Raw genomic sequence first — 55,632 nt, forward strand, 5'->3', positions numbered from 1 at the left:
GCCGTTCAGGACCACGAGGCGGTCGGCCAGCGTCAGCGCCTCGAGCTGGTCGTGGGTGACATAGAGCGAGGTCGTGCGCAGGCGGCGCTGGAGCTGGCGGATCTCGACCCGCATCTGGACGCGCAGCTTGGCGTCGAGATTGGAGAGCGGCTCGTCGAACAGGAAGGCGGCGGGCTCCCGGACAAGGGCGCGGCCCATGGCGACGCGCTGGCGCTGGCCGCCCGAGAGCTGGCGCGGCTTGCGGTCGAGGAAGCGGTCGATTTCGAGCATCCGGGCCGCCTCGCGCACGCGGCGGTCGATCTCAATGCGGGGCACGCGGCGGTTGCGCAGCCCGTAGGCGAGGTTGTTGTAGACGCTCATGTGGGGATAGAGCGCGTAGTTCTGGAACACCATGGCGATGTCGCGCTGGGCGGGCTCGAGCGCGTTGACGACGCGGTCCCCGATGCGCAGCGTGCCGGAGGTGATGGTCTCGAGCCCCGCGACCATGCGCAGCAGCGTGGACTTGCCGCAGCCCGAGGGGCCGACGAGGACGATCATCTCGCCGTCGGCCACCTTGAGGCTGACGCCTTCGACGGCGCGGACACCGCCGGGATAGGTCTTGTGGAGATCGTCCATCGCGATGGAGGCCACGGGCTACTTCTCCGTCTCGGTCAGGCCCTTCACGAACAGGCGCTGCATGAACAGGATCACGAGGACCGGGGGCAGGGCGGCCATCACCACGGTGGCCATGACGAGGTGCCACAGCGGCTCCTGCTCGCCGCCGCGGGCCATGCGCTGGATGCCCATGACGATGGTGAAGTAGTCCGGGTCGGTCGTGATGAGGAGCGGCCAGAGATACTGGTTCCAGCCGTAGATGAACATGATGACGAAGAGCGCCGCGATGTTGGTGACCGACAGGGGCACGAGGATGTCGCGGAAGAACTTCATCGGGCCCGCGCCGTCCACCCGTGCGGCCTCCATCAGCTCCTCGGGGACGGTCATGAAGAACTGGCGGAACAGGAAGGTCGCGGTGGCCGAGGCGATCAGCGGGATCGACAGGCCCGCGAAGCTGTTGAGCATGCCGAGATCGGCCACGACCTGGAAGGTGGGGACGATGCGCACCTCGACCGGCAGCATCAGGGTCAGGAAGATGATCCAGAAGAAGAACAGCCGGAAGGGGAAGCGGAAATAGACGATGGCGAAGGCCGAGAGCAGCGAGATCGCGATCTTGCCCAGCGCGATCGTCATGGCCATGACGAAGCTGTTCCAGAGCATCCCGCCGATGGGCGGCGTGCCCGCGCGCGAGCGCCCCTCGACGATGACGGTGCGGTAGTTCTCCCAGCCCTCGGCGCCGGGCAGCAGCGGCATCACGCCGCGCACGAAGGTGCCCGCCGGATGGGTGGAGGCGACAATGGCGACATAGACCGGAAAGGCGACCAGCGCAACGCCCAGGATCAGGATGGCATGGGCGAGGATGTCGGCCCAGCGGCTGTTCTCGACCATCAGTAGTTCACCCGCCGCTCGATGTAGCGGAACTGGATCACCGTGAGCACGATCACGATGGCCATGAGGATGACCGACTGCGCGGCCGAGGAGCCGAGGTTCAGGTTCACGAAGCCGTCGCGATAGACCTTGTAGACGAGGATCGTGGTCGCCTGGGACGGGCCGCCCTCGGTGGTGGCGTGGATGACGCCGAAGGTATCGAACATCGCATAGACCACGTTCACCACGAGCAGAAAGAACGTCACGGGCGACAGCAGGGGAAAGACGATCGTCCAGAACCGCTTGAACCGACCCGCGCCGTCGATGGCCGCCGCCTCGATCAGCGACTGGGGCACGGATTGCAGACCGGCGAGAAAGAACAGGAAGTTGTAGCTGATCTGCTTCCAGGCCGCCGCCACGATCACGAGGATCATCGCATCGGTGCCCGAGGCGCGGTGGTTCCAGTCGTAGCCCAGCCCCCGCAGGACGTAGGGAAGGATGCCGATGGAGGGGTTGAAGATGAACCACCACAGCACCCCCGCGATGGCCGGGGCCACCGCATAGGGCCAGACGAGCAGCGTCGTGTAGGTGTCGCGCGACCGGATCATGCGGTTGACCATCACCGCGAACAGCAGCGCGAGCGACATGGACAGCGCCGTGGTCCCGAGGCTGAACCAGAACGTGACCACGAGCGCGTTGTGGTAGAGCGGATCGGCCAGCAGGCGGGCGAAGTTGTCGAGGCCCACGAACTGGGTGCTGAGGCCGAACACGTCCTGGCGGAGCACCGACTGCCAGAGCGCCTGACTGGCCGGCCAGATGAAGAAGACCAGCGTGATCGCCACCTGCGGCGCGAGCAGGGCGAGGGGAAGCCAGAGGCCGGGAAAGGTGGTCCGCTTGGTCTGCATGGGAGGTGGGGAGGCAGGATGCCCCCGGCCGGGCGGCCGGGGGCAGAGCCGGTCAGTTCATCGCCGATTCGAAGTCGCGCAGCAGGACGTTGCCGCGGCTCACCGCATCGTCGGCGGCCTGCTGGCCGGACTTGGTGCCCGCCATCACGGCCTCCATCTCCTCGGAGATGATGTCGCGGATCTGCACGAAGTTGCCGAAGCGCAGGCCGCGCGAGTTTTCCGTCGGCGGGTTCAGGGTCATCTGGCGGATGGAAATGTCGGAGCCCGGATTCTCCTCGTAGAAGCCCGCCTCGCGCGTCAGGTCATAGGCGGCCTGCGTGATGGGCAGGTAGCCCGTCTCCTGGTGCCAGCGGGCCTGGACCTCGGGCTCGGAGAGGTATTCGAAGAAGCGCGCCACGGCGGCGTATTCCTCGTCCTCGTGGCCCTGGAACACCCAGAGGGTCGCGCCGCCGATGATCGAGTTCTGGGGCGCACCCTCGACGTCGTCGTAGTAGGGCAGGAAGGCGAAGCCCACCTCGAAGTCCGAGTTCGCGAGCACGCCCGCCCGGCTGGCCGAGGAGGCGAACACCATCGCGCATTCGCCGGCATAGAAGGCGGGCAGGGCATCGGGGCCCGAGCCGGGCCCGCCCCAGCGGAAGGCGCCTGCATCGGCCCAGCGCTTGAGGTTGTCCCAGTGGCGCGCGACGAGGTCGTTGTTGAACACGAGTTCGGTGTCGAAGCCCTCGAAACCGTTGGCGCGGGTGCCGAGCGGAATGTTGTGCCAGGCCGAGAAGTTCTCGAGATGGACCCAGCTCGGCCAGGAGGTGGTGAAGCCGCAGGGCGCGGCGCCCGATTCGAGGATCTGGAGCGAGGCCGCTTCCATCTCGTCCCAGGTCTCGGGCGGGGAATCGGGGTCGAGGCCCGCGGCCTCGAAGATGTCGCGGTTGATGTAGAGGATGGGGGTCGAGGAGTTGAAGGGGAAGGAGAGCATGTTGCCCTCCGGGTCGGTGTAGTAGCTGACCACCGCCGGCAGGTAGGCTTCCGGGTCGAAGGTCGCGCCGTGATCGGCCATCAGCTGGTAGATCGGGTAGATCGCGCCCCGGGCCGCCATCATGGTGCCCGTGCCGACCTCGAACACCTGGACGATGTGCGGCTGCTGGCCGGCGCGGAAGGCAGCCATCGCGCCGGTCATGGTCTCGGTGTAGTCGCCGCGATAGCTGGGCCGGACCGTGACCTCGTCCTGGCTGTCGTTGAACGCCTGCGCGACGGCCTCGAGCTTCTCGCCCAGTTCGCCGCCCATGGCATGCCACCAGTCGATCGTGACCTCCGCCCGGACCGCGGCGGGCGCGGCAAGGCAAAGGATCACGGTCGGGATCAGGCCCCTGCGGTGCATCGTGCATCTCCCTGTGCTGGCGCGGCCCTGCCTGCGGAGGAGACAGGCGCCGCCATCGGGGAGTGCCTTGCGCGAGGACCGTAACAGGAGCGTAACAGGACAGGCTGTCGTGGCGTCAACGTCAGAAGGCAAGAAGGGGCGCCGGAACCGGCACCCCTCCTGCGGACGCTCCCGTAGGGCTCACACCCAGTAGGCGGGTGCGCCGTAATGGCCGTGAAGCCGCTCCTCGTAGGCGCGGTCGCGGTACCAGTCGTCGCGACGCGCCGGCGCGCCGCGAAGCTGCTCCTCGGTGATGTCCGTGCGATAGCCGCCGAGTCGCGTGTCGTAGCGCAGCTTGTTCCAGGGGATGGGGTAGTACTCCTCGCCCAGACCCAGGAAGCCGCCGAAGGACATGACGGCATAGCCGATCTTGCCGGACTGCTTGTCGATCACGAGGTGGTCGATGGTGCCGACATGGCGGTCGTCCAGACCATAGACGGCGGTGCCGTTCACACGGTCGGACGTGATGACGTTGCTGTCGGACTGGCCGTAATCGAACATGGTCCGCCCTCCTGATTTGCGTTGCAGACGGGGAGACAACGCCCCCCGATCTGGGGCGTTCCGCCGGACCGGTTCACGCAGGCGGGAGGAAAGGACCCGTGCGGCACGCGGCAGGGCAGTCCGGGGGGCTTCCGCGACGCGGCAAGGGCCGCCCGGAGCGGGTTGACGTGCCCCCTCGGCGCATCGTAGCTGCGGGGAGGGGGCCGTTAGCTCAGTTGGTAGAGCAACTGACTTTTAATCAGTTGGTCGCTGGTTCGAGTCCAGCACGGCTCACCATCAACCGTCCATCAGTGCGGCCCGCAGGCCGGGTCGCCACTCGTGCGTGCCGGGGGAGAGCACCCCGAAACCGGCGCGCAGGGCCCAGTGGCACCAGCCCATGCCATGCGCTTCCGCGGCCCGCCGGACCGCCTCGATCCAGCGCCGCCGGGCCGCGGGCGGGGCGGCTTCCGTGACGCCGAACTCGCCCAGAAGCACCGGCCCGTCGGTCCGGGCGGCCCGGGCGATGGCCGCCTCCAGCGCCGCGCGCTCCTGCGGAGTGCCCCAGCCGCGACGAGGATGGCGCACCGGCAGCCAGTCGGCCTGCTGATGGGTGAAGGCAAACGGCTCGTAGAAGTGGAAGGTCAGAGCGATGCGGGGTCCGGGCCGGGGAAGCGCGGCCACCTGCTCGGCGGCGCTGTGATCCGGGCCGCCCAGGACGATCCACCGGTCGGGGTGGGACGGTCGGAGCACGGCCAGGAGCGAGGCCCAGAGCCGCTGAAGTTCGACGGCGCCGAGCCGCCCGCGCGGCTCGTTGAGAAGCTCGAAGATCAGCCCGTCCGGAGCCCCCCGGAAGCGGTCGGCGATCTCGGCCCAGATGGCCGCCGCCACAGGGCCGTATCGTTCGGGGTCCTCCATGAGGGCGTCGAAATGGTGCAGGTCCAGGATCACGTTCAGTCCCAGCGACAGGACCGCCTCCACGATCTGCTCCACGCGGTTCATCAGCGACGGCCGGACGCGGCCGTCCCAATGGGCCGCAAAGCGCACAGGAAGGCGCACCGTGTCGAAACCGGCCTGCGCGATCCAGCGCAGGTCGCCGTCGCTCACGGGGGGACCCCAATCCCCCTCGCAAGGCGCATCGAGCGTGTTCCCGAGGCTGATGCCGCGGCGCACGGGAAACGGAACGGGGTCCTGCATCAGGGACAGGCCCCATCGCGCCGACAATGGCTGTTGCCGGAACAGGGTCTACACCCATAGGGAGAGTGACGCGGCATGGCCGATCCGGTTATGCGGGCTTTGGAGCAAGAGGAGGCGCGACGATCGTGGACCAGCCCAATCATCCGGGCGAGATCGAGCGGCTGATGCGCCTGGCGGAGTCGGGGCTGGACGTTTCGTCGCGCATTCCGGAACTCGACGATCTCTGCCGGGATGCCCGGGACCATTTCGGCACGCGGATCGCGGCTGTCACGATGCTGACACGCGACCTCCAGATCCTCAAGGCCCGCGCAGGAACGGAGATCGAGGCGGTGCCGCGGCACCTCGCGTTCTGCAATGTCACGATCCTGTCCGAAAAGGTCATGGTCGTCGCGGACACGCTCGAGGACCCGCGGTTCCGCGATCATCCCATGGTCACGGGAGAGCCGTTCGTCCGGTTCTATGCCGGCGCCCCGCTCGTCTATTCGCCGGATCTGGTCCTCGGAGCGTTCTGCCTGACAGACGGCAAGCCCCGGACCTTCTCGCTGGGCGACAGGGCGGAACTGACCGCCTATGCCGAAGCCGCGGTGTCGATCCTGGTGGAATCGTTGGACCGTCCGGCAGCAGTCGGCGGCCGAGCGCCTTGAGCGGCGACGCCGCCGCATCGGCCGTCGCGCCCAATGCCCGCGACGCCCGCTTCCGCGGAGCCCGCGGCCGGCTGACGCTGCGGATCGTCCTGCTTGCGATCCTGTCGGCCTTCGGGCTGGGCCTGGCCGGGCTGATGGTGTGGCTGGGGCTGGACCGCTGGAGCGACTATCGCCTCTACAGCCATCAGCTGCGGGTCGAGGAAACGCGTTTTGCCCTGCGCGACAGCCTGCTGGCGGCGGAACAGGCGGCGCTGGACCTCGCCGTGCTCGCCTATGGCGGCGAACCGGAGCGCGATCCCGCCGACGACCTCGCCCGTGCCGCGGCAAGCCTCGAGGCGACGCTCGGCTCGCTCGCTGCAGCCGATCTGCCGGGCGGGGCCGACATCGCGGTGGCCGTCGCGGAGAAGATGGCGCGGCTCGGGACGATCAGGGTAGAACTCGCCTCCACCCCGGCCCGCGACGATCGCGAGCTGGCCGAGCGGGCGGCGGATCTGCGGGCGCTGGCGCTCGATCTGAGGTCGCTGCGGATGCGGATCCTGCGCGCCGTCGGGGTGCCCGACGTGGCGATGGGGGTGGTGCACCTGTTTCGCAACTACGCGCTGCAGGTCCACGACACGATCCACGCCAACGCGGCCGCCTATCTGTCGATCCTGACCGGCCTGCGGACGCCCTCGGCGGCCGAGCTCACGCTTCTGTCGCGGGAGACCACGCGCTCGCGCTTCGCGGCTCCGACCTTCATCGATCTGGTGGATGCCGATCCGATCATGGCCGGCACGACGGCCTCGGACCTCGTGGACTTCATCGAATCCGAGTACATCCCCGCCGAGGAGGCCATCCTGCAGGGCATCCGCGCGGGCGCGGTGAGCCCGGACACCGTCGCAGGCTGGATCGCCGCCGTCCGTCAGGTGGACGAGCTGACGCGCCGGATGCTGGCCGCCACCGACGAGGCGGCACGCCGGCATCTGGGAGAGCGCCTCGCCGCGGAATGGAGGGCGCTGGTGGCGTCGCTTCTGGTCTCGGGCGGGGTGCTGGTCGCTTACCTGCTGTGCGCGGCGCTGATCGTGCGGCGCGTCGTGGGACCCCTGGGGGAGATGCGGCGGACGATGCTGCGTCTGGCCGAGGGCGACCTGCGTCCCGTGGGTGTGCTGCGCACGCCGTTGGCGGACCTGCTGGCGATGAACGACGCGCTGCGCGTGTTCCGCATCAACGCAGTCCGGCGCGAGCGGCTCCAGCAGGAGCGGCTGGAACTGCATGCCCGGATTGCCGCCGCGGCGCGGGAGATGCGGGCCGATCTCGAAGCAGCGGCTCTGGTCCAGCTGTCGCAGCTTCCGCCGCCGGGGCATCTCGGCGGCTTCCGGTTCGACACCTACTTCCGCGCCTCCCGTCTGCTGGGCGGCGACACGTTCGACTTCTTCCGGCTGTCCGACGGCCGGGTGGCCCTGTTTCAGGTGGATGTGGCAGGGCATGGCGCCGCGGCAAGCCTGGTCTCGGTGGCCGCCCATATCGCGCTGCGCCGTGCCCTCGACGCGCTCGGCCCGGAGGAGGGGCCGGCGCAGGCCATGGAGGACGTGAACCGGGGCTGGCGCGAGGATCTGCCCTATTTCACCGCGCTGGCCGCCGTGCTGGACGGCCGCACCGGCGAAGGCTCGCTGGTGCAGGCGGGACATCCCTATCCCGTCCTGCTCGGGTCCGGGGCACCGCCCGCCCGCCTGGGCGAGGGCGGCGTGCCGGTGGGGGTGGTCCCGGAGCCCGGCTGGCGCGACATCCCCTTCACCCTGCGCGCCGGCGAGCGGCTCCTGGTCTTTTCGGACGGGATCTACGACGTGCAGGACGACACCGGATCGATCTTCGGCGAGGATCGGTTCATGGATCTGGTCGGACGGCTGAGCGCCCTGCCGTCGGAGGATCTGATCGCCGGCATCGAGGCGGCCTTGCGCAACTGGTCCGCGGCTGATGAGATGTTCGACGACATCAGCCTGGTGGTGGTCGAGAGGGTCTGACCGGGATGCAGACAGAGGAGACGGTGCAGGACGGCGTACTGGTGGTCGGGGTGCGCGTGCCCCGGCTCGAGGCGAGCAATGCGCCGGAGTTCCGCCGCACCCTGATCGAGCGGATCGAGGCCGGACACCAGCAGATCGTCATCGATCTGGCACAGGTGCAGTTCATCGACAGCTCGGCGCTGGGCGCCCTGATCGGGGCCGTCAAGCGCATGGGAGCGCTGGGCACCATCGCCCTGGCCGCCCCCAACGGAACCCTGTCGAGGCTGCTGACGCTGACGCGGATGGACAAGGTCTTTCCCATCACGGAGACGGTGGAGGACGCCGTGGCCAAGCTTGCCTCCTGATCCGTCGGCAGACGCCATGGCCGGCCAGCGCCTGAGGGTCCGCCGCCACCTCGCCTGCGTGGCTCCGGCCGCGATGGCCTCGCGCGACTTCGCGCGGCTTCACCTCGACGAGGAGGGAGCCTCGTCGGTCGAGCTGGCCGTGGCCGAGACGCTGACGAACGCCATCAAGCACGGACAGGTGCGGGGGCGTGACGACACGGACCTGGTCCTGTCGCTCGATGTCGATCCCGAATGGCTGACCGTCGAGATCTTCGATCATGTCCCCCTGGTCCCGGACGGGCTGCTGCAGGCCGCGGGCGAGCAGGCGCTGGAGATCGATCCGGAAGACTTGGTGAACCTGTCCGAAAGCGGGCGCGGTCTCGCTCTCATCGTCCTGTCGATGGACGAGGTGTCGCTGCACACGACGCCGGACCGTTTCAGCCTGCGGATGCGCAAGCGCCTCGGCTGAGGCCGTTCAGAACGTGTTGATCGAGAAACCGACGAACGTGTCGCCGCTCACGAAGCGGTGGCCGAGCCGCAGCCGCACGGGCGATTCGCCGAGCCGGTAGCCGAGGACCGCCGCCGTCTCCCGATAATCGGCATTGTCGCCCTGCACGGTCAGGGCGGCCGAGAGACCCGTGCCCGCATGGGAGGTCTCGGCCAGGAGAAGATACTCGGCCCTGATGCTGTTGACGTCGGCCAGCGTGAAGATCCCGCCCCATTCCGTGGGGGTCCAGCGCTCGAGCGCCAGGCGCAGGCCGGCCTCCCCCTCACCCGGTCGGTCTTCCCAGCGCAGCGAGGGGCCGGCCTTGAGGACGAACCCGCCGCCGAGCGGGACGCTTCGGCTCAGGAAGGCGGTTGCGGCGGACCCTTCGTCCCATTCCGACCAGCCGAGCGCGATGCCATGCTCCCCCCTCTGGATGCTGGCCACGGCGCTCGAGGCAGAGGGCGCGAAGTCGAACTGCAGGTATTCCCCGTCGGCGCTCGCGCCCTGCGCGACTCCGAACGCCAGGAGGGCAAGACCGAGCGGACGAAGCCCCATGCATCCCTCTCCGCACCGACGCCGCCGAGGATCGCACCAATGGGGAGGCGGCTGAACACGCGCATGACGAAGGGAGGCTCCGGCGCCTGCGGATGTGGCGCAGCAGTCACAGCCCTGTCGGGCGTTCCGTCCGAACATGGCCGTGCCACATTCCCGTTCTTTACCAACAACCGGGGGTTGTTCGTCGGAGAGGTTCTGTCGGGTGACATCGCAACAGGGATCGGAGCGTCCCCTGGTGACGCGCTTCGAACGCCAGGAGCCGTGGACCCATGCGGATCACGGGCCGCTCCACGTGGCGTTGTGGCAGTTCCTGGCCACGGCCAGTCTCGTCTTCGGGACGTGGTACATCGTCTGGCGCTGGACCTCCTCGCTCAATCCCGATGCGCTGTGGTTCTCCGTGCCGCTTGCCGTCGCCGAGACGCTCGCCTTCATCGGGCTGGTTCTCTACACCGTGAACCTCTGGACGCCGCGCTCGCCCCGGCCGGGTCCGCTTCCGGTCACGGCGGGCGACATCCTCGGGGAGACCGACGGACCGGGCGGGGACCGGCCGCTCGCCGTGGACATCTTCTTTGCAACCTACAACGAGGACCCCGAACTCGTGCGGCTGGGCCTGCAGGATGCACGCCGCCTCGACTATCCGGCCGCGCTCGACCTGCGGGTGCACGTCCTCGACGACGGCCGACGGCCCGCCATGGCACAGGTCGCGGCCGAGGAGGGGGCGAACTACATCACGCGCTCCGACAATGTCGGCTACAAGGCCGGCAACCTCCGCAACGCGATGGACAACACCGGCGGCGACCTCATCGTGATCTGCGATGCGGACACCCGGCTGTTCCCGGACTTCCTGACCGAGACGCTGGGCTATTTCCGCGATCCCAAGGTCGCCTGGGTGCAGACGCCGCAATGGTTCTGGGACATCCCGCCCGGTGTCCCGCTTGCGGTGTGGCTGTCGCGCCGGCTCGGGCGGGCCGGGGCGTGGCTGGGTCGCGCCGTGGAGCGGATCGTCGGACCGGTCCGGCTGGGCGAGGACCCGTTCGGCAACGATCCGCAGATGTTCTACGACTTCATCCAGCACCGGCGGAACTGGGCCAATGCCTCGTTCTGCTGCGGGGCGGCATCGGTCCACCGGCGCGAGGCGCTCATGGAGGTGGCGATCCGCAGCTGGACCCGGCGGATCGAGGACGTCTCGCGCCGGGAGGAGCGCCAGACCGCGCGCCTGACGGGCGAGTCGGCCCTCTACGACGCCGTGCGCGACACCGCCCGCATGAGCCGCGCGCGCGAGACCGATTTCACTCCCTTCAAGCTGCACGTGTCGGAGGATCTCTACACCTCCATCCAGATGCACAGCGACCGCGAGCGCGGCTGGAAATCCGTCATGCACCCCAAGGTCGTGTCGCGGATGATGTCGCCCAACGACCTGCTGAGCTGGTCGATCCAGCGCTTCAAGTATGCGGGCGGCACGCTCGACATCCTGCGCAACGACAATCCGCTGCTGCGCCGCGGCCTGACGGGGCCCCAGAAGCTGATGTATGCGGCCACCTTCTATTCCTACCTGTCGCCGCTGTGGAACATCGTGTTCCTTGTTGCGCCCATCGTCTTCCTGTTCACGGGCATCGCGCCTCTCCGCACCTACTCGCTCGAGTTCTTCCTGCACATCATCCCGTTCCTCCTGCTCAACGAGATGGCGCAGCTCGTGGGGCTCTGGGGCACGTCGGTCATGCGGGGCCGGCGCTGGTACATGGCGATGTTCCCGCTCAATCTCGGCGCGCTCTGGGCCGTCCTGCGCGGCCAGCGGATCGCCTTTCCGGTGACACCCAAGGATCGCGCGTCGGGCCGGTTCCTCCGGCTGGTGCGCTGGCAGATCGCGTTCGTCATCATGATCGTCGCAAGCCTTGCGGTGGGCTGGATCTCGTTCCTTCAGGGCGAACCCGGCTTCTCGCTGGGCGCGATCATCGCCAACACGCTGTGGAGCGTGAACAACCTGCTGTCGCTTCTGGTGGTCATCCGGGCGGCGCTGTGGACGCCCGACCCCGTCCACGATCTTCCGGTCATGGAAAGGTTTCGCGATGCGGAAGCGTAGTGCCCTGCATGCGGCGCGTGGACAGATCGCCTGGATTCTCGCGCTCATCGTCTCGACCGCGATCGTCGTGCGGCTCGAGCATGTGAGCTTCGAGGCGGAGCGCTCGGCCCTCGTCTCCAACCCGTTCTCGGGACAGGAGTCGGACCCTGTCGCGCTGCTGGCGCGAACGCGCGAGGCGGCGTCCCGCGGCGATACCGGTCTGGCACAGCACGCCACCGCACTGGCCCTGGCGCTGGCCCGGGCACCCGGCGACCCTGTCCTTGCCGCCGAGGCGCGTGCCATCCGCAGCGAAGCGGAAGCGCGCCTGGCCGGACGGGAGGACCCGGTTCTCGCGGCGGCGGCAGCCCTGCTGGGAGAGGTCCTCGGCCCCGACTGAGGGGGGCAGGAAAAGGGTTGCACGAGGGCCTGCAATCCGTATCGTCCCAAAATGTCAGACAACTGACAAATCGGGCTGAACGGGAACCGGCCCGAGGCAGCGGACCCGGAGCGCGCAGGGAGCCGCGGGCCGACAGAACGGGCGCGTCAGGAGGGTTGCACATCATGTTGCTCAATGGATCGGGCCTGCCCGCACGGGCCGGCGCGCTGGCCCTGTCGATCGCCCTTGCGGCGCCTGCCTTCGCGGAGACCTTTGTCTCGGCGCCGGGTGAGAGCACCAGCGGCGCCTATCTCGACTATATGCGCACGGTCTATGCCCGCGCCGGCTTTCCGGAGATGATCCAGCTTCCGCTCACCTCGTTCGACAACGAATACGAGCTGCACGGGATGGCGGCCGAATCGTTGGAGCAGTCGGAGGACGGGCTGACCTGGACCTTCCGCCTGCGCGAGGGCCTGGTCTTCAGCGACGGCGAGCCGCTGACGGCCGAGGACTACGTGTTTGCGCTCCAGCGGGCGGCGTCCACGGGCTACGATTTCGGCTGGTACTGGGACTTTGCCGGCGGCATCGCGAACTGGAAGGCGGTGGCGGAGGAGGGCGCGGACCCCTCCACGCTGGGCGTGCGCGCAGTGGACGACCTGACCATCGAGGTCACGACCGAGACGCCCAAGCCCTACCTGCCGTCGGTGGTCAGCCTCTGGTATCCGGTCCCCAAGCACGTCTGGGACGAGCACGGCGACAACTACGCCACCAACGTGGACACGATCGTGGCATCCGGTGCCTTCACGGTCGAGAGCTGGGAGAAGTCCAACAACTCGATGGTCCTCGTCCGCAACCCCACCTACAACGGCCCCTGGCCATCGCAGGTGGATCGCGTGGAGATCGACCCCACGCTCGGGGCGCCCGAGGTCGGCCTGCCGGCCTTCATGGCGGGCGAGGTGGACTTCACGCCCCTCAACGCCGGCCAGATCCCCTTCGTTGAGGGCCGGATGCCCGAGGCGGTGCGTCAGAACGCGATCTTTGCCACATCCTATATCGCCTTCGACATGGACTCGCCGCCCTTCGACAACGTCGATGTGCGTAAGGCCCTCTACTACGCCGTGGACCGCGAGGAGATGACCGAGACGGTGCTGCGCAACCTCGCCATCCCCGCCGGCTCCATCCTGCCTCCCTCCTATCCGGGCTTCTCGGAGGAGATCGCGGCGCAGGCGGTGTTCGATCCCGAGCGGGCGCGGGAGCATCTCGCCGCGGCAGGCTATCCGAACGGCGAGGGCTTCCCCGAGGTCGAGATCTGGTATCGAGATCAGGGCGGCTACAACGGCGCCATCACCGCGCCCATGCTCCAGTACCTGCAGGCCGAGTTCGCCGAGCATCTGGGCATCACGATGAACATCCGGGTCATGCCGATCCAGGACTGGATGAACGCCATGCTGAACAGGGAGAACAACCTGTTCCTGGCCCCCTACGAATACGACTACATCGACCCGTCGAACTTCTACGGCATCTTCTACAACGGCGGGCGGCATCATCACCACGTTCCGGAATACGATGCGCTCGTGGCCGCAGCCGACGCCAATCCCGTCTGGGAGGAGCGGGTGGATCTCTACCGGCAGGCCGAGCAGGTGATGATCGACAACGCCTCCATCGTGCCGCTCGTCCATCCGATCCAGATGTTCGCGGTCAGCGACCGGCTCTCCGGCCCCTCGGTCGAGCCGAACTCGCAAGGGATGACGCCGATGAGCCGGCTCGTCCCCTATTTCTACGCCCATCTCGAGGTGGAGGAATGATCGCGTGGGGCCCGGCCAGCCGTGGACCGGGCCCCGCCGCCGGACCGGCCCCAGCGCCTGCGGCCCTTCTGGAGATCGAGGATCTGGAGGTTTCGTTTCCGCAGGCGGAGGGGATCGTGCGGGCCGTGCGGGGGGCCTCGCTGCGCGTGCCGGCCGGCGGCTCGCTGGGACTCGTGGGCGAGTCCGGGTCGGGCAAGTCCGTGACCTGCATGGCCGCGCTGCGCCTCCTCCGCGAGCCGCCGGCGCGGCTGCGGGCGCGGCGGCTGGACCTCGACGGCATGGCGGTGCTGGAGGCGGACCGGCGGACGCTGGCGCGGATGCGCGGCGGGGTCGCGGCCATGGTCTTTCAGGACCCCATGACCGCGTTCGATCCCGTCTTCACCATCGGCTACCAGATCGTCGAGACGATCCGCGCGCACCGGCGGGCGAGCCGCAGGGAGGCCCGCGAAGAAGCCGAGGCGCTGCTGCGGCGGGTCGAGATCCGCCGGCCGGACGCGGTGGCGGACCTCTATCCCCATCAGCTCTCTGGCGGGATGCTCCAGCGGGCGATGATCGCAATGGCCCTGTCCTGCCGTCCCCGCCTGCTGATCGCGGACGAGCCGACCACCGCCCTCGATGTCACCGTGCAGGCGCAGATCCTCCACCTCATCAAGGCCCTGCAGGACGAGTTCGGCATGGCGCTCGTGATGGTCACGCACGACCTGGGCGTGGTCGCGGAGACCTGCGAGCATGTCACCGTCATGTATGGCGGGCGGGTCATGGAAACGGCTCCGGTCGCGCAGATCTTCGACGACCCGCGTCATCCCTATACGCGTGCGCTGCTGGCCTCCGTGCCGGGCCGTGTGCCCGGCCGCCGGCGCCTGACCGAGATCCCCGGCGCCTCGCCCGACCCGCTGGATCCGCCGTCGGGCTGCCCCTTCCATCCCCGCTGCGCCCTCGCCGATGCGCGCTGCGCGCGCGAGATGCCCACCATGACCGCCACGGGGCGGGAGGCCCGGGCCGCCTGCTGGAGGCTGCCCTGATGCAGCCGGCGCTCGAGCTTCGGACCCTGTGCAAGACCTTCACGCTGCGCTCGGGCTTCGGACCCTTCGCGCGGACGGAACGCCTTCATGCCCTCGTGGACGTGGACCTGATGCTGCCGCCGCGCAGCATCGTCGCGCTGGTGGGGGAGAGCGGATCGGGCAAGACCACGGCCGGTCTCGTGGCCCTGCGGCTTCTGGAGCCGAGCGCGGGTCGCATCCTGATCGAGGGCGAGGACATCACCGACCTGCCGCCTGCGCGGTTGCGGCCGTTCCGGCGCCGGATGCAGGTCGTGTTCCAGGACAGCTATTCGGCGCTCGATCCGATGTTCACGCTCGCCCGCAGCGTGGCCGAGCCGCTGCGCATCCACGGGATCGGCACCCCGCGCGAGCAGCGGGAGCGCGCGCTCGACTGGCTGGCCCGCGTCGGACTGGCGGGCTACGGCAACCGCTATCCGCACGAACTGTCGGGAGGCCAGCGCCAGCGCGTGGCCATCGCGCGCGCACTCATCCTCGAGCCCCGCATCCTGATCGCGGACGAGCCCACCTCGGCGCTCGACGTCTCGGTCAAGGCGCAGATCATCAACCTTCTCATGGACCTTCAGGCCGAAATGGGCCTGGCGGTCCTGTTCATCAGCCACGACCTCTCGGTGGTCCGCTCGCTCTGCGACCGCGTGGCCGTCATGTGGGGCGGACGGATCGTCGAGCAGGCGCCGACCGAGGCGATCTTCACCCGCGCGCTCCATCCCTATACCCGCACCCTGCTCGAGGCGATCCCCGCCGCGCATCCGTCCGAGCGGCGCGCGCGGCGCTTCCGCGACCGCGCGGAGATCGAGGCCGAAATCCCGCGCCTGCCGTCCGCCGATCTGCCGGGCCGCCCGCCGCCTTCGGCCGAGCCGGTGCTGGTCGAGGTCGAGCCCGGCCATCTGGCCCGCGTTCTGGTCACGTGAGGGGAAAGCGATGCTGTCCTTCATCCTCCGCCGCCTCGTCTCGGTCGCCGTCACCTTCTTCGTGGTCTCGGTGGTCATCTTCGTGATGATGCACTCGATCCCCGGCGGCCCCTTCGACGCCGGCGACATGCCCCTGCCGCCCGCGGTGCGCGAGCGGATGATGGCCCAGTACGGGCTCGATCAGCCGCTCTATGTCCAGTACCTGCGCTACATGGCCGGCGTGCTGCGCTTCGACTTCGGGGTGCCGTTCCAGAGCCCCGGCGAAACGGTCGTCAGCCTCCTGGCCTCGGCCTGGGTCCCCAGCCTCGTGCTCGGCGGGCTCGGCGTGCTGATCGGGGCGCCGCTCGGCATCCTGCTGGGCATGGCAGCCGCCCTGCGCCGCAACAGCTGGGTGGATTACCTGGCCTCGGCGGTGGCCACGCTGGGCCTGACGGTGCCGGTCTTCGTGACCTCGATGCTCCTGATCCTCGTCTTTGCCGTCTGGCTGGGCTGGCTGCCCTCCAGCGGCTGGGGCGAGCCGCGGCGCTGGATCCTGCCCATCGCGGCCTATGCGACCATCCCGATGGCGACCTACGCCCGCTACACCCGCTCGGCGATGCTGGACACGCTCAACCGGCCCTTTGTCACCGTGCTGCGCGCCAAGGGCCTGTCCGAACGGCGCATCGTGTTCGGCCATGTGCTGCGCAACTCGGCCCTGCCGATGGTGACGGTGTTCCTGCCCATGTTCATCGGCACGGCGACGGGTTCGATCTTCGTGGAGGCGATGTTCCGCATCCCCGGACTCGGCTCCTATTTCGTCTCCTCCATCCGCACCCGGGATTACCCGACCGAGATGGCGCTGATGCTGATGCTGACGGTGATGTTCTGCCTCGCCTACCTCATCTCCGACATCCTCTATGCGTGGCTCAACCCGCGCATCCGCACCGGAGGGCGCCGCGAATGACTGCCGAGATCGGCCTCGCGCCGCCCGCGGAGCGCAAGCGGCGACGCGAGCGCAGCCCCCTCTGGTTCGCCTGGCGCCGGTTCTCGGCCAACCGCGCGGCGGTGGTCGGCGGCGCCGTGCTCGGCCTGATCGTCCTGATGGCGCTGCTGGCGCCGCTCATCACGCCGGCGGGACCCAACGAACAGGCTTTCCTGCGCAACGCCTACGAGGGGCCGTCGGCCGCGCACTGGTTCGGCGTGGACGATCTCGGCCGGGACTTCTTCACGCGCATCGTGTACGGCGCGCGGGTCTCGCTCTCGATCGGGTTCGCGGCGGCGTTCTGCGCGGTGCTGATCGGTCTGCCGCTCGGGGCGCTGGCGGGCTATTACGGCGGCTGGATCGACTGGGTGGTGATGCGGGTCATCGAGATCTTCTCCGTCGTCCCGCCGCTGCTCGCCGCGCTCCTGTTCGGCGCCCTGTCTGGCGGGGGGTTCTGGACGATCATCCTCATCGCCGGACTGTTCGGCTGGGTTCAGGTCTGCCTGCTGATCCGCGCGCAGGTCCTTGCCTTCAAGGAAAAGGAATTCGTCCGCGCGGCGCGCGCGCTCGGCGCCTCGCCGGGCTACATCATCCGCCACCACCTCGTGCCCAACGCCATCTCCCCGATCATCGTGGGCTTCGTCCTCGCCATCCCGCTGGCCATGATGCTCGAGGCCTCGCTCAGCTTCCTCGGCGTGGGCGTTCCGCCCCCGACGCCGAGCTGGGGGCAGATGATCAACATCGGGACCAACTTCATGTACTTCTACTGGCATCTCGCCGTGTTTCCGACCGCGGCTCTGGCCGTGACGGTGCTGGCGACCACCCTCTTCGGCGACGGCCTGCGGGACGCGCTGGACCCCACGCTGAAGGGCAGCTGACCATGCCGCATCCCCTGCACGGCCACTTCCTCCTCGACCCGGCCGTCACCTTCCTCAATCACGGCTCCTTCGGTGCCTGCCCTCGTCCCGTCTTCGAGGAGTATCAGGCGTGGCAGCTGCGGCTCGAGCGCCAGCCGGTCGCCTTTCTCGACCCCGTGCGGGGCTATGGCCGCTGGCTCGCCGAGGCGCGCGAGGCGCTCGCGGCGGAGATCGGCGCCGAGGCCGACGACCTCGTGGGCGTGACGAACGCCACCGTCGCGCTCAACATCGTGGCGCGTTCGCTGCCCCTCGGGCCGGGCGACGAGATCCTGACGACCGACCACGAATACGCCGCGCTCGACAAGACCTGGGCCTTCGTCGCCGCCCGTCGCGGGGCCCGCGTCGTGGTCGCGCCCCTCCCCCTGCCGCTCCGGTCGGAGGAGGCCTTCACCGAGGCCATCGAGGCGCGGATGACCTCCCGCACCCGCGTGCTGTTCCTGTCCCACATCACCTCGGCGACCGCGCTGCGCCTGCCTATCGAGCGCATCGTCGCGCGGGCGCGCGAGCGGGGCATCCTCACCGTGGTGGACGGGGCCCATGCGCCCGGCCACATCCCGCTCGACCTGCGGGCGCTCGGCGCAGACTTCTACGCCGGCAACTGCCACAAGTGGCTGATGGCCCCCAAGGGGTCCGCCTTCCTCCACGCGCGCCGCGACCGTCAGGCCCTGCTGTCGCCGCTCGTCGTCAGCCACGGCTGGACGGCCGACCGCGCCGAGCCGGGACCGTTCGGCGGCACCGCCTTCGTGGACAGTTTCGAGATGCAGGGCACCCGGGACCCGGCGGCCTTTCTGGCCGTCCCTGCCGCGATCCGCTTCCGCAGGGAGCACGACTGGGACCGGGTCGCGGAGCGGTGCCGCACCCTCGTGGACGGCGTCGAGGCGCGCATGGCGGAGCTGACGGGACTGTCTCCTCTCTCCGGCCCCGAGTTCCGGGCCCCACAGATGGCCGCGCTGAGGGTCCCGGCCCGGGGCGAGGCGCGCGACCTCCAGGCCAGGCTGCTCGAGCAGCACGGGATCGAGATCCCCTGCTACGACTGGGCGGGGCACCGGATCGTCCGCGTCTCGGCGCAGGGCTACAACGACCGGGACGACATGGACCGGCTCGTTGCGGCGCTCGCGGACATCTTCGCCCTGCCGGCAGCGGCCTGAGCCATGTCGCCCGCCGATCCCGCGCTGGGGCTTCTGGAGCCGCTCGATCCGCGCACCCGCGAGGCCGCGGTGCTCGACGCGCTCGCGGCCATGATCGAGCGCGCGGGTCTGGCGATCGGCGACCGCCTGCCGCCCGAGGTGCAGCTGGCCCAGAGCCTCGGCGTCGGGCGGTCCACGATCCGCGAATCGCTCAAGCGGCTGGAGGGGCTGGGCGTGATCCGCCGGCGGCGCGGCGACGGCACCTATCTGGCCGCTCGCCTTCCGCCCCCGTCTCCGGCCGTCCCGGTCATGGTCCGGCTGGAGGGAGAGGCGCTGCTGCGCCTGCTCGAGGTGCGCCGCGCGATCGAGATCGAGGCGTGCCGCAAGGCTGCCTTGCGCGCCACCCCCCCGCAGCGGGCGCAGATCGCGAGGCTCTGCGACGACCTTCTCGCCATCGTGGAGCGGCGCGGCGAGTATCGCCCCGCCGACATGGCCTTTCACGCCGCCATCGCGGAGGCGTCGGGCAATCCGATGTTCGGTCAGATCCTGTCGCGGCTCGACGCCCTGTTCGAGCGGTCCGCCGAAAGCCCGTTCAGCCGCAGCGCCTTCGGCCTGCGATCCTTTCCGCCGCACCGCGACCTCAGCGACGCCATCCAGCGCGGCGATGCCGACTCGGCCGTCGCCGCCATCGGGGCGATCATCGACACGGTCGAGGAGGAGATCAGGCAGATCATCGCCGAAGGTCCCGCATCGCCCCATCCGCCGAGGGAGGCGCAAGACCATGCGTGATGCCGCCGCGCTCGAGATCCTCCACCGCCGGCTGCTTTGGCTGTCCTGCTGGATGATCCACCATGCCAACCACCTCCGGCCCAAGGCCGAGGGCGACGTCAAGGTGGGCGGCCATCAGGCGTCCTCGGCCTCCTCCGCGGCGATTCTCGCTGCCCTCTACTTCCACGCGCTCCGGCCGGGCGATCGCGTCGCGGTCAAGCCCCATGCCGGTCCGGTCCTCCACGCCATCCTCTACCTGATGGGGCGGCAGACGCGCGAGCGGCTCGAGACCTTCCGGGGCTGGGGCGGCGCGCAATCCTACCCGTCCCGGACCAAGGACGGACCCGAGATCGACTTCTCCACGGGCTCGGTGGGACTGGGGGCGGCGCTGCCCCTCTTCGCATCGCTGGTGCAGGACTACCTGATCGGACACGGCTGGGGACCGGCGGAGGCAGGACGAATGGTCGCGGTGCTCGGCGATGCCGAACTCGACGAGGGCAACATCTACGAAGCTCTCCAGGAGGGCTGGAAGCACGACCTGCGCCGCGTCTGGTGGATCATCGACTACAACCGCCAGTCGCTGGACGGGGTGGTGCGCGAAGGGCTCTGGTCGCGCATCGAGGCCGTGTTCGACGCCTTCGGCTGGCGGGTGGTACGCCTCAAGTACGGGGCTCTCCAGCGGGCCGCCTTTGCCGAACCGGGGGGCGAGGCGCTGCGCCGCTGGATCGACGACTGCCCCAACGCGATCTATTCCGCTCTCGCCTTCCAGGGCGGCGCCGCCTGGCGCGAGCGGCTGCTGCGCGATCTCGGGCACGAGGAGGGCGTGGCCGACCTGCTGGCGCGCCGTTCGGACGAGGCGCTGGCCGCGCTGATGGCGGATCTGGGCGGGCATTGCCTGTCCAGCCTCTGCGACGCCTTCGATGCGGCAGACGACGACCGGCCCACGGTCTTTCTCTGCTACACGGTCAAGGGGTGGGGGACGCCCCTCGCGGGGCACAAGGACAATCACGCGGGCCTGATGACGCCGGCCCAGATGGAGCAGTTCCGCACCGCAATGGGGGTCCCCGAGGGGCGGGAATGGGACCCCTGGGCCGGTGTGGAGGACCCGGAGGGCTTGCGCGACGTCCTCGCCCGCGCGCCCTTCTTCCGAAGCGGGACGCGCCGGTTGGTCGCCCCGGCCGTTCCGGTCGAGCCGGCACCCCGGCTGTCCGAACGCATCATCTCCACCCAGGCCGCCTTTGGTCGCCTTCTGGACGAGATCGCCCGGCGCGGGGGAGCGCTGGCCGATCGCATCGTCACGCTATCGCCCGATGTCACCGTCTCGACCAGTCTCGGGCCGTGGGTGAACCGCCGGGGGCTCTTCTCGCGGCGCGAGGAGGCGGACACCTTTCGCGAACAGCGCGTCCCCTCGGCGCAGAAATGGGCCTTCTCGCCGCGGGGACAGCATGTGGAGCTCGGGATCGCCGAAACCAACCTCATGCTCGCGCTGGCGGCCGCCGGCCTGTCGCACAGCCTGTTCGGCGAGCGGCTGCTTCCGATCGGCACCGTCTATGATCCCTTCGTGGCCCGCGGGCTCGATGCACTGAACTACGCCTGCTATCAGGATGCGCGATTCGTGCTGGTCGGCACGCCGTCCGGCGTGTCGCTCGCACCCGAAGGAGGCGCGCACCAGTCGATCGGGACGCCCCTCATCGGTGTGGCGCAGGACGGTCTGGCCAGTTTCGAGCCGGCCTTTGCCGACGAACTGGCGCTGATCCTCGACTGGAGCTGGGACTACCTGCAGCGCGACGGCGAGGGCGACCCCGACGAGCGGACCTGGCTGCGGGACGAGACGGGCGGCTCGGTCTATCTGCGCCTGTCCACCCGCCCGCTCGAACAGGTCGTCCGGCGGGCCGATCCGGCCTTTGCGCAGGGCGTGCTGGACGGCGCCTACTGGCTGCGCCCACCGGGCCCCAATTGCGAGGTGGTGATCGCCTATCAGGGCGCCGTCGCGCCGGAGGCGATCGCCGCGACCGGCGCACTGGCGGAAAGCCGGCGCGATGTGGGCCTTCTCGCCGTGACCTCGGCCGATCGGCTCAATGCCGGCTGGACGGCTGCCCGCCGTGCGCGGGCGCGCGGGCACCGCACGGCGCGCAGCCTCGCGGAACGCCTTCTCGATCCGCTGCCGCGATCCTGCACGCTCGTCACCGTGATCGACGGACACCCGGCCGCGCTGGCCTGGCTGGGCGCGGTCGCCGGCCACCGGACCGTGCCGCTGGGCGTGGAGCATTTCGGCCAGACCGGCACCATCGCCGACCTCTACCGCCATTACGGGATCGACACGGACGGCATTCTGGACGCCGTGGAGCGGCTGACGCCGGGGGCCAGGCCGGTCCGGCTGCGGGCGGGCGGTTTCGCCTGAGGGGCGGGCTTCGGGTTCAGGACCGCCGCAACTGCCGGCCCACGGCGCGCAGGGGGGCCGTGACGCGCCAGGAGGTGGAGCTGCGCAGGCGGGCAATCTCGTCCTGCGCGGCTGCCAGGTCGTCGAGCAGGCGCCGGCGCTCGTCCGCGAGCAGCGCGCTCAGCCGCAGGATTTCGGCACCCAGGAATCCTTCCCGCTGCTGGCGGTCCGCCTCCGCCCGGGCGAGGCGTTCCTCCAGCCGCGCCCGCGCCTCCCGCTGCGCCGCGCCGGTGGCGTCGATGGCGGCCGAGCGGGCCAGCGCCTCGTCCGCCGCCTCCTGGAGGAGCAGCACCGTTCGGCGCAGCAGAGCGATTTCGGTCCGGGTCGCGTGCCAGTCCTCCAGAACCCGATCCGCAAAGGCGGCGTCGAACCGCCAGGCCGGCGGTCCGGAACGCAGGCTGGCCAGTTCGGCGGCCAGCCTCGCGGCCCGCGCGTCGCTCCGGATCAGGCGGTCGGCCACGAGCAGGTGCACCAAGGGCGGCGGCGGCACCGCCGGCTCTGTCCGGCGGGACCGGCTCGGCCGCTCGGGATTCAGCGTCTGCGGCAGCCCCTCGGCCATCGCGCGCGCATCCACGATCCAGAGGCGCTCGCGCAGGGCGCGCGCCTCATCCAGAAGTCCCGCCGCCCGCTCGCACCATGCGGCCAGGGCCGCCTCACCGACGCGCTCGCCGTCCGGCATGCCGGGGGCCATCGCCAGAGCCGTCGCCAAGGCCTCCTGCGGGGCCGTCAGCGCCAGGACGATCCGCGCCTCCGGGTCGGCGGCCGCCGCGCCGAGGGTCTCGGCCACATGCACCGAACGGTCGGGGAAGATCCCGTGGAGCCGCGCCAGAACGGCCTCCGCCAGGTCCTGCGCATCCTCCGCGACGAGAACGATCGGGGGAGTGTCTGCACCCATCTCCACCATTGCTCCCCACGGACCGACGGCGCCGCTATAACAGGGGCAGCTGCCGCAAGCCAACACGGACGTCCGCCGGGATCGCGGGGCGGAACCCGCGCACTCCGGTGCGTCGGCATTGTGCGGTTGCAGCAAAGTTGTTAACCCTCCCTTGCGCCCGCCAGTCCGGTATCCGTCTGCCATGCCCGAAGAAGCCACAGAGGCGCCGCGCGTGCCCGCCACCCTCTATGTGGTCACGCCCTGCTTCAACGCGGCCGAGACCATCGACCGCACGATCGCGAGCGTGGTCTCGCAGGCGGGTCCGTTCCGCATCCGCTACCACCTGCAGGACGGCGGGTCGCGCGACGGCACCCTCGAGCGCATCCGGCACTGGCAGAGCCTGATCGCGACCGGGTCCTTCCCGGCAATGAACGCGGGCATCGAGATGACCGTGCTGTCCGAGCCGGACAACGGGATGTACGACGCCCTCGTGCGCGGGTTCGAGAACCTCCGTGCGCCCCCGAACGCGTTCATGACGTGGATCAACGCCGACGACGTGCTGATGACGGGGGCCCTCGCCACGGTGGCCGCGATCCAGACGCAGTTCGCCGACACCCACATCTCGTGGATCACCGGACTTGTGGCGATCGTCCGCGACGACCGCATCATCGAGATGCACGAGCGTCCGGCGGTGCGCAGCCTCGTGGCTGCGGGACTGCACGACGGGCTCCACTTCCCGTTCCTGCAGCAGGAAGGCACGTTCTTCCGCCGGTCCCTGTGGGATTCGGCCGCACCCCGCCGCAGCGTGGCGCCGTTCAGGCTGGCCGGAGACTGGAACCTCTGGCGCCTCTTTGCTCAGAAGGCCACGCCCGTTCAGGTGCTGCTGCCCCTCGGCGGGTTCCGGCTCCAGCCCCGGCAGCTTTCTGCCGTCCACCGCGACCGCTACATGGCCGAGATGGAGGACGTCGTGCCCGCCCTCCGACGACAGGAGACGCTGCGCGAACTGCTGGAGGCGGGCGATCTGCGCTGCCGCAAGCTGCGCGTCCACTATCCTGACGGCGCCATGGTCGTTCACGAGGAAAGCGTCCACGATCGCGCCCGTGCGGCCTACAGGAAGGTCACCGGCCGCGATCCCGCCCCGCCCCGCAGCTCCCTCGACAAGAGCCGGGTCGAGCTGTTCCGCGGGATCGAGACGCTGGCCGCGCCGCCCTCCCGCCATCTCGACGAGGGGGCGACCGTGCGCGCCCGCCTGAAGCAGGCGCCCGGCCTGATCGCCTACGACGCCGACTGGCAGTATCCGGCCGTCACCGAGGCTCATGCCTGCCGCCGGATCGAGGCGGCCTTCCGCGGAACGGCGGACGGCGCCCTCTATGTCGGCTATCCCTGGGCCACCCTGATCGACAAGATCGCGACCACCGCGCCCGATCTCGACCAGCATATCGCACGCTTCGACGCCTTCCGGGCGCTTCTGCCGGAGGGCGTGCCGAAGGTCACCGTCTGCCAGCACATCCAAGGCCGCCGCTACGACTACCTGTTCCGGCGGGCCGGGATCACGCATGTGTTCTGGTCCCACGCCACGCCGTCCGACGGGGGCGAGGGCCCCGCCGACGGCGGGCCGGCCTTCCGGTCCTTTCCCCTCTATCCTGTCCAGGTGCCCGACCAGCGCCCCGAGGCGCGGGCAGAATGGGACACGCGCCCGCGTCGTCATCTCTTCTCGTTCATCGGCGCGCGCGCCAACCGCTACTACCTGACCGAGGCGCGCAACTGGATTCTCGACCGGCTGGCCGAGGACCCGCGCGGTCTCGTCGTGGGTCGGGACGGCTGGCACTACCAGAAGATCGTCTATGATCACCAGATCCGCGGCAACGGCGAACCGGCCGAGGGGGAGGGGCTGGTGGACGGGTCGGCCTCGCGCCTGTTCCAGGACGCTCTGGTGGAGAGCACGTTCTCCCTCTGCCCGTCGGGTTCGGGGCCCAACTCGATCCGCCTGTGGGAGAGTCTCGGCGCCGGTGCCATCCCGGTCATCCTGTCCGACACCTGGCTGCCGCCGGGTCCCCGCCCGCTCTGGGACGAGGCGGCGCTGTTCGTCCCAGAGACCCCGGAGGCCGTCGCCGAACTGCCGGAACGGCTGGCCGCACTGGCGGCCGAGCCGGGACGCCTTGCCCGGATGCGGCGGGCGATGCGGCAGTTGTGGCTTCTCTATGGGCCCCAGACCTTCGTCACGGATGTCCAGGCGCTTCTTCTGGCCGGCGCTCGCGGGGAGGCGGAGGGTCGGGCCGTCGCCTCGGCCGGTCCGGTGGCGAGACTCTCCGAGGCCCAGGCGTCGCGTCGGCTGCTCCTGCAATGGTCGAGCCGGCTCCTGCTCGAACCGGATCGGTCCTGCGCCGAACTCGATGCCCAGCCTGCCGCAAACCACGCGCTGCTGCGGGCCCGGCTGGTCGCGGACGGCACAGCGCTGCCGGGCCATTTCGCCGATGTGCTCGCCCATGCGCGGTCCCGCTCCAGCCGGCTTCGCTCCGGTCCGGCCGCAGCGGGGACGCGGGTGCCGCGCGTGGCGCTGCTGGGGCGCCACTCCCACCGCACGCCGCTCAGCTACGAGCCGCTGCGCCGCGAGATCGGGACGCGCATCAAATGGGCGCCGGACCCTGCGGCGGCCGATCTGGTCGTCACGGGCTTCAACATCGACTGGCGCGACAACGCCGACCAGGTGATCCGGCTTCTCGACGGGCCCGCTCCGCCCCGCCTCGTGGTCCTCTCGGAGGAACCCCTCTGGGACGTCACCTGGAGCGGCCCCTTCCGGGGCCGGCAAGGGCTTGCGACGCTCTCCGGTCGGGAGGTGCCCTATACCTTCATCGGCCACGAGACGTCCGATCTCTTCCGCTTCGAGCGCATCCCCTATTTCGTCCTGACCGATGATCGCTACCCGGTGCGCTACGCCCATCTGATGGCGCGGTTCGCCGACCTGTCGCCGGAGGACATGCTGCGGCGCTGGGCCTCGGCCCCCGTGGCGGCGGCCTTCCTGGCCGAACGGAGGACAGGCGACATCTATTCCGGTTCCCTTGGGGGGAGCCAGGCCATCCGCCTGAGCGCCTATCGCACAGAGGTCGCCGAGCGCCTCGAGGGAGAGGGCATCCTGCGGCTCGGGAAGGGTTGGGATGGCGACACCAGACGTCAGGACCTTCCCGACTGGCATCTCGACAAGCTCGCCACGCTCGACGGGCGCGTGCGGCTGGTCTCCGCCTACGAGAACGTCCACCTGCCGGATTACGTGACGGAAAAGGTGTTCGATGCCTTCGCGGTCGGGGGCGTGCCCCTCTGCTGGGCCCGGCCCGGACACCGCCTGCTGGACCTCGTTCCGGCCGAGGCCATGCTGAACACGGCCGATCAGGAGCCGGCGGCAGCCGCCGAACGGATCGCGGCCTTCGCGCCGGGACCCGATCTGGCCAGGGCGTGGCTGCGGACCTGCGCCCGGCTGGCGGCCCTCTTTGCGGATGCCGAGGCGATCAGGGCCGAGCGCCGCCGGATCGCCGACGCAGCCGTGCGCGAGATCCTCGCGCTGGTCTGAGCTGCCCGCGCGCTGTCACGGCCCCTCCGGCGCCCATCCCGCGGCCGCCCCCGCCAGCAGGTGCAGGCCGTCGATGCGCAACCGATGGGACACCGGCGCCAGACCCAGCACGAGCGCATACCCGGCCGGCCCCGCGCAGACCGGATGCCCGCTCTCCAGCGTGGCGAGCGCCACCCGCGTCGCCTGCTGGGGGCCCAGGGCGATGGGCTCCGGAAAGCGCGCGTCGGCAAAGCCGCCGTTGCGGACGGCGCGCAGATAGACGCCCGTCTCGGTCGGCCGGCTGGACCAGCCCTGCAGGACCACGCCGACGCGCTCGCCCGCCCTCACCGCGCCGGAGCCCAGCTCCAGCCGCAGGACCACCCAGCGCGGACGGCCCGTCACCCGCACGTCCAGCGTCAGGGGTCCGCCGGCCTCCGAGGCGAAGGCCATCGCGACCGTTGCCCCCTGCGCATCGTCCAGGTCGCAGAACAGCGCCCCGTGCAGATGCCCGCCTCGTCCGCCGATCTCGCCCGCATAGGCCGCCCCCCGCAGGTCCGCGAGACGATCCAGGGCGACGGTGCAGAGTGCTTCGACGGACACGGGGCCTCCTCCCCGCCGGGGCGGCGGTGCCTTGCCGTCGCGCACGACCCCGGCGGGGTCAAGGTCGGCCCGGAGCGCCCCGCCGCCCCGGGGCGCAGGATCGTCGCGAACAAGGATCAGTGCAGAAGGGCGGGTGTGGCTCCGGCGGCAGGGATCGAACCTGCGACCAATTGATTAACAGTCAACTGCTCTACCGCTGAGCTACGCCGGAACACCCGGCGCCTATAGCAACCCGGTCCGGGATCGTCCAGAGGGATGCCGCCACGAAAGGCGGGGCTGGACGGCTTCCGCGGATGCGCCCCGGCGGCTAGCATCCGGGCATGCTCGGCGCCTGGCTGCACGACCGCATGCCCCGCTCGCTCCTGTCACGGGCGGCGCTGATCCTGCTCCTGCCGCTCGTCATCCTCCAGATCGCCGTCTCCGTGGCCTTCGTGCAGCGCTACTACGAAGCGATCACGCGCCAGATGACGCGCACCCTCATCCTCGAACTCGACTACCTCGCCGGCCGTGCGGACGCGGCGCCGGACGCTGCAGCGGCCCTGGCGGCGGCCCGGCAGGCGGGCGACCCGCTCGAGATCGCGCTCTCGCTGCCGGACCCGGCGCCTCCGGGGGATTCGGTGCGCCGCTACGACCTGCCCGGCCGGGCCATGGCCACCACCCTGCGCGAGGGCTTCGCCCGCACGCGCGCCGTGGAGGTCAGCGGCGACCGCAGCGTGTCGGTCTGGGTCGAAACGGTGCACGGCGACATGCGGGCGGACCTGTCGCGCCGCCGGATCGCCGCCGCGGCGCCGCACCAGCTTCTGGTGCTGACGCTGGGGCTCGGGCTTCTTCTCATGGCTATCGCCTATGTGTTCCTGCGCAACCAGCTCAGGCCCATCAAGCGTCTGGCCGAGGCGGCCACTGCCTATGGCCGCGGCCGGATCATCCCCTTCCGCCCCTCCGGCGCCCAGGAGGTGCGCGCCGCCGGCACCGCCTTTCTTGCCATGCGCAACCGGATCGAGCGGCAGGCCCAGGCCCGCACGACCATGCTCGCGGGGGTCAGTCACGACCTGCGCACGCCGCTGACCCGGCTCAAGCTCGGCCTGTCGCTGTCCGAGGACCCGGAGGCGCCGGCGCTGCTGCGCGACGTGGACGACATGAGCCGCATGGTGGACGCCTTTCTCGCCTTCGCCCGCGACGACGCCGAGGACGCCCCCGAGGAGGTGCCGCTTGCCCCGCTCGTCGCGGCGGTGGTGGAGGATCACCGCCGCGCCGGCCGGCTGGTCGATCTGCTCCCGCCGGAAGGGAGCGATCCGGGCCCCGTCTCGCTCCGTCCGCTCGCCATCCGCCGTGCCCTCGACAACCTCCTGGCCAATGCGCTCGCGCATGGCACCCGCGCCCGTGTGGGGATCGCCTATGGCGAGCGGACGGTTCGCCTGACCGTCGAGGACGACGGGCCGGGCATTCCGCCGGACCGCCGGTCCGAGGCGCTACGCGCCTTTGTCCGGCTGGACGCCGCGCGCAATCTCGACCGGCCGGGCACGGGGCTGGGCCTCGCCATCGTGGCCGACGTGGCGCGCAGCCACGGCGGGGCGCTGCGGCTCGGCGACAGCGCCCTCGGGGGATTGCGGGCCGATCTGGTGATCGCGCGCTAGCGCCGGCCCGCCGCCTCCCAGACCTCGAACTCCTCCGGGCGGGCGGCGCGCAGCAGCGCCTCGCCCTCGGCAGAGAGCGGCGTCTCGAGCACGGGCGAGACGTTGGCGCGCGGCAGCGGGGGCAGGGGGCCCAGCCGCTCCTCCAGAAAGGCCAGCAGCCGTTCGGGCTCCTCGTAGCGGAAGAGGTGATCCACGCCGATGCGGCCCCGCACCGTGCGCACGAACTTCGCCTGACTGCCCACGGCGGCATGAGGCGGCGGCGCATCGCTGGCATAGTCGCGAACGAAATCGTCGAAGGTCAGGCCCCGGGTGCTGTTGGGCTGACCGGCGATCTCCTCGCGCTGCCGGTAGCGGTACCAGCTCGACAGCCAGCTGACCGGGTGGCGCACCACGGCAACCGACCGGAAGTCGCGTGCACCGGCCGCCTCGAGCAGGGGCAGCACGAGCGTGCGATAGCCGGTGAAGGGCAGGTGCTTGAGCGTCGGAGCCATCCGCGTGACCAGGCTTGCCCGACCGTGGAGCGCCCCCTCCAGGGCGGTGGTGCCCGTCTTGGGCACCGACAGCAGGACCAGCCGTTCGCGCCAGAACACCAGCATCGCGCCCCCTCTGCTGCGGCCGTTTGTCCCGCCGCCCCGAGGGTCCGTAAACCCTTTATTAACCGGTTTCTGTCAAGGTGGGGGCGTGGCGATTCCCCTTGCCTTCGCGGCAGGAACGCCGCATAAGGAGCGACCGGAACATAACACGAACGAAACCGCGATTGCCGCCATGGGGCGGCCATGGGATAAGGCCAGAACACATGGCAGTGGCAGACCTCCTCAAGATGACCGACAAGAAGACGGCCGACAAGCAGAAGGCCCTCGAAAGCGCCCTCCAGCAGATCGAGAGGCAGTTCGGCAAGGGCTCCATCATGAAGCTCGGGGGGGACAACGCCCTCCCCGAGATCGAGGCGACCTCGACCGGCTCGCTCGGCCTCGACATCGCCCTCGGCATCGGCGGCCTGCCCAAGGGGCGGATCGTCGAGATCTACGGCCCCGAATCCTCAGGCAAGACGACCCTCACCCTCCACGTCGTCGCCGAGGAGCAGAAGAAGGGTGGCGTCTGCGCCTTCGTGGACGCCGAGCACGCGCTCGACCCGCAATATGCCAGGAAGCTCGGCGTCAACCTCGACGAGCTGCTGATCTCCCAGCCCGACACGGGCGAGCAGGCGCTCGAGATCGTGGATACGCTGGTGCGCTCGGGCGCCGTGTCGCTGGTGGTCGTGGACTCCGTCGCCGCGCTCACCCCCAAGTCCGAGCTCGAGGGCGACATGGGCGACAGCTCCGTGGGCGTGCACGCGCGGCTGATGTCCCAGGCCATGCGCAAGCTCACGGGCTCCATCAGCCGCTCGAACTGCATGGTGATCTTCATCAACCAGATCCGCATGAAGATCGGCGTCATGTTCGGGTCCCCCGAGACGACGACGGGCGGCAACGCGCTCAAGTTCTACGCCTCCGTGCGCCTCGACATCCGCCGGACCGGCGCGATCAAGGACCGCGACGAGGTGGTGGGCAACACCACGCGGGTGAAGGTGGTCAAGAACAAGGTCGCTCCTCCGTTCAAGGAGGTGGAGTTCGACATCATGTACGGCGAGGGGATCAGCAAGACGGGCGAGCTGATCGATCTCGGCGTCAAGGCCGGCGTGGTGGAGAAGTCGGGATCCTGGTTCTCCTACGGGGACGAACGGATCGGTCAGGGGCGCGAGAACGTCAAGCAGTTCCTGCGCGACCATCCCGACATCGCGGCCGAGATCGAGGACAAGATCCGCGCGGCCCACGGGCTCGACTTCGCCATGACCGACGTGGCCGGCCGCGACGCGGACGGCGATCTGGTGGAGATGTGAGGGCGGATCGGGGGGCCGGTGTCCCGCGCCGCCCCCCGGCTTCGCCCGCGCCCCGATCGCCGGACCGGGGCGCGGCGGCGCTCAGAAGCGGTAGGCCACCTGCATGCCCACCGACAGGGCGGTGTTGCCGTCGAAGGGCGCGCAGCCCACATCGGCGCAGCCGCCGGTCGCTGCGGCGGCGTCTCCGAACCAGGTGTAGCGCACCCCGCCCGAGACGTTGATCTGCTCGGTCACGTCATAGCCGATGCCGGCCGCCAGGGCGATCTGGCCGTTGTAGGGGGTCAGCGGCGACTTGAGGTCGTCGCCGGTCTTGGGCTCGTAGATGACGGAGACGCGGCCCGCGATCTGGTCGGTCAGGCGCCGGCCGATGCCCAGCGTGTAGGACATCGTGTCCTCGATGTCGGTGATCGACCCGCCGCCCGTGGCCGAGCCGAAGAAGGGCGGCGTGACCCGGAGCGACGGATAATCCGCCCAGCGGATCTGTCCGAACAGCAGGGTGTCCGCCGCGATCCCGGTCTGGAAGTCGAGATTGACCGATTCCGGTGCGGTGACGGTCGTGGTGCCGCGGGCGACGACCGCCGGACCCACGCGCTCGACCGAGTCGAACTCCACGTCGATCGCGCTCGAGTAGGTCAGCGCGACGCGCAGCGCGATGTCCGGCCGCTCGAAGGCCCCGCCCACGACGTAGCCCCAGCCGGACCCGTCGTCGAGCGTCACGTTGTAGCCGTTGAGCGGCCCGTAGGCCTGCCCCGACAGCGTCACGGCGCCATCCAGACGCAGCTGCCGCGCGCCCGCATGGACGGAGAAGCCGTTGTCGAACCGGTAGCGGCCGAGGAAGGTCAGCGCGAGCGAGTCGAGTTCGGCCGCCGTGCCGCCGAGCAGCGTCGTCGCGGGATTTCCCTCGTAGCGGACATCCGCTCCGTAGGGCTGATCCACGATGATGCCCACGGAGATGCTGGGATCGACCGCGAAGGTCAGGGCGCCCGACACGGTGGTGAAATCGCGCCCCACATTTCCCGTGTCGTTGCCCAGCCGGTCCGTCCCGCTGATCGTGGGCTGGGTGTAGCCGAAGCTCAGCCGGGCGAAGTTGCCGGGCTCGAAGATGGCGCCGATGTCTTGGCCCGAACGATCCAGACCCAGCGCAGCCGCCGTCGAGGCCGTGCCGAGAAGCAGCGCCGCCGCGCCGAGCGTGATGCGAGTCATGATCCCTCCCGTACCCCTCTGGGTTGTTCTTCGGGCCAGCTTCACGCCGACCTCGCGCCGGCGTCAACGGAAACGCGGCGTCAGCGCAAAACCCCGGCGCGGGCGTGTTGCGGCGGGCGCAGGGTGAGCAGGTTGCCCCCGACGATCAGCAGGGCGCCCAGAGCCATCCAGCCGTCGAGCGTCTCGCCGTAGAGGGCCCAGCCCACCACGGCGATCACCGGCAGCCGCAGATAGTCCATCGGCATCACCACCGAGGCCGGAGCCGCCTCGAGCGCATGGGTCAGGCACCAGTGCGCCGTCAGCCCGGTCAGGCCGATCACAGCGATCCAGGGCCACAGCGGAGCCGCCGGAGCCGGCCAGGTCCCGTCCCAGCCCACGGTCGCGGCCGACAGGCCGAGCTGCATGAGATTGAGCCAGAACAGCACGGCCAGCACCGGCTCGGTCCGGGTGAGCCGACGAGTCAGCAGGGACGTGACGGCAAAGAACACGGCACAACCCAGCCCCGCCAGGACGCCCGCTCCCGGTCCGCCGAAATCCGGCCGCACCACGAGGAGGATGCCGCCGAAGCCCACGAGCCCGCCCAGGACCTTCGTCCGCGTCAGGCGCTCGCCCAGAAACAGCGGCGCGAGCAGGATCACCCAGAGCGGCGACGTGAACTCGAGCGCAAAGACCTGCGCCAGAGGCAGCAGGGTCAGCGCCCAGAACCACAGGTTCTGCCCGGCGAAGTGAACCACGTTGCGCAACGCGTGCAGGCCGAGCCGGCGCGGCCGTGCCGCATCGCTGCGGCCCGTCAGGAGAAGACCCGCCGACACCAGCGCGACGCCGATCGCGCTGCGGAACAGCATCATCTCGAACGTGTCGAGCGCAGGCGAGAGCGCGCGCGCGCCCACCGCCAGCAGCGTGAACGAGGCGATGGCGCCGCCCATCCACAGGGCGGCGACCGCGAGGGGCTGCGTCACGAGGCCACCAGCACCTTGACCTCCGCCGGACCCGGAGACCCCGCGACCAGAGCGGGCAGCTCGTCGCGCCCGATCTCGCGCGTGACCAGCGGCCCCGCCCGCACCGCCCCCGAGGCCAGCAGGTCCAGCGCGCGCCCCTGCGTCCACGGGTTCAGGAACGCCGTGTGCAGGTCCACCTCGCGAAAGAGCAGGTCGAAAGGCTCGAAGGACACGGCCTCGCCCGCGGGCATCACGCCCACGATCACCGCCCGACCTCCGCGCGCCGTCAGACGCGGCGCCTCCCGCACCGTCTCGGCCACGCCTGCGCATTCCAGCACGCCGTCCCAGCCGCAGGGCCGCGCCGCCCGCGCCGCCTTGGCCGAGGGGATGGTGTCGGCGCCCAGATCCTCCGCGATCCGTCTGCGCGCGGCCGAGCGGGTGCAGAGCGTGACCTCCGCCCCCGCCAGACGGGCCAGTTGCAGGCACAGAAGCCCGATGACCCCGCCTCCCAGCACCAGCACCCTTTCCCCCGGCCGGATCGCCGCGATGTCCGCCGCGTGCAGGCAGCAGGCCAGCGGCTCGGCCAGGGCGGCGTCGCGCAGCGACAGCCCCTCGGGCAGGGGCAGCGCCCGATGCGCGGGGAAGGCGCAGAACTCGCCGAACCCGCCGTCGCGGCCGACCCCGACCGCCACCAGCCGCTCGCACAGGTTGACGCGCCCCCCCAGGCAGGGCGCGCAGCCGCCGCAGGCGATGTTGGGGTCGCAGGCCACGCGGTCGCCCGGCCGGTGGGTCCCGACGCCCTCTCCCACGGCCTCGACCACGCCCGAGAATTCGTGGCCCAGCGTGACGGGCGGGCGCGACGGGAACTCGCCCCGCAACAGGTGCCGGTCGGTCCCGCAGATGCCGGCATGGCTGACCCGGACCAGCACCTCGCCGGGGCCGGGCTCGGGCTCCGGCAGGTCCACGACCTCGAACCGGCCCACCGAGAGGAGACGGCCCGCCCTCATTCCAGCTCGATCGTGCCGGGGGGCTTGGAGGTCACGTCGTAGAACACCCGGTTCACCCCCCTGACCTCGTTGATGAGGCGCGTCGCCGTCTCGGCGAGGAACGCATGCTCGAACGGGTACCAGTCGGCCGTCATCCCGTCCACCGAGGTGACGGCCCGCAGCCCCACCGCCCAGTCATAGGTCCGCCCGTCCCCCATCACCCCCACCGTACGCACGGGCAGGATGGCGGCAAAGGCCTGCCAGATCGCGTCATACAGGCCGTGCCGCCGGATCTGGTCGATGAACACCGCATCCGCCTCGCGCAGGATGGCGAGCTTCTCGCGAGTCACCGCGCCGGGGCAGCGGATGGCGAGGCCCGGGCCGGGAAAGGGGTGGCGCCCCACGAAGGCGTCGGGCAGGCCCAGCTCGCGGCCCAGCTCGCGCACCTCGTCCTTGAACAGCTCGCGCAGCGGCTCCACCAGCTTCAGGCCCATCCGCTCGGGCAGGCCGCCCACGTTGTGGTGGCTCTTGATCGTCACCGACGGCCCGCCGGTCGAGACCGACTCGATCACGTCCGGATAAAGGGTCCCCTGCGCGAGGAACTCGGCCCCGCCGGCCGCCTCGGCATGCTCCTGGAACACCTCCACGAACAGCCGGCCGATGGTCTTGCGCTTCTGCTCGGGGTCCTCGATCCCCTCCAGCGCCGTCAGGAAGCGCTCGGACTCGTCGGCGTGCACCAGGGGGATGTTGTAGTGGTCGCGGAACATGGCGACGACCTGCTCCGCCTCGCCCTTGCGCAAAAGGCCGTGATCCACGAACACGCAGGTGAGCCGCTCGCCGATGGCCTCGTGGATCAGCACCGCGGCGACCGAGGAATCGACCCCTCCCGACAGGCCGCAGATCACGCGGCCCGTCTCGCCCACCTGTTCGCGGATGCGGCGGATGGCTTCCTCGCGGAAGGCACCCATGGTCCAGTCGCCGCGAAAGCCCGCGATCCGCAGGAAGTTCCCGTAGAGCGTCCGGCCGTTCGGGGTGTGGTGCACCTCCGGGTGGAACTGGACGCCGTAGAAGTGCCGCGCCGGGTCCGCGACCACGGCGAACGGCGCGCCGGGCGAGGTGGCAAAGACGCGGAAGCCCGGCGCCAGCCGCGCCACGTGGTCCCCGTGGCTCATCCAGACCTGCTCGGGCCCGTCCAGGAACCACCCCGCGAGCAGGTCCAGCGGCTCGGCCGGCTCCAGCCGCGCCCGGCCGAACTCGGCCCGGCCGTCCCCCCGCTCCACCGCGCCGCCCAGTGCCTGGATCATCGCCTGCTGGCCATAGCAGATGCCCAGGACCGGCACGCCCAGATCGAACAGCTCCCGCGGGGGCAGGGGGGCGCCCTCGGCATAGACGGAGGCAGGCCCTCCCGACAGGATCACCGCACGCGGCGCGAAGTCGCGCAGGAAGGCGGGCGTGACCGCGTGGTAGGGGTGGATCTCGCAATAGGCGTGCAGCTCGCGCAGGCGCCGCGCGATCAGCTGCGTCACCTGACTGCCGAAATCGACAATGAGGCAGCGGTCGTGCCGGGCGGGAATGGTATCCTGGTCCATGTCTCCAGCCTCTAGGCCGCCCCCCTCCGGGGTGCAAGCGTCGCCGCCGTGCCGCGCCCATGTCGCTTTCGGGCGCGAAGGGGCGCATCCTCTCCGCGTCGGAGCGCTGCGGCCCGGTATGTGGCGCGGGAGAGAGCGGAGGGCACGACATGGCCGAGGCGGCAGAAGCGGGAACGGGCCGGCGGGCGAGGGGCGGCGGCGGAGCCGCGCGGCGGGCCGAGCGCACGGCCGTGAGCGTCGAGACCGCCCGCTTCATCGAGCGCAACATCCCCGATTTCGAGGTCCTCAACGACGAGGCGCTCGAGATCATCGAGCACAACGCCGAGACCGTGCTGTGGGAGATCGGCGTCAACTTCGTCGAGAACCCCGCCGCGCTCCGCCGCTGGAAGGAGGCCGGCGCCGAGGTCGAGGGCGAGCGCGTGCGGATTCCCCGCGGCCTGGCGCGGCAGCTCTGCGCGACCGCGCCCGCACGCTTCACCCAGCATGCCCGCAACCCCGCCCGCAACGTGGAGATCGGGGGGAGGGGCCTCGTGCTCGCGCCGGTCTATGGCCCGCCCTTCGTGCGCGACCTCGAGGGGGGGCGGCGCTACGCGACGATCGAGGATTTCCGCAACCTCGTGAAGCTCGGCTACATGTCCCGGTGGCTCCACCATTCCGGCGGCACCGTCTGCGAGCCCACGGACATCGCGGTCAACAAGCGCCACCTCGACATGCTGCACGCGCACATGACGCTGTCGGACAAGCCCTTCATGGGATCGGTCACCGCACCCGAGCGGGCCGAGGACAGCATCGAGATGGCGCGCCTGCTGTTCGGCGCGGACTTCGTGCGCGACCACACGGTGATGATCTCGCTCATCAACATCAACTCGCCGCTGACCTTCGACGGCATCATGATGGGCGCGCTCGAGGTCTATGCGGCCAACAACCAGGCCACGATCGTCTCGCCCTTCATCGTCGGGGGCGCGATGGCGCCGGTCAGCGTGGCGGGCACGCTCACGCAGGTCCTGGCCGAGATCCTCGCCGGCGTGGCCTACAGCCAGCTCGTCCGCCCCGGCGCCCCGGTCGTGGCGGGGGCCTTCGTCACCTCCATCGACATGAACTCGGGCGCGCCCACCTTCGGCACCCCCGAGGCCGCGCACATCACCTATGGCGCGGGCCAGCTCGTCCGCCGCCTCGGCCTGCCCTACCGCAGCGCGGGCGCCTTCTGCGGCTCCAAGCTGCCCGACGCGCAGGCCGCCTACGAATCGGCCAACTCGCTCAACATGGGGCTGCTGGCGGGGGTCAACTTCATGCTCCATGCCTGCGGCTGGCTCGAGGGCGGGCTCGTGTCGTCCTACGAGAAGTTCGTGATGGACGCCGACCAGCTTGGCGCGCTCCATCACCTCGCGGCCGGGGTGGACCTGGGCCCCGAGGCGCAGGCCATGGACGCGATCCGCGAGGTCGGCCCCGGCGGGCATTATCTGGGCTGCGCGCATACGCAGGCCCATTTCAAGGACGCGTTCTGGCGCTCGGACCTTCTCGACTACAAGCCCTTCGAGACCTGGGAGGAGGAGGGCGGGCGCGACACGGTGCAGCTTGCCGCGGCGCGGGTGCGCCGCCTGCTCGAGACCTACCGCGCCCCGGACCTCGATCCGGGGGTCCGCGAATCGCTCGACGCCTTCGTGGCGCGCAAGAAGGAATCGATGCCGGACGCCTTCGGCTGAGGCAATCCGCTCAGGCGGCGCGGCGGGCATCGCTCGTCTCCCCGGCGGCCGCCGCGCGCTGGCCGGAGAACTCGGCCAGCAGCGCCCCCAGCGTGGCCACATGGCGGACGGGCGACCACCCGGCCGCGCCCGCCCGGCGCGCCTCCTCCAGATCGGCCTCGGCGGCGAGGAGCCGGGCGAGCGCCTCGGCGTCGCGTGTCTCCCCCACGGCGCCGAGGAGCGTCGCCAGGTCGCGGCGGCGGTCATAGCCGGCCGAGGCGGCGCGGGCTGCCCGCACCAGCAGCCTTGGGCGGCGCAGCGCGGCCACCCTGTCGAGAATGTCGGCCATCGGAATTCCCCTCGCGGCTGATTCGGTTCGTCCGAGCGTCACGCCGGAGCGGGGGGTGTTGCGCGAATCGCGGGTGGTGCGCGCGGTGGTGTAACGATTTGTTAAGAATCGGGAAACATCCTGCCTCCCGATCCGCGACCGTTAACGGTCCGGTAACCAAACAACTTCAGGTTGAGAGTGCCGGAGGGAACCGGCGCCGCCGGCCGCAGGGCCGGGGCGAGGCAGAAGAGGCAGGCGATGGGACAGGCAGGACGGACCGGGGCGCCGGTCGGGCCCGACAGGCATGACGGCGCGCAGGAGGCGGCGCATCGGCGCGGCACCGGGGCGGCAGAGGCGGGCGGAGAGCGGGGGGAGGGATCGGTCCTGCCGCCCTGGTTGCCCCCGGCCGCGCGGGACTATCTCGCCCATGTCGAAGAAGGGCGCTCGATCCGCGCGATCGCGCGGGCGGCGCGCGTGCATCCCTCCACCGTCTCGCGCCGGGTGCGGCAGGTGGAGGAGCGGCGGGACGACCCGCTCGTGGACGGGGCCTTGCGGCAGCTCGGATCGGCCCGGTCGGGCGAGGCGGCGCCCGAGCCGCTGCCCGAGGGGCTGCCAGCCCTCCGACGGCTTGCCGAAGGGGGCGCGGTGCTGGCCGTCGCGCGCGAGATGGAGATGGCCGTGGTGGTGCGCGACGGCGGCGAGGGAGAGCCCCACCGGCTCGCTGTGCTGCGCCGCGCGGTGGCCGAGTCCATGGCGCTGCGGGGCTGGATCGCCTGCGCCGAGCCCGAGGCGCGCATCCGCCGCTATCGCATCACCGGGCGGGGCAGGGTGGTCCTGCGCCGGGCGCTGATCGCCGGCCGGACGGGTCAGGGCCTGGCGGAGGAGCCGGTCCCCTTTGCCGGTCCGTCGCCGCGCAGCCCGGCGGGCGAGGACGATCCGCGGCTGCGGCACATGCGCTCGCTCCTGCCCGAAAGCCCGCTGGCAGGCCTCGCGCGGAGGCGGGACGGCGGCGGCCAGCCCTGGCTCGACCGCGACCTCATGGAGGCGGGCGAGCGGTTGCGCGAGGATTTCGAGCTGGCCCAAGCGGCGCCCGATGGCGCCCCCGACTGGGAAGGGCTGCTGCGGGCGCTGCTCGAGGGGCAGGCCGTCCCGGCCTGTCCGGCCGGAACACCTTGGGCCGCGGCGCGCGGGCGCGTCCTGCGCGCCCTGCACGATCTCGGACCCGGTCTGTCGGACGTGGCGCTGCGCTGCTGCTGCCTGCTCGAGGGGCTGGAGCAGATCGAGCGGACGATGGGCTGGGCCACCCGGTCTGGCAAGGTCGTCCTGCGCATCGCGCTGGCGCGTCTGGGCCAGCACTACCGCGAGCGGGACGGGACCCGCGGAGGGCGGACGGGATGAACCGCTCAGGCGATCCCGGCGGCCTGACCGGCCAGCCACAGCCCCAGCGCCCCGAGCCAGAGCGCCGCGCCGCGCCGCCAGGCCGCGGAGAGCCCGCCCTCCTGCCGGAGCAGGGCGCCGAGCGCTGCCCAGAGGACCGCCACCCCGACCACCAGCGTGGCGAACAGCGCGATATTGGCGCCCAGTCGCGAGCCGTCGGTGGCCGGAAGCAGGACCAGACCGAAGAGCAGCGCCTTGGGGTTGAGAAGCGTGGTGACGGCGACGCGCCGGGCGGTCACGGCGGACTCGGCCGGTCCGGCCGCCGGCAGCCGCCACAGGCTCCGCGCGAGCCAGAGGACCCACAGGGCCGCGACGACCGTGATCGCCCCACGGGCCTGCGGGACGCGATCGAGGACCCAGATGCCGGCCAGAGCCAGCGGCAGGACGGTGGCGAGATAGGAGAGCAGTTCCACCGGCACGAGCGCCAGCGCCCGGCGCAAGCCCCGCTCGGCCCCGGCAAGCGCCAGAAGCGTGTTGGTCGGCCCCGGCGTGACGAGAAGAAGAAGGATGGCGAGGGCGGTTTCGGCAAGGGACATGGGACACCCGGTCGGTCGCTGCGGGTCCTTCCTTGCACCGCCCCGTCGGAGGGGCCTTGCGCTGGATCAAGACCCGTCCGGGCGCGGAACCGGAACGGGGCACCCGCAGGCGCCCCGCCGGTCAGGCCGATCTCACTCCGCCGCCTCCATGGGGGTGCGCGCGGTCACGGGAATGGCGTTGGCCGCCTTGTCCGACAGGGCCTTGTCCGCGGCCCGGACGCCCGCCTCGTAGTCCGGATGGACCTTGCGCAGCACGGCGAGCCAGCGTTCCTTGACCTTCTCCGAGCAGGGATGGAAGGCCGCGGCCATGTTCCGGTGCAGCCGCTCGCGCTCGGCCTCGGAGAGGACCTCCTTGTAGAGCTTGCGGGGCTGGACATAGTCGATGTCCTCCTCCGCCTGGACCCACTTGCCGATCTCGCCCGAGACCCGCAGCGGCGGCTCGGCCACGGTGGGGTCGGCCACGGGGCCGCCGTACTGGTTGGGTTCGTAATAGGCGTCCGGGTTGCCGAAATCGTTCGAGAAGAACCGCATCGGCCCGTCCTTGTGGTAGTGGGCGACCTTTGCCGCCTTGGGGGCGTTGGGCGGCAACGCCTCGTAATGGGTGCCCAGCCGGTAGCGATGCGCATCCGCATAGGAGAACACCCGCGCCTGCAGCATCTTGTCGGGCGAGAAGCCGATGCCGGGGATGCGGTTCGATGGCGAATAGGCCGCGTTCTCAACCATCTGGAAGTAGTTCTGGGGGTTGCGGTCGAAGGTCAGCATCCCCACCGGGATCAGCGGAAAGTCCCCGTGCGGCCAGACCTTGGTCAGGTCGAAGGGGTTGAACGGCATCTCCTCGGCCTGCGCCTCGGGCATGACCTGGATGTTCAGCTCCCAGCGCGGATAGTCGCCGCGCTCGATGGCGTTGAACAGGTCCTCCTGGAAGGATTCGCGCGTCTTGCCGATCAGCGCCTCGGCCTCCTCGTTGGTCCAGTTGAGGATGGGCTGCTGGCAGCGGAAGTGGAACTTGACCCAGAACCGCTCGCCGTCGGCGTTCCACATCGAATAGGTGTGCGAGCCGTAGCCGTGCATGTGCATCGGGTTGCGGGGGATGCCCCGGTCCGACATCAGGATCGTCACCTGATGCACCGATTCGGGCTGGGCGGCCCAGAAGTCGAACATCGCCTCGGGGCTGCGCAGGTTCGTCTTGGGGTGGCGCTTCTGGGTGCGGATGAAGTCGGGGAACTTCATCGGGTCGCGCACGAAGAAGATGGGCGTGTTGTTGCCCACGAGGTCCCAGTTGCCCTCCTCCGTGTAGAACTTGACCGAGAAGCCGCGCACGTCGCGCTCGGCATCCGCGGCGCCCAGCTCGCCCGCCACGGTGGACCAGCGGCTCAGGATCTCGCAGGTGTTGCCCACGCGCGAGAAGAGCTTGGCGCAGGTGTAGCGGCTGATGTCGTGCGTCACCTCGAAGGTGCCCTGCGCGCCCCAGCCCTTGGCATGCACGACGCGCTCCGGGATGCGTTCGCGGTTCTGGTGGGCCAGCTTCTCGATCAGCTGGTAATCGTCGAGCATCAGCGGCCCGCGGGGTCCCGCACTTTTGGACGTGTCGTTGTGCGACACCGGCGCGCCCGCGGTGGTCGTCAGGCGAGGTCTGTCGGTCATGGCGTCTCCCTCCGAATCGCGTGCGCGCACCTTGGCAGAGACGTGGAATCATTCCAAATAGGATCGGGCAGACTGCCCCATAAGGCAGGCTGATGGGAAGGATGGCCGTCACGCTGCGACATCTGCGCTATCTCGTTGCGCTGGCGGAAACCGGCGGCTTTGGCGCCGCCGCTCGCGCCGTGCATGTCACCCAGCCCGCCCTCTCCCAGCAGATCGCCGAGCTGGAGCGCCTGCTCGGCGTCCGGCTGGTGGACCGTCTGCCGCGCGGCTCCCGCCTGACCCGCGCAGGCGAGGCGGTGCTGCGCCGCGCCCGCGGCGTCCTGGCCGGCATCGCCGATCTCGAGGCGCTGGCGCGCGAGGCGGACGGCCTCAGCGGCCGCATCCTCCTCGGGATGATTCCGACGGTCGCCCCCTATCTTCTGCCCGACCTGCTCGAGCGCCTCGCCGCCCATCCGATCGAGCTGCGCCTGCGCGAGGCGCAGACGGCCGACCTCCTTCAGGCGGTCGAGGCGGGCGCCCTCGACGCCGCCGTGGTCGCGAGCCCGGTCAGGGGCCCGCTCGCGGCCCTGCCGCTGGGCGAGGACCGCTTCGTCCTGGCGGCGCCGCCCGGCCGCCTCGCCGCGCTGCAGGCCGAACGCCTGCGCCCCTCCGCCATCGCCGGAGAGCCGCTCCTGCTGCTGGACGAGGGACACTGCCTGGCCGACCAGGCCCTGGAGGTGTGCGGGCTGCGGTCGCGTCCGCCGGCCGATCTGGGCGCCTCCTCGCTCGGCACGCTCTGCGGCCTGGTGGCAGGGGGCTATGGCCTGACGCTCCTGCCCGAGATCGCGGTTCCCACCGAGGCCCGCGCGGGCCTGTGCCTTGCGCGGTTCGCCGCACCCGAGCCCGCGCGCACGCTCTGCCTCGCGGTGCGGGACGGAGCGGGGCGGTGGGCTGCCGATCTGGCCACGCGGCTGACCGAGGCGCTGGAGGCGCGCCGGAGCCGGGCGAGGGCTCAGATCGCCGAGGCCACGAGCCAGGCGGTATAGGCGACGAAGCCCGCCAAGAGGACGCTGCCCTCCCACCGGTTGATGCGGGCCGGCCGCCCGCGGATGAGCGGCAGGGCCACGATCGTCAGCACGATGGTAAAGGCCACCATGACCACCAGATCGCGCGAGAACGCCTCGGGCGGCAGGTCGAAGGGCTGCACCACGGTGGCGATCCCCACCACGGCCAGCGTGTTGAACAGGTTCGACCCGACGATGTTGCCGAAGGCGAGATCGTGCGCTCCGCGTCGCGCCGCGCCGATCGAGGAGGCCAGTTCCGGCAGGGACGTGCCCACCGCCACCACCGTGAGGCCGATCACCAGCTCGCTCAGGCCGATGCTGCGCGCCACGCCGACCGCGCCCCAGACCAGCGCGCGCGAGGCGAGCACCAGCACCACGAGCCACAGCACGGTCAGAAGGCCTGCGCGGGTCGCACTCATCGCCTCGGTGCCGGGAGGCAGCTCCTCGGCGATGGCATCCACCTGGCCCATGGAGCTGGCGACCTGCCAGCCGATCGTCAGCAGCAGCGCGAGCGCGAGCAGGCTGCCCTCGATCCGGCCCAGATGCAGGTTCCAGCTGAGCGCCACCGTCAGGGCCGTGGCGCCCACGAGCAGGGGGATCTCGCGCCGCACCGCCTCGGAGGCGACCATGATCGGGGCGATCAGGGCCGTGATTCCCAGGATCAGGCCGATATTCGCGACGTTGGACCCCCAGGCATTGCCGAGCGCCAGGGCCGGTGCGCCGTCCAGCGCGGCGAGCACCGAGACGGTGATCTCGGGCGCCGAGGTGCCGAAGCCCACCACGAGGATGCCGACCAGCAGGGGCGGCACCCCCAGCGCGCGGGACAGGCCGGCGGCGGCAATCACGAAGCGGTCGGCCGACAGCACCAGAACGACCAGACCCCCGGCGAGCGCGACGAGGGCAAGGGCAAGGCCCGACATGATGCGGCTCCTGTGGTGGGGCGCGTGGCTCCCGTGGTATGGGGTCGCAGCCCCGCGGCGGCAAGGGCCGCTGGGCAAGCGCGACCCGAGCGGCTAGATTGCGTGTCGCCCCTGCAGGAGCCTGCCGTGCGCGACCTCTCCGACCCCGCCGAGCGCCACCCCGAAAAGGCCCATCGGCCCGACCAGCCCCAGCCGCGCAAGCCCGCCTGGATCCGCGTCAAGGCGCCGACCTCGGCCGGCTACCGCGCCACCGCCGCCGTCGTGCGCGAGCATCGCCTCGTCACGGTGTGCGAGGAGGCGGGCTGCCCCAATGTAGGCGAGTGCTGGGCGCAGGGCCATGCCACCATGATGATCATGGGCGAGATCTGCACCCGCGGCTGCACCTTCTGCAACGTCGCCACGGGGCGGCCCGACGCGCTCGACCCGTTCGAGCCGGGGCGCGTGGCCGATGCGGTAGCCAGGCTCGGCCTGTCCCATGTCGTCGTCACCTCGGTGGATCGCGACGACCTGCCCGACGGCGGGGCCGAGCACTTCGCCACCACGATCCGCGCGATCCGCCGCCGCGCGCCCGGGACCACGGTCGAGGTGCTGGTCCCGGACTTCCTGCGCTGCGGGCCCGAGGCGCTCGAGACGGTGATCGCCGCGCGGCCCGACGTGTTCAACCACAACCTCGAGACGGTGCCGGGCCTCTATCCGACGGTGCGCCCCGGCGCGCGCTACTTCCACTCGCTCCGCCTGCTCCAGCGCGCCAAGGAGATGGACCCGGGCGTGTTCACCAAGTCCGGCATCATGGTCGGCCTGGGCGAGGACCGGCAGGCCGTGCTGCAGGTGATGGACGACATGCGCGCGGCCGACGTGGACTTCCTGACCATCGGCCAGTACCTCCAGCCCACGCCCAAGCATCACCGCGTGGACCGCTTCGTGACGCCGGAGGAGTTCGCGGCCCTCGAGGCCGCTGCGCGGGGCAAGGGCTTCCTGATGGTCTCGGCCTCGCCGCTCACGCGGTCGAGCTATCACGCCGGAGAGGACTTCGCCCGCCTGCGCGAGGCGCGGCGCGCGCGCCTCGCGGCGGGCGGCTGACGCTCAGGGCGCGGGCGGGGCAACCGGCGGCACGGCCTTGAGATAGGCCGCGATGGCGCGCCGGTCCTCGTCGGTCATGCGCGAGGTGTTGGAGCGGATCACCTCGGCCATCTCGCCGCCCGCGACGTCGAAGACGGGCGTGAAGCCCGACTGGAGGTAGAGCGCGATCTCCTCCTCGGTCCAGGTCAGGACTCCCGGGGTGATGTTGGGGATGCGGCCCGGACCGGAGGGATTCGGCGCCCCGCCGAGCCAGCGCGACCGGTCGAGCGCGCCCAGCGCGTTGCGCGGCGTGTGGCATTCCCCGCAATGGGCGAGCGCCTCCACAAGGTAGCGGCCACGCTCCACCGCCGGTTCAAGATCGCCCTGCAACACGAAGTCATCGCGCAGGAAAAGCGCCTTCCACAGCCCGATCCCACGGCGGATGTTGAAGGGAAAGCCGACCTCGTGGGGGCGGTTCGGCGCGTCGCTCTCCGGCAGGGTGCGCAGAAAGGCGGCGATGTCGGCCACGTCCTGGACAGCCGCCAGCCGGTAGGCCGGATACGGAAAGGCCGGGTAGTAATGCGCCCCGAGCGGCGAGACACCCCGCATCGTCGCCTGGATGATCTCGGCATCCGTCCAGTCGCCGATCCCCTGCGGGGAGGGCGAGATGTTGGGCGCATGGAACGTCCCGAACTCGGACAGGAAGGCCCGCCCGCCGGAGAGGACCGGGGGACCCTCGCCCCCCTGGTCGTCCGGCGCCCGATGGCACGATTCGCAGCCGGCCATCGCGAAGAGGGCGGCGCCGCGTTCGGCGTCGCCCGTCACTCCGGCCAGGGCCGCGGCGGGAAGGGGATCGGGTGCGCTGACCCACCAGCCGGCGGCCCCCAGCAGGGCAGCCGCGACGAGAAGGGTCAGCGTGACGCGCATGCGCTAGTTCTGGGCGCGGTAGGGCTGGTGGCATGCCCCGCAGGCCTGACCCAGCGCGCCGACCGCCGCCTGCAGCGAGGCGAGATCCGTGCCGGCTGCCTCGCGCAGCTGCGAGGCGACATCCGCCAGCGCCTCCTGTTTGGCCATGAAGTCGTCCATGTTCTCCCAGATGGCGGGCAGGGCGGCGCTGCCCTCGATCTCGCCCTGGGCGGTGCCCGGGGGCCAGTAATGCGTCTGGTCGATCATGGAGAGGTGGTAGATGTTGTCGGCGGCGACCTGCGCCGCGGCTGCGTCGTACTCGCGGGCACCCTGCGCCATGGGGCCCAGCACCCCGAGCATGGCCGCGTAGTTCTTCATGTGCCCCTGCCGGATGGCGAGGGCGGTCTGTTCCGGGCTCGGCTGGGCGCCGGCGGAGGTCGCGACGATCGCACCCGCCAGGCAGGCGAGCGCGTAGCGGGTCAGGGCAGTGCGGACGGGCATGGCCGACTCCTTGGCAAGGCGTGCACGGCCCGAAGCTACCCGCCTCACGCGTCGCCGCGCCAGCCCGAACTTCGCACGATCGCGGTGTGCGGCTTCGGGCGGGCAGACAAATGCCCAAAGCAGAACAGGCATGCCGCGTCTGCACGCAGGCATGCCTGTCCGAGGTGACGGGAAGCGGACGGACCGCGTCAGCGGACCGGGCGACCCCTCACGGCGTTCACGATCGCGAGCAGGATCACCGCGCCGATGACGGCGACGATGATGCTGCCGATCCAGCCCCCGGTGCCGGGCGTGCCGAACAGCAGACCGAACAGCCAGCCGCCGATGACCGCGCCGAGGATGCCGATCACGATGTTCATCAGCAGGCTGTCGTCGCGGCCCATGATCTTCTCCGCGATCCAGCCCGCGATCGCACCCACGATGAGCCAGCCGATGATCGAACCAATCATGGTCGTTTTCCTTCTGTTGCGCCGTCCGTGCCGCCGGCGGCGCCACGTTAACGCAGAAGGGCGCGGTTCGATCCCTGTTCGGGCAGGGCCCTGCGCAAGTGTGGCCCTCAGGACGCAACCGGAACGGTCAGGGGCGCAGGCGCTGGGGCCTGAGCGCGTCTGGCCAGCCCCAGAGCGCGTCGATGACCCCGAAGGCGAGCACGACCAGGACGATTCCCAGCACGACCCAGGCCCGGCGCCCCCGGGGCGGGTTGCGGGCCAAGAGGGCCAGCCGCAGGAACAGGTTCGGACCCACGCTCAGCCATCCTCGTCCGTGAACCGCACCTTGCCGATATAGGGCAGGTTGCGGTTGCGCTGCGCATAGTCGATCCCGTAGCCCACCACGAACTCGTCGGGGATGGAAAAGCCGATCCAGTCGGCGCGGAAATCCACCTCGCGGCGCGACGGCTTGTCGAGCAGGGCGATGGTCCGCAGCCGCCGCGGCCGGCGCGAGGCGAGAAACCGCGTCACGTGATGGAGCGTGTGGCCCGTATCCACGATGTCCTCGACCAGCAGGACGTCCTGTCCCTCGATCGCGGCGCGCAGGTCCTTGAGGATGCGCACCTCGCGCGAGGACACGGTGCTGTCGCCGTAGGAGGAGGCCTCGATGAAGTCCACCTCCACCGGCAGGTCGATCTCGCGGACGAGATCGGCGATGAACACGAACGAGCCGCGCAGCAGACCCACGACGACCAGCTTGTCCGTCCCCGCGAATTCCGCCTCGATCTCGCGCGCGAGCGCCTCGATCCGGGCGGCGATCGACTTGGCGCTGATGAGCTGGTCGATGACGTAGGGGCGTGGGGGCATGAGGGCACCTCGCCGGGACGGGCGCGCCCTCTGTGCCGCCGGGCGGCCGCCGGCGCAAGACCCCGGAGACCGGGCCCTTGATCTTCACGTTGCGGGGGGCGACATGGGGCGGACCTGACGCGGATGCGACGATGACCAGACATGCGGAGACCCGGGTGCTGCCCTACAGCGCCCAGCAGATGTACGATCTTGTGGCCGATGTCCGGTCCTATCCCGAGTTCCTGCCCTGGACCGCGGGCGCACGCATCCGGTCGGAGGAGGATCGCGGCGACCACCGCGAGATGCTGGCCGACCTCGTCGTGTCCTTCAAGCTGTTCCGGGAAAGCTTTCTCAGCCGGGTGCGCCTGTTTCCCGACGACAAGCGGATCGAGACGGAATACATCGAGGGGCCGTTCAAGCGGATGCAGAGCGTCTGGCGGTTCCGCGATGTGCCGGGCGGGGTGGAGGTCTCGTTCTTCACCGATTTCGAGTTCCGCAACAAGCTGTTGCAGCGCACGGCAGGGCTATTCTTCCACCAGGCGATGCAGACGATCGTGCGCGCATTCGAGAAGAGGGCGGCCCAGCTCTACGGCGTTCCCTCCACCGCCTGACGGAGCAGGTCGAGCGCGTGGGCCACGCTCGCCATGCGCACGGCCTCGCGCCCTCTGGGGCCGAACTCGACCGTGTGCGCCCGGGGCGGCTCCCCATGGCGGGCGACCGCAAAGCAGACCCGCCCCTCGGGCTTGCGGGCCGAGGCGCCGGGCCCTGCGACGCCCGTGATCGCCACGGCCACCTGCGCCTCGGACCGGGCGAGGGCACCCGCCGCCATCTCGGCCGCGACGGGCTCGGAGACGGCGCCATGCCGCGCCAGCGTCTCCTCGGCCACGCCGAGCAGGTCGCGCTTGGCCGCGTTGGAATAGGTCACGAAGCCCCGATCGAAGACGTCGGATGCGCCGGGGGGCGCAGTGATCGCCCCGGCCAGAAGGCCGCCCGTGCAGCTCTCGGCCACCGCGATGCGCCAGCCCCGCGCCCTCGCGGCGGCCAGAAGCGCCTCGGCCGGGCTCATCGCATCAGCCCCAGATGGGCGAGCGCCGCGAGTGCGACCACGCCCAGCGCGGCCAGCAGCCCCGCCGCCAGATCGTCGAGCATCACCCCCCCTGCGCCCGGCTGGCGCTCGCCCCGGCCGACGATCCACGGCTTCCAGATGTCGAACAGCCGGAACAGGACGAAGCCCGCCACCCAGGCCGGCCAGAGGCGCAGCGGCTCCACCCCCATCAGGGCCGAGCCGAGCGCGGCTGGCAGCAGCGCGACCCATTGCCCCGCCACCTCGTCCACCACGATCCAGGGCGGATCGGCTTCGGCCGTCAGGCGGAGCGTGTCGGCAACCGCGAACCAGCCCACTGGCACGAGCAGCGCCAGGGCCGCGACGAAGAGCCAGACTCCCCCGATCCCGAGCAGCGCCCAGGCCAGCAGGACGGCCAGGGCCGACCCCCAGGTGCCGGGGGCAGGTCGCAGGAAGCCCACCCCGAGGCCGGAGGCGATCAGCCGGCTCATCGCCGGACCAGGGTTGCGGTGGCCAAGGCTGCGATGCCCTCGCCACGGCCCGTGAAGCCCAGCCGCTCGGACGTGGTGGCCTTGATGCTGACCCGACCCTCCCCGACTCCCAGCGCATCGGCGATCGTGCGGCGCATGGCGGGCACATGCGCGCCGATACGCGGCGCCTCACAGACCAGCGTGACGTCGCAATGTTCGACCGAAAAACCTCTTTCGTCGCACATCGCCTTGGCATGTCTCAGGAATGTGAGGCTGTCCTCGCCTTTCCATCGCGGGTCAGAGGGCGGAAAGTGCTGGCCGATGTCGCCGCAGCCCAGCGCGCCCAGCAGCGCATCCGTCAGGGCATGAAGCCCCACATCTCCGTCCGAATGGGCAACCAGGCCGCGGTCGTGGGGGATGCGGACGCCGCAGAGCGTGACGTGTCCGCCCGGTCCGAAGGCATGCACGTCATAGCCGTTGCCGACCCGTATCTCCATCCGCCGCTCCAGGATGCGCGCGGCCCGTTCCAGATCGCCGGGCCGCGTGATCTTCAGGTTGTCCTCCTCTCCGGGCACGATGGCGACCCGGAGCCCGGCCCGCAAAGCCACCTCCACGTCGTCGGCCGCCTCGCCGCCATGGGCCCGGTGCGCGGCGAGGATCGGGGCGAAGCGGAAGCCCTGCGGGGTCTGCGCGCGCCACAGGCCGTCGCGCGGCAGGGCGGCCTCGACCGCGTCATCGCCGCGCCAGAGCGCATCGGTCAGGGGCAGGGCGGGGGCGGCACCCTCGTGGGTCCCGAGCGCTTCGGCCACGCGACGCACCAGCGCCGCGCTCGCGCAGGGCCGGGCGGCGTCGTGGATCAGCACGCCGTCGGGCGGCGCGGGGGCCAGCGCCTCGAGCCCGGCCAGCACGCTGCGGGCCCGTGTCGCGCCTCCGGGAACGAGGCTCACCCCCTCGCCGGCCAGCGGAGCGGCTTCGGCGGCGTCTTCTGGGTGATGGACGACCACCAGCCGCCGGATGCCCCCCGCCCGCAGCGCGGCAGCGGCATGGTCTGCAACCCGGCGGCCGGCGACGGAGCGCCATTGCTTGGGCGGTCCGCCATGCCGCTCGCCGCGGCCGCCTGCCACGATGATCCCGGCCAGATTCATGGCGCCTCTCCTAGACCGCCGCGGACGGCCGCGCAAATCCTGTTGAACGGGCAGGCGAACTGCTCGCAAATCAGGCATTCGCACATGGACACGGCGCATGCCTCGCGCCATGACGTTGTTTCGTTCCGCCCTGCTTTCTAGACCTGCAACAGGCATCAAGGCACATCATGTCCGCTCTCCAACCCCTCTCCGTCCGGTCCGTGACGCTGCACGCACCCGTTGCGCTCGCGCCGATGGCGGGGATCACCGATCTGCCCTTCCGCCGCCTCGCCGCCTCGTTCGGGGCGGGATGGGTCGTCTCGGAGATGGTGGCCTCGCAGGAGATGGTCCAGGCCCGGCCCGGCACGCGCGAGAAGGCGGCGCTGGGGCTGGGGGACGGGCTCACGGCCGTGCAGCTCGCGGGGCGCGAGGCGCGCTGGATGTCGGAGGCGGCGCGCCTCGTGGAGGCGAACGGAGCGCGGCTCATCGACATCAACATGGGCTGTCCGGCCAAGAAGGTGACAAACGGCTGGTCGGGCTCGGCGCTCATGCGCGATCCCTGCCACGCGCTGCGGCTGATCGAGGCCGTGGTGGGGGCGGTCTCCGTGCCGGTCACGCTCAAGATGCGGCTGGGCTGGGACCAGGATTCGATCAACGCGCCCGAGATCGCCCGCCGTGCCGAGGCTGCAGGCATCGCGCTCGTCACGGTCCACGGGCGGACCCGGGCCCAGTTCTACAAGGGTCGCGCCGACTGGGCTGCGGTGCGCCGGGTGCGCGAGGCGGTGTCGATCCCGGTGATCGTCAATGGCGACATCGGCGACGCGCCCGCCGCGCATGCGGCCCTGTCGCTGTCCGGGGCGGACGGAATCATGATCGGCCGGGCCGCGCAGGGGCAGCCCTGGATCGTCGGCCGGCTCGCCCGGCTGCTGGGCGGTCGGGCCCTGCCGCCGGCGCCGACCGTGCAGGAGCGGATCGCCCTCGTCTCGGGCCACTACGAGGCGATGCTGCGTTTCTACGGCACCGAACTGGGCCGGCGGGTGGCGCGCAAGCACCTGGGCTGGTACATGGACCGCGCCGGCACGCCCGCTCCGCTGCGGCAGGCGGTCCTGACGGCCGACGCCCCCGGAACCGTGCTGCGCCTGCTGCCCGGGGCGCTCGCGCCGGACCGGCGGGAGGCGGCATGATCCCCTCCTGTTCGGCTCTCTGGGCCTCGCTGCCGCTGCCCGCCCTGATCCTTGATGCCCACGACCGCATCGAGGAGGCCAACCCGGCGGCCGAGGCGTTCCTCAACGCCTCGGCGCGCGCCTTGGCCGGGCTGCCGGTCTGGGACCGCGTCATGATCGCCGCGCCGATCGAGGACGCCTATCGCCGCGCCCGCACCCAGCGGACGCCGCTTCTCGTCAGCGATGTCGATGTCGGAACGGGCGAGCGGCCGCCGCTGCTCTGTTCCGTCCATCTGGCCCCGCTCGAGGACGACCGGATGCTGCTGCTGCTGTCCCCGCGCGAGATCGCCAGCCGCGTCACCCAGCACGACCGCAGCGCCAAGGCGGCCCGCTCGGCGATCGGCATGGCCGAGATGCTGGCGCACGAGATCAAGAACCCGCTGGCGGGGATCACCGGGGCGGCCCAGCTCCTGTCGATGTCGCTCAGGGGTCCTGACCTCGAACTCACCGAGCTGATCGTGGAGGAGACCCGCCGCATCGTGACGCTCCTGTCGCGGGTGGAGCAGTTCGGCAACCTCTCTCCGCCCATCCAGGGACCCGTCAACATCCACGACGTGCTGGACCGGGCCCGCCAGTCGGCGGCGGTGGGCTTTGCCGCCCACATGCGGTTCGTGGAGGATTACGACCCGTCGCTCCCCGCTGCCCTCGCCGACCCCGACCAGCTCCTCCAGGTCATGCTGAACCTGCTGCGCAATGCGGCCGAAGCGGCGCCGGGGGGCGGAACGATCCGGCTGCGCACCTTCTACGAACCGTCGCTCCGCCTCACCCGTCCCGACGGGACCAAGGCGCGACTGCCCCTGCAGGTGGAGGTGATCGACGACGGGCCCGGCGTGCCGCCGGACATCGCCGCCGAGATCTTCGAGCCCTTCGTCTCGGGGCGCGAGAACGGCACCGGACTGGGTCTGGCCCTCGTTGCCAAGCTGCTGGCGGGGATGGGGGCCTGGATCTCGGTCGATTCGGTGCCGGGCCGGACCGTGTTCCGCCTGTCGCTGCCGCGGGCACCTGAACCCGACTCACCCAAGGAGGGAGAAGAGTAGATGGATGGCACCGTGCTCGTCGCCGACGATGACCGCACGATCCGGACCGTTCTGACGCAGGCCCTGACACGCGCCGGATGCAAGGTGCATGCCACCTCGTCGCTCGTCACCCTCATGCGCTGGGTGGAGGAAGGCAAGGGCGACCTCGTCATCTCGGATGTCGTGATGCCGGACGGCAACGGCATCGAGCAGCTCCCGCGAATCGGCAGCGCGCGCCCGGACCTGCCGGTGATCGTCATCTCGGCCCAGAACACGATCATGACCGCCATCCGCGCCGCCGAGGCCGAGGCGTTCGACTACCTGCCCAAGCCGTTCGACCTGCCCGAACTGATGAAGCGCGCCGCCAAGGCGCTGGAAACCAAGCGCCGTCTGGTTCCGCAGCCCCCGCGCACCCAACCGGACAATGCCGGCAACGAACTGCCGCTCGTCGGGCGCACACCCGCCATGCAGGCGCTCTACCGCTTGGTGGCGCGGGTGATGAACACCTCGCTTCCCATTCTGATCACGGGGGAATCGGGAACAGGCAAGTCGCTCGTCGCGCGCGCCGTGCACGACTTCTCGGACCGCCGGGCGCTGCCCTTCGTCACGCTCAGCGCGGCCGATCTGGCCGGCAGCGCCGACGCACTGGGACAGGCCTTCGCCCGTGCGCGGGCGGGCTCCATCCTCATCGACGAGATCGGCGACCTGGCCGAGGAGCAGCAGGCGCGCATCGCGCGGCTGCTCGACGCGCTCCCGCCCGGCGGACCCCGCGTGATGGCCTCGTCGCGCCTCGACCTCGCCGGTCGCATCGAGGCGGGCCGGTTCCGGGACGACCTGTTCTATCGGATCAACGGGGTGCACCTCGTTCTTCCGCCCCTGCGCGAACGTGTGGACGACATCCCCCTTCTGGCGGATCATGCCCTTGTCCGCGCCGAGCGCGAGGGATTTCCGCTGCGCCGGCTGACCGGTCCGGCGCTCGAGCTGATGCGGGCCTATTCCTGGCCCGGCAACGTGCGTCAGCTCGAACACGCCGTGCGTCGCCTGGCGGCCACATCGAGCGACAGCGACATCGGCCGCGCCGAAGTGGAGGCGGTGCTGGGCAGCCAGCCCGCCGCCGACCTGCCCGGCCATCCGGACGGCGCCGAGAAGCTGTCCGGCCTGGTCGCGCGGCACCTGCGGCGCTACTTCGACCTGCATGGCGCCCGTCTGCCCCCCGCCGGCCTTTACGACAGGATCCTGGCCGAAGTTGAAGTGCCGTTGATCGAGATCGCGCTGGATGCGACCGGCGGCAACCAGGCCAAGGCGGCCGACCTTCTCGGCATCAACCGGAACACGCTCCGCAAAAAGATCACGGATCACGATATTCGCGTGACACGTCGCCGCAAGTTGATGTAAACAGGTCACAGAACCGTGGCCCGCCCGCAAAGGGGGGGACCGCGGCGGGGCGGCAGGGGGCTCGGCCCCCGGAAGCGAGGCGAGGGCGTGCAGCGCGGGCTGGCAGGCAGAGGACTGGCGCGGATCGGCCGCTTGCGGCGTCTCCGCTGGGTCCGGGCGTCGGGCACCATCGGGCTTGTCCTGCTGGGTCCCGTTCTGGCTGCGCTCACCTATGTCGTGCTCGGCCCGCTCAATCAGGGTGCGTCGTCGCCGACCCTCCGGCTCGTCCTTCTGGCCGACCTCGTCTATGTCCTCGTGGTGGCGGCCCTCGTGGGGCGCGAGGTGGCGCGCATGGTCGCGGCTCGCCGGGCCCGCTCGGCCGGCTCGCGGCTGCATCTGCGCCTCGTGGGGACCTTCGCGCTCCTGGCCCTGATCCCGACCGTCCTCGTGGCGGTGTTCTCGGTCCTCACGATCAATGTGGGTCTCGAGGGGTGGTTCTCCGATCGCGTCCGCCAGGTCGTGTCGAACTCGCTGGCGGCCGCGCAGGCCTACGAACAGGAACACCGCGAGGAACTGGCCCGCGACGGACGCGCCCTCGCCGCCTTTCTGGAGGCCGAGAACCTCGCCTCCGTGCGGCGGGCGAATTTCGGCCTGTCGGACGGGGACCTCAGGCAGGCGCTCGGGCGCGTGCAGGCGCAGATCGAGCGGGGTCTGACGGAGGCGTTCGTCATCGACGGGGCCGGCGGCATCCGGGCCCGGGGTGCGCGCTCCTACGAGTTCGGCTACGAGCCCCCGGATGCCGAGGCCTTTGCCCGCGCGCGCTCCGACGGCATCGCCATCATCGAGGACTGGGCCAACAACGAGTTCCGCGCGCTGATCCCGCTGCCGTCCTTCCTGGACCGCTACCTGTTCGTCACCCGGGCCGTCGATGGCGGCGTGCTTGCCCTTCTGGACGAGACGCAGGCGACCGTGGACCTCTACCGCCAGCTCGATGCGCAGAAGGGGCGCCTGCTGTTCGAGTTCGGGCTGCTCTATCTCGGCTTCTCGATCATCCTGATCCTGGCCGCCGTCTGGCTGGCGCTCTGGTTCGCCGAAGGGCTGTCGCGCCCCGTCGGGCGGCTGCTTGTGGCTTCCGAACGGGTGGGGGCGGGGGATCTCGACGTGCGCGTGATCGAGGAGGAGGGCGACGACGAGATCGCGGCGCTGGGGCGTCATTTCAACCACATGACGGGCCGTCTGAAGGCCCAGCGCGAACGTCTCCTCGAGACGACCGACCAGATCGAGAGCCGCCGCAGGCTGTTCGACTCGGTGCTGTCCTCCGTCACGTCCGGGGTGGTGGGCCTCGATGCCGAAGGCTGCGTGACCTTTGCCAACCCGTCCGCCCGGCGTCTGCTGGGCATGGGCGAGGGCGCCACCCCGCCGCTCTCGCTGGCGGCCGCCGTGCCGGAATTCGCTCCGCTCTTCGAGAGGTTGCGCACGGGCGCGGAAGAGGACGTGCAGGAGCAGGTTGCGCTGCTGCGCGGGGGCCGGCAGGAGATCCTGCTGGTCCGCATGGCGCCGCGCCGGTCCGAGGGGGGCGAGACCGAAGGCTATGTGGTGGCCTTCGACGACGTGACCGACCTCGTCTCGGCCCAGCGCATGGCCGCCTGGGGCGACGTGGCACGGCGCATCGCGCACGAGATCAAGAACCCGCTCACGCCCATCCGCCTGTCGGCCGAGCGCATCAAGCGCAAGTTCGGCCGCCATCTGGACGAGGAGGGGCAGCGCGACCTCGAGCAGATGACGGACGTCATCGTGCGCCAGACCGAGGACCTCCGCCGCATCGTGGACGAATTCTCGCGCTTCGCGCGCATGCCCGAACCCGAACGGCGCACCATCGACCTGGTCCGGCTGGTCCGCGATGCCGTCACCCTGCAGGAGGCCGGCCAGCCCGGCGTGCGCTTCGACGCGGTCCTGCCCGACGCGCCGGTGCCGGCCGACCTCGACCCCACCATGATCGCGCAGGCCCTGACCAACCTGCTCAAGAACGCCGGCGAGGCGATCGAGACCCGCCAGGAGCGGGAACCCGACCTCGCCTTCGTGCCGCGCATCCGCGTGGCGCTCACCTCCGAGGCGGGCCGGGCCCGCCTCGTCATCGAGGACAACGGGATCGGCCTCCCGGAGGACCGCTCCCGGCTGTTCGAGCCGTACGTGACCACCCGCGAGAAGGGGACCGGCCTCGGTCTCCCGATCGTCAAGAAGATCGTCGAGGAGCACGGGGGAACCCTGGCCCTCGAGGATGCCGCGGAGGGACGCGGCGCGCGCGCCATCCTTACCCTCCCGGTCAAGACGCAGACCGTTGAGAACGAAGCAGATCAACCCATACAGGCAACACGAAGGGCGGTATAAGAGATGGGCGACATCCTGATCACCGACGACGAGCGCGACATCCGGGAGCTGATCTCGGACATCCTGCGCGACGAAGGCTACACCACCCGACTGGCCGGAACCTCCGAGCAGTGCATGGCGGAAATCGCCAGGGAAGTGCCGGCGCTGATGATCCTCGACATCTGGCTCAAGGACAGCCGGATGGACGGCATCGACATCCTCAAGGCCGTCAAGCGCGAGCACCCGGAGGTGCCGATCATCATCATCTCCGGCCACGGCAACATCGAGATCGCGGTGGCCGCGATCAAGCAGGGCGCCTACGACTTCATCGAGAAGCCCTTCAACATCGAGCAGCTTCTCGTCGTGATCCGCCGCGCGATGGAGACGTCGCGCCTGCGCCGCGAGAACGTGGCGCTCAAGCGCGGCGACCGGGAGCGCACGGAGATGCTGGGCGACAGCCCGGCCATGCGCAGCCTGCGCGCCCAGCTTGAGAAGGTCACCAAGTCGAACGGCCGCGTCATGCTGACGGGCGAGCC

53 protein-coding genes and 2 tRNA genes (1 of these 55 only partly in view) are annotated in these 55,632 nt (G+C 70.8%); 28 read left to right on the forward strand and 27 right to left on the reverse strand.

Features of this window, described 5'->3' with window-relative positions:
- The 5 genes from GT358_RS08445 to GT358_RS08465 form a co-directional block, all read right to left on the reverse strand.
- Window positions 1-615: ATP-binding cassette domain-containing protein (locus GT358_RS08445; protein ID WP_208103439.1), on the reverse strand; the 615-nt coding region annotated here is incomplete at its 3' end.
- 18 nt (window positions 616-633) lie between these two features.
- Window positions 634-1,482, reverse strand: coding sequence for a sn-glycerol-3-phosphate ABC transporter permease UgpE (ugpE, locus tag GT358_RS08450; RefSeq protein WP_166582174.1), 849 nt, complete (start codon window positions 1,480-1,482; stop codon window positions 634-636).
- Entirely contained in the window at window positions 1,482-2,366 is an 885-nt protein-coding gene (ugpA, locus tag GT358_RS08455) for a sn-glycerol-3-phosphate ABC transporter permease UgpA (protein ID WP_166582175.1), read from the reverse strand. The genes ugpE and ugpA overlap by 1 nt, the downstream gene beginning before the upstream one ends.
- 52 nt (window positions 2,367-2,418) lie before the next feature.
- Window positions 2,419-3,738: a sn-glycerol-3-phosphate ABC transporter substrate-binding protein UgpB gene (gene ugpB / locus GT358_RS08460; protein ID WP_166582176.1), complete on the reverse strand. Its 1,320-nt coding sequence runs from the start codon at window positions 3,736-3,738 to the stop codon at window positions 2,419-2,421.
- A gap of 180 nt (window positions 3,739-3,918) precedes the next feature.
- Window positions 3,919-4,278, reverse strand: a complete 360-nt coding sequence (locus tag GT358_RS08465) for a PRC-barrel domain-containing protein (protein WP_166582177.1) — start codon at window positions 4,276-4,278, stop codon at window positions 3,919-3,921.
- A gap of 200 nt (window positions 4,279-4,478) precedes the next feature.
- Here GT358_RS08465 and GT358_RS08470 point away from each other — a divergent pair.
- Window positions 4,479-4,554 (forward strand) — tRNA-Lys (locus tag GT358_RS08470).
- On the opposite strand, the gene GT358_RS08475 is transcribed toward GT358_RS08470, so the two are convergent.
- Entirely contained in the window at window positions 4,555-5,451 is an 897-nt protein-coding gene (locus GT358_RS08475; RefSeq protein ID WP_243730793.1) for a glycoside hydrolase family 5 protein, read from the reverse strand.
- 125 nt (window positions 5,452-5,576) lie between these two features.
- Between GT358_RS08475 and GT358_RS08480 the strand changes: the two genes are divergently transcribed.
- From GT358_RS08480 to GT358_RS08495, 4 genes are read left to right on the forward strand one after another with little or no spacing between them, the layout of a single operon-like run.
- Window positions 5,577-6,095 carry a GAF domain-containing protein gene (locus tag GT358_RS08480; RefSeq protein ID WP_166582179.1) on the forward strand — a complete coding sequence of 173 codons (519 nt, stop codon included), beginning with the start codon at window positions 5,577-5,579 and terminating at the stop codon, window positions 6,093-6,095.
- The gene (locus GT358_RS08485; RefSeq protein WP_166582180.1) at window positions 6,092-8,095 is read left to right on the forward strand and encodes a SpoIIE family protein phosphatase; all 2,004 of its coding nucleotides are present in this window, start codon (window positions 6,092-6,094) and stop codon (window positions 8,093-8,095) included. Before GT358_RS08480 ends, GT358_RS08485 begins: the two co-directional genes overlap by 4 nt.
- Before the next feature lie 5 nt (window positions 8,096-8,100).
- Window positions 8,101-8,439, forward strand: coding sequence for an STAS domain-containing protein (locus GT358_RS08490; RefSeq protein ID WP_166582181.1), 339 nt, complete (start codon window positions 8,101-8,103; stop codon window positions 8,437-8,439).
- Between the two features lie 16 nt (window positions 8,440-8,455).
- On the forward strand, window positions 8,456-8,887 hold the full coding sequence (locus tag GT358_RS08495) for an ATP-binding protein (RefSeq protein ID WP_166582182.1): 432 nt from the start codon (window positions 8,456-8,458) through the stop codon (window positions 8,885-8,887).
- A 6-nt stretch (window positions 8,888-8,893) separates the two neighbouring features.
- Here the strand turns inward: GT358_RS08495 and GT358_RS08500 are convergent, their stop codons facing one another.
- Window positions 8,894-9,460 carry a hypothetical protein gene (locus tag GT358_RS08500; RefSeq protein ID WP_166582183.1) on the reverse strand — a complete coding sequence of 189 codons (567 nt, stop codon included), beginning with the start codon at window positions 9,458-9,460 and terminating at the stop codon, window positions 8,894-8,896.
- Between the two features lie 235 nt (window positions 9,461-9,695).
- Between GT358_RS08500 and GT358_RS08505 the strand changes: the two genes are divergently transcribed.
- From GT358_RS08505 to GT358_RS08550, 10 genes are all read left to right on the forward strand, one after another.
- Window positions 9,696-11,540, forward strand: a complete 1,845-nt coding sequence (locus GT358_RS08505; protein WP_166582184.1) for a glycosyltransferase — start codon at window positions 9,696-9,698, stop codon at window positions 11,538-11,540.
- On the forward strand, window positions 11,527-11,916 hold the full coding sequence (locus tag GT358_RS08510; protein WP_166582185.1) for a hypothetical protein: 390 nt from the start codon (window positions 11,527-11,529) through the stop codon (window positions 11,914-11,916). Before GT358_RS08505 ends, GT358_RS08510 begins: the two co-directional genes overlap by 14 nt.
- Window positions 11,917-12,080: 164 nt before the next feature.
- A complete protein-coding gene (locus GT358_RS08515; RefSeq protein ID WP_166582186.1) occupies window positions 12,081-13,700 on the forward strand; it encodes an ABC transporter substrate-binding protein in 1,620 nt (539 codons plus the stop codon).
- On the forward strand, window positions 13,697-14,722 hold the full coding sequence (locus GT358_RS08520; RefSeq protein WP_166582187.1) for an ABC transporter ATP-binding protein: 1,026 nt from the start codon (window positions 13,697-13,699) through the stop codon (window positions 14,720-14,722). Before GT358_RS08515 ends, GT358_RS08520 begins: the two co-directional genes overlap by 4 nt.
- On the forward strand, window positions 14,722-15,669 hold the full coding sequence (locus GT358_RS08525) for an ATP-binding cassette domain-containing protein (protein WP_166582188.1): 948 nt from the start codon (window positions 14,722-14,724) through the stop codon (window positions 15,667-15,669). Before GT358_RS08520 ends, GT358_RS08525 begins: the two co-directional genes overlap by 1 nt.
- A 10-nt stretch (window positions 15,670-15,679) precedes the next feature.
- Window positions 15,680-16,612, forward strand: coding sequence for an ABC transporter permease (locus tag GT358_RS08530; protein ID WP_166582189.1), 933 nt, complete (start codon window positions 15,680-15,682; stop codon window positions 16,610-16,612).
- Complete coding sequence (locus GT358_RS08535) at window positions 16,609-17,508, forward strand: ABC transporter permease (RefSeq protein WP_166582190.1); 900 nt, start codon at window positions 16,609-16,611, stop codon at window positions 17,506-17,508. Before GT358_RS08530 ends, GT358_RS08535 begins: the two co-directional genes overlap by 4 nt.
- 2 nt (window positions 17,509-17,510) lie before the next feature.
- Entirely contained in the window at window positions 17,511-18,695 is a 1,185-nt protein-coding gene (locus tag GT358_RS08540; protein ID WP_166582191.1) for an aminotransferase class V-fold PLP-dependent enzyme, read from the forward strand.
- 3 nt (window positions 18,696-18,698) lie between these two features.
- Window positions 18,699-19,463, forward strand: coding sequence for a FadR/GntR family transcriptional regulator (locus GT358_RS08545; protein WP_166582192.1), 765 nt, complete (start codon window positions 18,699-18,701; stop codon window positions 19,461-19,463).
- Window positions 19,456-21,843 (forward strand): transketolase, encoded by a 2,388-nt coding sequence (locus GT358_RS08550; RefSeq protein WP_166582193.1) that lies wholly within the window; start codon window positions 19,456-19,458, stop codon window positions 21,841-21,843. The genes GT358_RS08545 and GT358_RS08550 overlap by 8 nt, the downstream gene beginning before the upstream one ends.
- 16 nt (window positions 21,844-21,859) lie before the next feature.
- Here GT358_RS08550 and GT358_RS08555 read toward each other — a convergent pair whose 3' ends face one another.
- On the reverse strand, window positions 21,860-22,777 hold the full coding sequence (locus tag GT358_RS08555; RefSeq protein WP_166582194.1) for a hypothetical protein: 918 nt from the start codon (window positions 22,775-22,777) through the stop codon (window positions 21,860-21,862).
- A 211-nt stretch (window positions 22,778-22,988) separates the two neighbouring features.
- Between GT358_RS08555 and GT358_RS08560 the strand changes: the two genes are divergently transcribed.
- A complete protein-coding gene (locus GT358_RS08560) occupies window positions 22,989-26,321 on the forward strand; it encodes an exostosin family protein (RefSeq protein ID WP_166582195.1) in 3,333 nt (1,110 codons plus the stop codon).
- A gap of 15 nt (window positions 26,322-26,336) precedes the next feature.
- Here GT358_RS08560 and GT358_RS08565 read toward each other — a convergent pair whose 3' ends face one another.
- Both GT358_RS08565 and GT358_RS08570 read right to left on the reverse strand, forming a co-directional pair.
- Window positions 26,337-26,900 (reverse strand): hypothetical protein, encoded by a 564-nt coding sequence (locus GT358_RS08565; RefSeq protein ID WP_166582196.1) that lies wholly within the window; start codon window positions 26,898-26,900, stop codon window positions 26,337-26,339.
- Window positions 26,901-27,036: 136 nt separating this feature from the next.
- A tRNA-Asn gene (locus GT358_RS08570) sits at window positions 27,037-27,111 on the reverse strand.
- 109 nt (window positions 27,112-27,220) lie between these two features.
- On the opposite strand from GT358_RS08570, the gene GT358_RS08575 reads away from it, so the two are divergent.
- Window positions 27,221-28,534 (forward strand): ATP-binding protein, encoded by a 1,314-nt coding sequence (locus GT358_RS08575; RefSeq protein ID WP_166582197.1) that lies wholly within the window; start codon window positions 27,221-27,223, stop codon window positions 28,532-28,534.
- On the opposite strand, the gene GT358_RS08580 is transcribed toward GT358_RS08575, so the two are convergent.
- Complete coding sequence (locus tag GT358_RS08580) at window positions 28,531-29,130, reverse strand: sulfotransferase family protein (RefSeq protein WP_166582198.1); 600 nt, start codon at window positions 29,128-29,130, stop codon at window positions 28,531-28,533. The two genes, GT358_RS08575 and GT358_RS08580, sit on opposite strands and share 4 nt — an antisense overlap.
- 200 nt (window positions 29,131-29,330) lie before the next feature.
- Here GT358_RS08580 and recA point away from each other — a divergent pair, with 200 nt between their 5' ends.
- A complete protein-coding gene (gene recA, locus GT358_RS08585) occupies window positions 29,331-30,413 on the forward strand; it encodes a recombinase RecA (protein ID WP_166582199.1) in 1,083 nt (360 codons plus the stop codon).
- A gap of 81 nt (window positions 30,414-30,494) precedes the next feature.
- On the opposite strand, the gene GT358_RS08590 is transcribed toward recA, so the two are convergent.
- The 4 genes from GT358_RS08590 to guaA all read right to left on the reverse strand — a co-directional run bounded on the left by GT358_RS08590 (window position 30,495) and on the right by guaA (window position 35,129).
- Entirely contained in the window at window positions 30,495-31,616 is a 1,122-nt protein-coding gene (locus GT358_RS08590) for an OmpP1/FadL family transporter (RefSeq protein WP_166582200.1), read from the reverse strand.
- An 80-nt stretch (window positions 31,617-31,696) separates the two neighbouring features.
- A complete protein-coding gene (locus GT358_RS08595; protein ID WP_371416252.1) occupies window positions 31,697-32,575 on the reverse strand; it encodes a DMT family transporter in 879 nt (292 codons plus the stop codon).
- Entirely contained in the window at window positions 32,572-33,561 is a 990-nt protein-coding gene (locus GT358_RS08600) for a zinc-dependent alcohol dehydrogenase family protein (protein WP_166582201.1), read from the reverse strand. Before GT358_RS08600 ends, GT358_RS08595 begins: the two co-directional genes overlap by 4 nt.
- A complete protein-coding gene (gene guaA, locus GT358_RS08605; RefSeq protein WP_166582202.1) occupies window positions 33,558-35,129 on the reverse strand; it encodes a glutamine-hydrolyzing GMP synthase in 1,572 nt (523 codons plus the stop codon). The genes GT358_RS08600 and guaA overlap by 4 nt, the downstream gene beginning before the upstream one ends.
- A gap of 149 nt (window positions 35,130-35,278) precedes the next feature.
- On the opposite strand from guaA, the gene GT358_RS08610 reads away from it, so the two are divergent.
- Window positions 35,279-36,832 (forward strand): trimethylamine methyltransferase family protein, encoded by a 1,554-nt coding sequence (locus GT358_RS08610; RefSeq protein ID WP_166582203.1) that lies wholly within the window; start codon window positions 35,279-35,281, stop codon window positions 36,830-36,832.
- 10 nt (window positions 36,833-36,842) lie between these two features.
- On the opposite strand, the gene GT358_RS08615 is transcribed toward GT358_RS08610, so the two are convergent.
- Window positions 36,843-37,160: a DUF6477 family protein gene (locus GT358_RS08615; protein ID WP_166582204.1), complete on the reverse strand. Its 318-nt coding sequence runs from the start codon at window positions 37,158-37,160 to the stop codon at window positions 36,843-36,845.
- A gap of 237 nt (window positions 37,161-37,397) precedes the next feature.
- Between GT358_RS08615 and GT358_RS08620 the strand changes: the two genes are divergently transcribed.
- On the forward strand, window positions 37,398-38,537 hold the full coding sequence (locus GT358_RS08620) for a DUF6456 domain-containing protein (RefSeq protein ID WP_166582205.1): 1,140 nt from the start codon (window positions 37,398-37,400) through the stop codon (window positions 38,535-38,537).
- A gap of 5 nt (window positions 38,538-38,542) precedes the next feature.
- On the opposite strand, the gene GT358_RS08625 is transcribed toward GT358_RS08620, so the two are convergent.
- Together GT358_RS08625 and GT358_RS08630 are read right to left on the reverse strand one after the other, a co-directional pair.
- Entirely contained in the window at window positions 38,543-39,112 is a 570-nt protein-coding gene (locus GT358_RS08625; protein WP_166582206.1) for a LysE family translocator, read from the reverse strand.
- A 132-nt stretch (window positions 39,113-39,244) separates the two neighbouring features.
- Window positions 39,245-40,756: a catalase gene (locus GT358_RS08630; protein ID WP_166582207.1), complete on the reverse strand. Its 1,512-nt coding sequence runs from the start codon at window positions 40,754-40,756 to the stop codon at window positions 39,245-39,247.
- Window positions 40,757-40,857: 101 nt separating this feature from the next.
- Here GT358_RS08630 and GT358_RS08635 point away from each other — a divergent pair, with 101 nt between their 5' ends.
- Window positions 40,858-41,781, forward strand: a complete 924-nt coding sequence (locus GT358_RS08635; protein WP_166582208.1) for a LysR substrate-binding domain-containing protein — start codon at window positions 40,858-40,860, stop codon at window positions 41,779-41,781.
- On the opposite strand, the gene GT358_RS08640 is transcribed toward GT358_RS08635, so the two are convergent.
- Window positions 41,748-42,719 (reverse strand): calcium/sodium antiporter, encoded by a 972-nt coding sequence (locus GT358_RS08640; protein ID WP_166582209.1) that lies wholly within the window; start codon window positions 42,717-42,719, stop codon window positions 41,748-41,750. The two genes, GT358_RS08635 and GT358_RS08640, sit on opposite strands and share 34 nt — an antisense overlap.
- Window positions 42,720-42,830: 111 nt before the next feature.
- On the opposite strand from GT358_RS08640, the gene lipA reads away from it, so the two are divergent.
- On the forward strand, window positions 42,831-43,799 hold the full coding sequence (gene lipA / locus GT358_RS08645) for a lipoyl synthase (protein WP_208103441.1): 969 nt from the start codon (window positions 42,831-42,833) through the stop codon (window positions 43,797-43,799).
- 3 nt (window positions 43,800-43,802) lie between these two features.
- Here the strand turns inward: lipA and GT358_RS08650 are convergent, their stop codons facing one another.
- The 5 genes from GT358_RS08650 to hpt form a co-directional block, all read right to left on the reverse strand.
- Complete coding sequence (locus tag GT358_RS08650; protein WP_166582211.1) at window positions 43,803-44,705, reverse strand: cytochrome c; 903 nt, start codon at window positions 44,703-44,705, stop codon at window positions 43,803-43,805.
- 3 nt (window positions 44,706-44,708) lie between these two features.
- Window positions 44,709-45,185, reverse strand: a complete 477-nt coding sequence (locus GT358_RS08655) for a cytochrome c (RefSeq protein WP_166582212.1) — start codon at window positions 45,183-45,185, stop codon at window positions 44,709-44,711.
- Window positions 45,186-45,373: 188 nt separating this feature from the next.
- Window positions 45,374-45,634, reverse strand: a complete 261-nt coding sequence (locus tag GT358_RS08660) for a GlsB/YeaQ/YmgE family stress response membrane protein (RefSeq protein WP_166582213.1) — start codon at window positions 45,632-45,634, stop codon at window positions 45,374-45,376.
- A 127-nt stretch (window positions 45,635-45,761) separates the two neighbouring features.
- Complete coding sequence (locus tag GT358_RS08665) at window positions 45,762-45,929, reverse strand: hypothetical protein (RefSeq protein ID WP_166582214.1); 168 nt, start codon at window positions 45,927-45,929, stop codon at window positions 45,762-45,764.
- Between the two features lie 2 nt (window positions 45,930-45,931).
- Window positions 45,932-46,480, reverse strand: coding sequence for a hypoxanthine phosphoribosyltransferase (gene hpt / locus GT358_RS08670; RefSeq protein WP_166582215.1), 549 nt, complete (start codon window positions 46,478-46,480; stop codon window positions 45,932-45,934).
- A gap of 131 nt (window positions 46,481-46,611) precedes the next feature.
- On the opposite strand from hpt, the gene GT358_RS08675 reads away from it, so the two are divergent.
- Entirely contained in the window at window positions 46,612-47,070 is a 459-nt protein-coding gene (locus GT358_RS08675; protein ID WP_166582216.1) for a type II toxin-antitoxin system RatA family toxin, read from the forward strand.
- On the opposite strand, the gene GT358_RS08680 is transcribed toward GT358_RS08675, so the two are convergent.
- From GT358_RS08680 to ispF, 3 genes are read right to left on the reverse strand one after another with little or no spacing between them, the layout of a single operon-like run.
- Window positions 47,046-47,525 (reverse strand): CinA family protein, encoded by a 480-nt coding sequence (locus GT358_RS08680; protein WP_166582217.1) that lies wholly within the window; start codon window positions 47,523-47,525, stop codon window positions 47,046-47,048. The two genes, GT358_RS08675 and GT358_RS08680, sit on opposite strands and share 25 nt — an antisense overlap.
- On the reverse strand, window positions 47,522-48,013 hold the full coding sequence (locus GT358_RS08685) for a phosphatidylglycerophosphatase A (RefSeq protein WP_166582218.1): 492 nt from the start codon (window positions 48,011-48,013) through the stop codon (window positions 47,522-47,524). Before GT358_RS08685 ends, GT358_RS08680 begins: the two co-directional genes overlap by 4 nt.
- Window positions 48,010-49,137: a 2-C-methyl-D-erythritol 2,4-cyclodiphosphate synthase gene (gene ispF / locus GT358_RS08690; RefSeq protein ID WP_166582219.1), complete on the reverse strand. Its 1,128-nt coding sequence runs from the start codon at window positions 49,135-49,137 to the stop codon at window positions 48,010-48,012. The genes GT358_RS08685 and ispF overlap by 4 nt, the downstream gene beginning before the upstream one ends.
- A 167-nt stretch (window positions 49,138-49,304) precedes the next feature.
- Between ispF and dusB the strand changes: the two genes are divergently transcribed.
- The 5 genes from dusB to GT358_RS08715 form a co-directional block, all read left to right on the forward strand.
- A complete protein-coding gene (gene dusB / locus GT358_RS08695; protein WP_166582220.1) occupies window positions 49,305-50,300 on the forward strand; it encodes a tRNA dihydrouridine synthase DusB in 996 nt (331 codons plus the stop codon).
- Window positions 50,297-51,376, forward strand: coding sequence for a nitrogen regulation protein NR(II) (locus GT358_RS08700; RefSeq protein WP_166582221.1), 1,080 nt, complete (start codon window positions 50,297-50,299; stop codon window positions 51,374-51,376). The genes dusB and GT358_RS08700 overlap by 4 nt, the downstream gene beginning before the upstream one ends.
- Window positions 51,377-52,750 carry a response regulator gene (locus GT358_RS08705; protein WP_166582222.1) on the forward strand — a complete coding sequence of 458 codons (1,374 nt, stop codon included), beginning with the start codon at window positions 51,377-51,379 and terminating at the stop codon, window positions 52,748-52,750.
- A 123-nt stretch (window positions 52,751-52,873) separates the two neighbouring features.
- Complete coding sequence (locus GT358_RS08710; protein ID WP_371416262.1) at window positions 52,874-55,117, forward strand: ATP-binding protein; 2,244 nt, start codon at window positions 52,874-52,876, stop codon at window positions 55,115-55,117.
- 3 nt (window positions 55,118-55,120) lie between these two features.
- On the forward strand, window positions 55,121-55,632 hold the start of the coding sequence (locus GT358_RS08715; RefSeq protein ID WP_166582224.1) for a sigma-54 dependent transcriptional regulator. It continues 886 nt past the right edge of the window; 512 of the gene's 1,398 nt are visible here — the first part of the coding sequence; its start codon is at window positions 55,121-55,123; the stop codon falls past the right edge of the window.

This window comes from Rubellimicrobium sp. CFH 75288, assembly GCF_009904055.1.
Classification (GTDB): domain Bacteria; phylum Pseudomonadota; class Alphaproteobacteria; order Rhodobacterales; family Rhodobacteraceae; genus Rubellimicrobium.

What these genes read in the sequence shown, in the direction of transcription:
- ugpE (WP_166582174.1), bottom strand. Translation starts at nt 1,482, where the DNA reads ATGGTCGAGAACAGCCGCTGGGCCGACATCCTCGCCCATGCCATCCTG.
- ugpA (WP_166582175.1), bottom strand. Translation starts at nt 2,366, where the DNA reads ATGCAGACCAAGCGGACCACCTTTCCCGGCCTCTGGCTTCCCCTCGCC.
- ugpB (WP_166582176.1), bottom strand. Translation starts at nt 3,738, where the DNA reads ATGCACCGCAGGGGCCTGATCCCGACCGTGATCCTTTGCCTTGCCGCG.
- GT358_RS08465 (WP_166582177.1), bottom strand. Translation starts at nt 4,278, where the DNA reads ATGTTCGATTACGGCCAGTCCGACAGCAACGTCATCACGTCCGACCGT.
- GT358_RS08475 (WP_243730793.1), bottom strand. Translation starts at nt 5,451, where the DNA reads ATGCAGGACCCCGTTCCGTTTCCCGTGCGCCGCGGCATCAGCCTCGGG.
- GT358_RS08490 (WP_166582181.1), top strand. Translation starts at nt 8,101, where the DNA reads ATGCAGACAGAGGAGACGGTGCAGGACGGCGTACTGGTGGTCGGGGTG.
- GT358_RS08495 (WP_166582182.1), top strand. Translation starts at nt 8,456, where the DNA reads ATGGCCGGCCAGCGCCTGAGGGTCCGCCGCCACCTCGCCTGCGTGGCT.
- GT358_RS08500 (WP_166582183.1), bottom strand. Translation starts at nt 9,460, where the DNA reads ATGGGGCTTCGTCCGCTCGGTCTTGCCCTCCTGGCGTTCGGAGTCGCG.
- GT358_RS08510 (WP_166582185.1), top strand. Translation starts at nt 11,527, where the DNA reads ATGCGGAAGCGTAGTGCCCTGCATGCGGCGCGTGGACAGATCGCCTGG.
- GT358_RS08515 (WP_166582186.1), top strand. Translation starts at nt 12,081, where the DNA reads ATGTTGCTCAATGGATCGGGCCTGCCCGCACGGGCCGGCGCGCTGGCC.
- GT358_RS08520 (WP_166582187.1), top strand. Translation starts at nt 13,697, where the DNA reads ATGATCGCGTGGGGCCCGGCCAGCCGTGGACCGGGCCCCGCCGCCGGA.
- GT358_RS08525 (WP_166582188.1), top strand. Translation starts at nt 14,722, where the DNA reads ATGCAGCCGGCGCTCGAGCTTCGGACCCTGTGCAAGACCTTCACGCTG.
- GT358_RS08530 (WP_166582189.1), top strand. Translation starts at nt 15,680, where the DNA reads ATGCTGTCCTTCATCCTCCGCCGCCTCGTCTCGGTCGCCGTCACCTTC.
- GT358_RS08535 (WP_166582190.1), top strand. Translation starts at nt 16,609, where the DNA reads ATGACTGCCGAGATCGGCCTCGCGCCGCCCGCGGAGCGCAAGCGGCGA.
- GT358_RS08540 (WP_166582191.1), top strand. Translation starts at nt 17,511, where the DNA reads ATGCCGCATCCCCTGCACGGCCACTTCCTCCTCGACCCGGCCGTCACC.
- GT358_RS08545 (WP_166582192.1), top strand. Translation starts at nt 18,699, where the DNA reads ATGTCGCCCGCCGATCCCGCGCTGGGGCTTCTGGAGCCGCTCGATCCG.
- GT358_RS08550 (WP_166582193.1), top strand. Translation starts at nt 19,456, where the DNA reads ATGCGTGATGCCGCCGCGCTCGAGATCCTCCACCGCCGGCTGCTTTGG.
- GT358_RS08555 (WP_166582194.1), bottom strand. Translation starts at nt 22,777, where the DNA reads ATGGGTGCAGACACTCCCCCGATCGTTCTCGTCGCGGAGGATGCGCAG.
- GT358_RS08575 (WP_166582197.1), top strand. Translation starts at nt 27,221, where the DNA reads ATGCTCGGCGCCTGGCTGCACGACCGCATGCCCCGCTCGCTCCTGTCA.
- GT358_RS08580 (WP_166582198.1), bottom strand. Translation starts at nt 29,130, where the DNA reads ATGCTGGTGTTCTGGCGCGAACGGCTGGTCCTGCTGTCGGTGCCCAAG.
- recA (WP_166582199.1), top strand. Translation starts at nt 29,331, where the DNA reads ATGGCAGTGGCAGACCTCCTCAAGATGACCGACAAGAAGACGGCCGAC.
- GT358_RS08590 (WP_166582200.1), bottom strand. Translation starts at nt 31,616, where the DNA reads ATGACTCGCATCACGCTCGGCGCGGCGGCGCTGCTTCTCGGCACGGCC.
- GT358_RS08600 (WP_166582201.1), bottom strand. Translation starts at nt 33,561, where the DNA reads ATGAGGGCGGGCCGTCTCCTCTCGGTGGGCCGGTTCGAGGTCGTGGAC.
- guaA (WP_166582202.1), bottom strand. Translation starts at nt 35,129, where the DNA reads ATGGACCAGGATACCATTCCCGCCCGGCACGACCGCTGCCTCATTGTC.
- GT358_RS08610 (WP_166582203.1), top strand. Translation starts at nt 35,279, where the DNA reads ATGGCCGAGGCGGCAGAAGCGGGAACGGGCCGGCGGGCGAGGGGCGGC.
- GT358_RS08615 (WP_166582204.1), bottom strand. Translation starts at nt 37,160, where the DNA reads ATGGCCGACATTCTCGACAGGGTGGCCGCGCTGCGCCGCCCAAGGCTG.
- GT358_RS08620 (WP_166582205.1), top strand. Translation starts at nt 37,398, where the DNA reads ATGGGACAGGCAGGACGGACCGGGGCGCCGGTCGGGCCCGACAGGCAT.
- GT358_RS08625 (WP_166582206.1), bottom strand. Translation starts at nt 39,112, where the DNA reads ATGTCCCTTGCCGAAACCGCCCTCGCCATCCTTCTTCTTCTCGTCACG.
- GT358_RS08630 (WP_166582207.1), bottom strand. Translation starts at nt 40,756, where the DNA reads ATGACCGACAGACCTCGCCTGACGACCACCGCGGGCGCGCCGGTGTCG.
- GT358_RS08635 (WP_166582208.1), top strand. Translation starts at nt 40,858, where the DNA reads ATGGCCGTCACGCTGCGACATCTGCGCTATCTCGTTGCGCTGGCGGAA.
- GT358_RS08640 (WP_166582209.1), bottom strand. Translation starts at nt 42,719, where the DNA reads ATGTCGGGCCTTGCCCTTGCCCTCGTCGCGCTCGCCGGGGGTCTGGTC.
- GT358_RS08650 (WP_166582211.1), bottom strand. Translation starts at nt 44,705, where the DNA reads ATGCGCGTCACGCTGACCCTTCTCGTCGCGGCTGCCCTGCTGGGGGCC.
- GT358_RS08655 (WP_166582212.1), bottom strand. Translation starts at nt 45,185, where the DNA reads ATGCCCGTCCGCACTGCCCTGACCCGCTACGCGCTCGCCTGCCTGGCG.
- GT358_RS08660 (WP_166582213.1), bottom strand. Translation starts at nt 45,634, where the DNA reads ATGATTGGTTCGATCATCGGCTGGCTCATCGTGGGTGCGATCGCGGGC.
- hpt (WP_166582215.1), bottom strand. Translation starts at nt 46,480, where the DNA reads ATGCCCCCACGCCCCTACGTCATCGACCAGCTCATCAGCGCCAAGTCG.
- GT358_RS08675 (WP_166582216.1), top strand. Translation starts at nt 46,612, where the DNA reads ATGACCAGACATGCGGAGACCCGGGTGCTGCCCTACAGCGCCCAGCAG.
- GT358_RS08680 (WP_166582217.1), bottom strand. Translation starts at nt 47,525, where the DNA reads ATGAGCCCGGCCGAGGCGCTTCTGGCCGCCGCGAGGGCGCGGGGCTGG.
- GT358_RS08685 (WP_166582218.1), bottom strand. Translation starts at nt 48,013, where the DNA reads ATGAGCCGGCTGATCGCCTCCGGCCTCGGGGTGGGCTTCCTGCGACCT.
- ispF (WP_166582219.1), bottom strand. Translation starts at nt 49,137, where the DNA reads ATGAATCTGGCCGGGATCATCGTGGCAGGCGGCCGCGGCGAGCGGCAT.
- dusB (WP_166582220.1), top strand. Translation starts at nt 49,305, where the DNA reads ATGTCCGCTCTCCAACCCCTCTCCGTCCGGTCCGTGACGCTGCACGCA.
- GT358_RS08700 (WP_166582221.1), top strand. Translation starts at nt 50,297, where the DNA reads ATGATCCCCTCCTGTTCGGCTCTCTGGGCCTCGCTGCCGCTGCCCGCC.
- GT358_RS08705 (WP_166582222.1), top strand. Translation starts at nt 51,377, where the DNA reads ATGGATGGCACCGTGCTCGTCGCCGACGATGACCGCACGATCCGGACC.